38 protein-coding genes (2 of these 38 cut by a window edge) are annotated in these 57,671 nt (G+C 60.5%); 22 read left to right on the forward strand and 16 right to left on the reverse strand.

What is annotated here, in order from left to right:
* From CLV84_RS00230 to CLV84_RS00240, 3 genes are all read right to left on the reverse strand, one after another.
* Positions 1-18: the start of a glycan-binding surface protein gene (locus CLV84_RS00230; protein WP_104417732.1), read on the reverse strand. It extends 1,107 nt beyond the left edge of the window; only the first 18 of its 1,125 coding nucleotides appear in the window; the start codon lies at positions 16-18; the stop codon falls past the left edge of the window.
* A gap of 63 nt (positions 19-81) precedes the next feature.
* Entirely contained in the window at positions 82-1,764 is a 1,683-nt protein-coding gene (locus CLV84_RS00235) for a RagB/SusD family nutrient uptake outer membrane protein (protein WP_104417733.1), read from the reverse strand.
* 26 nt (positions 1,765-1,790) lie between these two features.
* Positions 1,791-4,997 (reverse strand): SusC/RagA family TonB-linked outer membrane protein, encoded by a 3,207-nt coding sequence (locus tag CLV84_RS00240; protein WP_170067504.1) that lies wholly within the window; start codon positions 4,995-4,997, stop codon positions 1,791-1,793.
* Between the two features lie 540 nt (positions 4,998-5,537).
* Between CLV84_RS00240 and CLV84_RS00245 the strand changes: the two genes are divergently transcribed.
* A complete protein-coding gene (locus CLV84_RS00245; protein WP_170067505.1) occupies positions 5,538-9,806 on the forward strand; it encodes a hybrid sensor histidine kinase/response regulator transcription factor in 4,269 nt (1,422 codons plus the stop codon).
* Here CLV84_RS00245 and CLV84_RS00250 read toward each other — a convergent pair.
* The gene (locus CLV84_RS00250; protein ID WP_170067506.1) at positions 9,803-12,229 is read right to left on the reverse strand and encodes a DUF5060 domain-containing protein; all 2,427 of its coding nucleotides are present in this window, start codon (positions 12,227-12,229) and stop codon (positions 9,803-9,805) included. The genes CLV84_RS00245 and CLV84_RS00250 overlap by 4 nt on opposite strands.
* 209 nt (positions 12,230-12,438) lie before the next feature.
* Here CLV84_RS00250 and CLV84_RS00255 point away from each other — a divergent pair, with 209 nt between their 5' ends.
* Both CLV84_RS00255 and CLV84_RS00260 read left to right on the forward strand, forming a co-directional pair.
* Entirely contained in the window at positions 12,439-13,650 is a 1,212-nt protein-coding gene (locus tag CLV84_RS00255; RefSeq protein ID WP_104417737.1) for a hypothetical protein, read from the forward strand.
* A 148-nt stretch (positions 13,651-13,798) separates the two neighbouring features.
* The gene (locus CLV84_RS00260) at positions 13,799-14,755 is read left to right on the forward strand and encodes an isopenicillin N synthase family dioxygenase (RefSeq protein ID WP_104417738.1); all 957 of its coding nucleotides are present in this window, start codon (positions 13,799-13,801) and stop codon (positions 14,753-14,755) included.
* 245 nt (positions 14,756-15,000) lie between these two features.
* Here the strand turns inward: CLV84_RS00260 and CLV84_RS00265 are convergent, their stop codons facing one another.
* The gene (locus CLV84_RS00265) at positions 15,001-15,723 is read right to left on the reverse strand and encodes a hypothetical protein (protein ID WP_104417739.1); all 723 of its coding nucleotides are present in this window, start codon (positions 15,721-15,723) and stop codon (positions 15,001-15,003) included.
* A gap of 344 nt (positions 15,724-16,067) precedes the next feature.
* Here CLV84_RS00265 and CLV84_RS00270 point away from each other — a divergent pair, with 344 nt between their 5' ends.
* The 6 genes from CLV84_RS00270 to CLV84_RS00295 are packed head-to-tail and all read left to right on the forward strand — an operon-like array spanning position 16,068 to position 26,839.
* Positions 16,068-19,187 carry a SusC/RagA family TonB-linked outer membrane protein gene (locus CLV84_RS00270; protein ID WP_104417740.1) on the forward strand — a complete coding sequence of 1,040 codons (3,120 nt, stop codon included), beginning with the start codon at positions 16,068-16,070 and terminating at the stop codon, positions 19,185-19,187.
* A 9-nt stretch (positions 19,188-19,196) separates the two neighbouring features.
* Positions 19,197-20,810, forward strand: coding sequence for a RagB/SusD family nutrient uptake outer membrane protein (locus CLV84_RS00275; protein WP_104417741.1), 1,614 nt, complete (start codon positions 19,197-19,199; stop codon positions 20,808-20,810).
* 36 nt (positions 20,811-20,846) lie between these two features.
* Entirely contained in the window at positions 20,847-21,971 is a 1,125-nt protein-coding gene (locus CLV84_RS00280) for a SusE domain-containing protein (RefSeq protein WP_104417742.1), read from the forward strand.
* A gap of 31 nt (positions 21,972-22,002) precedes the next feature.
* The gene (locus tag CLV84_RS00285) at positions 22,003-23,166 is read left to right on the forward strand and encodes a glycoside hydrolase family 76 protein (protein ID WP_146088656.1); all 1,164 of its coding nucleotides are present in this window, start codon (positions 22,003-22,005) and stop codon (positions 23,164-23,166) included.
* A gap of 36 nt (positions 23,167-23,202) precedes the next feature.
* A complete protein-coding gene (locus CLV84_RS00290; RefSeq protein ID WP_104417744.1) occupies positions 23,203-24,639 on the forward strand; it encodes a glycoside hydrolase family 125 protein in 1,437 nt (478 codons plus the stop codon).
* Positions 24,632-26,839 carry a GH92 family glycosyl hydrolase gene (locus tag CLV84_RS00295; protein WP_104417745.1) on the forward strand — a complete coding sequence of 736 codons (2,208 nt, stop codon included), beginning with the start codon at positions 24,632-24,634 and terminating at the stop codon, positions 26,837-26,839. The genes CLV84_RS00290 and CLV84_RS00295 overlap by 8 nt, the downstream gene beginning before the upstream one ends.
* Positions 26,840-26,976: 137 nt before the next feature.
* Here CLV84_RS00295 and CLV84_RS00300 read toward each other — a convergent pair whose 3' ends face one another.
* The 3 genes from CLV84_RS00300 to CLV84_RS00310 form a co-directional block, all read right to left on the reverse strand.
* Entirely contained in the window at positions 26,977-28,011 is a 1,035-nt protein-coding gene (locus CLV84_RS00300; RefSeq protein WP_104417746.1) for a LacI family DNA-binding transcriptional regulator, read from the reverse strand.
* A gap of 631 nt (positions 28,012-28,642) precedes the next feature.
* On the reverse strand, positions 28,643-30,178 hold the full coding sequence (locus CLV84_RS00305) for an amidase (RefSeq protein WP_104417747.1): 1,536 nt from the start codon (positions 30,176-30,178) through the stop codon (positions 28,643-28,645).
* A gap of 88 nt (positions 30,179-30,266) precedes the next feature.
* Positions 30,267-32,822, reverse strand: coding sequence for an alpha-L-arabinofuranosidase C-terminal domain-containing protein (locus CLV84_RS00310; RefSeq protein ID WP_245911333.1), 2,556 nt, complete (start codon positions 32,820-32,822; stop codon positions 30,267-30,269).
* A 207-nt stretch (positions 32,823-33,029) separates the two neighbouring features.
* On the opposite strand from CLV84_RS00310, the gene CLV84_RS00315 reads away from it, so the two are divergent.
* Positions 33,030-33,584 (forward strand): hypothetical protein, encoded by a 555-nt coding sequence (locus CLV84_RS00315; RefSeq protein ID WP_104417749.1) that lies wholly within the window; start codon positions 33,030-33,032, stop codon positions 33,582-33,584.
* On the opposite strand, the gene CLV84_RS00320 is transcribed toward CLV84_RS00315, so the two are convergent.
* A complete protein-coding gene (locus CLV84_RS00320; protein ID WP_104417750.1) occupies positions 33,585-34,010 on the reverse strand; it encodes a hypothetical protein in 426 nt (141 codons plus the stop codon).
* Positions 34,011-34,078: 68 nt separating this feature from the next.
* Here CLV84_RS00320 and CLV84_RS00325 point away from each other — a divergent pair, with 68 nt between their 5' ends.
* The gene (locus CLV84_RS00325) at positions 34,079-35,329 is read left to right on the forward strand and encodes a M16 family metallopeptidase (RefSeq protein WP_104417751.1); all 1,251 of its coding nucleotides are present in this window, start codon (positions 34,079-34,081) and stop codon (positions 35,327-35,329) included.
* Here the strand turns inward: CLV84_RS00325 and CLV84_RS00330 are convergent.
* The gene (locus CLV84_RS00330; protein WP_104417752.1) at positions 35,310-37,988 is read right to left on the reverse strand and encodes a choice-of-anchor L domain-containing protein; all 2,679 of its coding nucleotides are present in this window, start codon (positions 37,986-37,988) and stop codon (positions 35,310-35,312) included. The two genes, CLV84_RS00325 and CLV84_RS00330, sit on opposite strands and share 20 nt — an antisense overlap.
* Before the next feature lie 208 nt (positions 37,989-38,196).
* Here CLV84_RS00330 and CLV84_RS00335 point away from each other — a divergent pair, with 208 nt between their 5' ends.
* Positions 38,197-38,499, forward strand: a complete 303-nt coding sequence (locus tag CLV84_RS00335; RefSeq protein WP_104417753.1) for a hypothetical protein — start codon at positions 38,197-38,199, stop codon at positions 38,497-38,499.
* Between the two features lie 5 nt (positions 38,500-38,504).
* Here CLV84_RS00335 and CLV84_RS00340 read toward each other — a convergent pair whose 3' ends face one another.
* From CLV84_RS00340 to CLV84_RS00350, 3 genes are all read right to left on the reverse strand, one after another.
* Positions 38,505-39,209 carry a response regulator transcription factor gene (locus CLV84_RS00340; protein WP_104417754.1) on the reverse strand — a complete coding sequence of 235 codons (705 nt, stop codon included), beginning with the start codon at positions 39,207-39,209 and terminating at the stop codon, positions 38,505-38,507.
* Complete coding sequence (locus tag CLV84_RS00345) at positions 39,206-40,507, reverse strand: sensor histidine kinase (protein ID WP_104417755.1); 1,302 nt, start codon at positions 40,505-40,507, stop codon at positions 39,206-39,208. The genes CLV84_RS00340 and CLV84_RS00345 overlap by 4 nt, the downstream gene beginning before the upstream one ends.
* Before the next feature lie 77 nt (positions 40,508-40,584).
* A complete protein-coding gene (locus CLV84_RS00350; protein WP_104417756.1) occupies positions 40,585-41,565 on the reverse strand; it encodes a DUF6807 domain-containing protein in 981 nt (326 codons plus the stop codon).
* A gap of 38 nt (positions 41,566-41,603) precedes the next feature.
* On the opposite strand from CLV84_RS00350, the gene CLV84_RS00355 reads away from it, so the two are divergent.
* The 6 genes from CLV84_RS00355 to CLV84_RS00380 all read left to right on the forward strand — a co-directional run bounded on the left by CLV84_RS00355 (position 41,604) and on the right by CLV84_RS00380 (position 47,060).
* Complete coding sequence (locus tag CLV84_RS00355; RefSeq protein ID WP_104417757.1) at positions 41,604-41,957, forward strand: rhodanese-like domain-containing protein; 354 nt, start codon at positions 41,604-41,606, stop codon at positions 41,955-41,957.
* Entirely contained in the window at positions 41,954-42,364 is a 411-nt protein-coding gene (locus CLV84_RS00360; RefSeq protein ID WP_104417758.1) for a rhodanese-like domain-containing protein, read from the forward strand. Before CLV84_RS00355 ends, CLV84_RS00360 begins: the two co-directional genes overlap by 4 nt.
* Before the next feature lie 39 nt (positions 42,365-42,403).
* Positions 42,404-42,925: a DUF421 domain-containing protein gene (locus CLV84_RS00365; protein ID WP_104417759.1), complete on the forward strand. Its 522-nt coding sequence runs from the start codon at positions 42,404-42,406 to the stop codon at positions 42,923-42,925.
* A 16-nt stretch (positions 42,926-42,941) separates the two neighbouring features.
* Positions 42,942-44,144, forward strand: a complete 1,203-nt coding sequence (locus CLV84_RS00370) for a hypothetical protein (RefSeq protein WP_104417760.1) — start codon at positions 42,942-42,944, stop codon at positions 44,142-44,144.
* A gap of 182 nt (positions 44,145-44,326) precedes the next feature.
* Entirely contained in the window at positions 44,327-45,886 is a 1,560-nt protein-coding gene (dnaB, locus tag CLV84_RS00375) for a replicative DNA helicase (RefSeq protein ID WP_104417761.1), read from the forward strand.
* A 67-nt stretch (positions 45,887-45,953) separates the two neighbouring features.
* Complete coding sequence (locus CLV84_RS00380; RefSeq protein WP_104417762.1) at positions 45,954-47,060, forward strand: helix-hairpin-helix domain-containing protein; 1,107 nt, start codon at positions 45,954-45,956, stop codon at positions 47,058-47,060.
* Here CLV84_RS00380 and CLV84_RS00385 read toward each other — a convergent pair.
* Together CLV84_RS00385 and CLV84_RS00390 are read right to left on the reverse strand one after the other, a co-directional pair.
* On the reverse strand, positions 47,057-51,502 hold the full coding sequence (locus CLV84_RS00385) for a T9SS type B sorting domain-containing protein (RefSeq protein ID WP_170067507.1): 4,446 nt from the start codon (positions 51,500-51,502) through the stop codon (positions 47,057-47,059). The two genes, CLV84_RS00380 and CLV84_RS00385, sit on opposite strands and share 4 nt — an antisense overlap.
* Positions 51,503-51,629: 127 nt before the next feature.
* A complete protein-coding gene (locus CLV84_RS00390) occupies positions 51,630-52,388 on the reverse strand; it encodes a porin family protein (RefSeq protein ID WP_104417764.1) in 759 nt (252 codons plus the stop codon).
* Between the two features lie 65 nt (positions 52,389-52,453).
* On the opposite strand from CLV84_RS00390, the gene CLV84_RS00395 reads away from it, so the two are divergent.
* From CLV84_RS00395 to CLV84_RS00405, 3 genes are read left to right on the forward strand one after another with little or no spacing between them, the layout of a single operon-like run.
* Complete coding sequence (locus tag CLV84_RS00395; protein ID WP_146088657.1) at positions 52,454-53,527, forward strand: gliding motility protein GldB-related protein; 1,074 nt, start codon at positions 52,454-52,456, stop codon at positions 53,525-53,527.
* Positions 53,528-53,564: 37 nt separating this feature from the next.
* Entirely contained in the window at positions 53,565-54,473 is a 909-nt protein-coding gene (locus CLV84_RS00400; RefSeq protein ID WP_104417766.1) for a nucleoside hydrolase, read from the forward strand.
* A complete protein-coding gene (locus CLV84_RS00405; RefSeq protein WP_104417767.1) occupies positions 54,470-54,919 on the forward strand; it encodes a GNAT family N-acetyltransferase in 450 nt (149 codons plus the stop codon). Before CLV84_RS00400 ends, CLV84_RS00405 begins: the two co-directional genes overlap by 4 nt.
* 15 nt (positions 54,920-54,934) lie before the next feature.
* Here the strand turns inward: CLV84_RS00405 and CLV84_RS00410 are convergent, their stop codons facing one another.
* A complete protein-coding gene (locus CLV84_RS00410; RefSeq protein ID WP_211295109.1) occupies positions 54,935-55,729 on the reverse strand; it encodes an NUDIX hydrolase in 795 nt (264 codons plus the stop codon).
* Positions 55,730-55,821: 92 nt separating this feature from the next.
* On the opposite strand from CLV84_RS00410, the gene CLV84_RS00415 reads away from it, so the two are divergent.
* On the forward strand, positions 55,822-57,671 hold the 5' portion of the coding sequence (locus tag CLV84_RS00415; RefSeq protein ID WP_104417768.1) for a ThuA domain-containing protein. It continues 1,606 nt past the right edge of the window; the window shows 1,850 of its 3,456 coding nt (coding positions 1-1,850); the start codon lies at positions 55,822-55,824; its stop codon lies off the right edge, out of view.

Genomic DNA, 57,671 nt, shown 5'->3' on the forward strand with positions numbered 1-57,671 from the left:
GAAAACGGCAACTAGCAAAAAGGCAGCTGCTAAAATTAGGGTCCTATTAGGGAAGAACTTCATGTTCTGATCTTTTGTCGCTTAGAATTCGTAGTCGACCGGCTCCTCTAGCAAATTGGGAGCCGAGCTGATCTCGTTGATGGGGAGGGGCAGCCGGAAGTTGGCCGAAGAAGCACTGAAGAAGCGGTTCGCATCCCAGCTGATTTGCTGAATGGTCCACTGGGTAGGATCGGTAGGATTATCCGGTTCGATGGAGTAGAGTCCGCGGTCCTGATTACTGATCACCTCGTAGGCGAGTTCCGGATCGTAATAGTGAATGCGGACCAAGTCATACCAGAAGCGGGACTCTCCCGCGAATTCCTTGGCCCGTTCTTCGAGCAAGTCCAGTTCCGAGACTTCATCCGCTACCGTCTGGCTGGTTGCCCGCTCGTGTACCGCGTTGAAGTAGTCGATTGCCTGGGGATCGGTGGTAACGTCATCGTTACCGATGGCCGCGTCCACGTAGTTCAGGTAGACTTCCGCCAGTCGCAGCATATAGGTATCGTGGCTGTAGTGCTGGGAAATAGCTTCGGTAGGGCTTAAGCGACCGACGACGTACTTTTTATAGGCGGCAAAATCCACGGTCGTAGCCAGGTCACCACCCGGTTCGGGAACGGTGTAGCCCACCGCGACGTCGCCGTTGCCGTCAGCATAGGGTAATTCCGGATAATACGCTCCGGGAAGCATGAACGTAGCGTGCAGCCGGCTGTCCACCGTTCTGCCCTGCAGCGTGATCTCATCAATTTGCTCGAACCCGTCGTACAGGCTCAGTTGCCAGAAGGTGGCTCCTTTGGCTCCGCCCCAGCCATCACCGTTACCGAGTGCACCGGTCGGGGTAAGATAAGCGGGTAGGCTGTTGTTACTGCCCCACTCACCGGATGCGAATGCCCACTGCAGGGAGAATAAGGATTCAGCATTGTTATCGTAGGGTATGGTGAAGAGGTCGGCATACTCCGGCAGTAGGGAGGCACCGCTGGATTCGATCACCCGCTGTGCGTAGTACTTCGCACTATCGAGGAAGGTCTGGTCTCTGTTTCCGGATGCTCCCACTACCCCCGCGCGGGTCAGGTAGGTTCTGGAGAGCATGCCCTCCGCCGACCAGCTGGTCACCCGACCTTCCTGGGAACGCGTTTCCGGCAGGTCCTGGGCCGCGGCGAGGTAATCCCGGGTAATGAATTCCCAGATCGATTCGACGGTATGGCGGCGGATCGACAGCGGATCTTCCAGCAAGTCGATATTATTGGTGATGATCGGAACGGGTCCCCAGTTCATGACCAGGTGCTCGTAGGCGGCCGCCCGCATAAAGCGGCACTCGGCGATCGCGATTTGGCGCGCTTCCTCCGACAACTCCGCCGATTCGCTCTGGCGGATATTCAGCATCGTCGTGTTGGCCTGCCCGATAACGTTAAAGAAGGCTCTCCAGGCCACGCCGTTATCTATGGTGCTGGCCGTCGTCTTGAACTCCACGTTGTCCCGGTCACTGTAGGCATCCAGGGTGGTCCCCCCCCTGAAGTCTCCGATATTGTAGGAGGCTTTGTCGTTGTAGTCGAACCACACCAGATTGTACAGCGTGGCCGTAGCGGCCATGAGCTGGGCGTCATTGGTGTAGAATGACCCGTCGGTCAGGCTGTCTTCCGGCGGAAGGTTCAGAAATTCCTCGGAGCAACTAACCGTTAGTCCGAAAAGCAAACCGAGGGCCAGCGTCTGTCTAAGTATTGCGCGCATGGTTTTTATCGTTTACAGCTGGGTGATCAAAATTGTACGCCAACGCTCACCGTGTACAGGGGAACGGACGGATACCTTCCGTTGTCGACCCCAACAGCCTGGTTGCCGGCGGTGGCGTCGCGGCCTACGTACGATCCTATTTCCGGATCGTAGCCGGAGTAGTTCGTGAAGGTGGCCAGGTTTTGGGCGGAAATCGCCAACCGCAGGGATTGCATGAATCCGAGCCGAGATACCATGGCCGCGGGCAGATTATAGGCCAGGGTAACGTTCTTCAGGCGCAGGAAGGAGCCGTCTTCTACGAACCGGCTGGAATGGCGGGAGTAGTTACCGTTCAAATCGGTGGCGTTGATCCTGGGAATGTCGGTACCGGCGTTGACGATGTACGGTTGTTCTTCCGCATCCAGCTCCACCCGCGCGAAATCGTAAGCCCGGTTGAGCAGGTTGCGGCTCAGGTTGATGCTATTGGGGTTGGTAGCCGCATAAGCGGTGTAGTTGTACACGTCGTAGTTGAAGGAGCCGGTGAACAGCACGCTCAATTCGAGTGACTTGTAGGAAAACGTATTGGTCAGTCCCAGCGACTGCCGGGCGTTCGGGTTGCCGATGAAGGTCTGGTCGTAGGAGTCGATGACCCCGTCGGGTTCTCCGTCCGGCCCGCTGATGTCCCGGTACTTTACATCTCCGACCCAGATACCGTCGGGGGAGACGGGCAGCGGATTGCCGTCGTTGTCCACCGGCAGGGGACTGTTATTGATTTCCTCCAGGGATTCGTACAGGCCGTCCGCTTCGAAACCGTAGAATAGCCAGGGGGCTTGCCCGATCGCGGACCGCTGGGTCCAGTTGTCCATCCACCAAGAGGTCCGGTCGAAAAAGCCGGAAGAGGTATTGAGCGACAGGATCTCAGAGTCGACGACGGAGAAGTTGAAATCCGTAGACCAGGTAAAGTTGGGGGTATTGATGTTTCTCGTCTGTAGCCGCACCGTCCAGCCCTCGTTGCGGAGCGAGCCTACATTTACGAAGGGGTTGGCAATGCTTCCGCTTCCGGTTACGCCGAGATAGTCGGGGTTGGCGGCTTCCGTCAACAGCTCGTCCGTATGCCGGGTATAGTAATCAAATTCCACCTGGATGCGGTCTTCCAGAAAGGCCAGATCGAGCCCGAAGTTATTGGTTTGGGTGGCTTCCCACTGCAGGTTGGGGTTGGCGTAGCGGTTCAGGGCAAAACCGGTACCCCAGGGGGTCGTCCATGCGCCGAGCGTGCCGTAGATGAAGCCGGCCCCGCCCTGGTTTCCGGTAAGGCCGGTTTCGAAGCGCAACCGCAGTTCGCTGATGGCACCGATCTGGAAGAACGGCTCGTTGGAAATCCTCCAGGCTACGGAAGCGGATGGAAAGACCCCCCATTTGTTGTTGGCGCCGAAGTTGGAAGAACCATCCGCGCGGGCGGTGGCCATCACGTAGTAGCGTTCCGCGAAGTTGTAATTCAACCGGCCCAGCCAGGATTCCTGCGCCCACGATGCCCTACCGCCGTCGGCCGTTGCGGTTTCGGTATTACCCAAATTCAGATCGATTACTTCCTCGGAAACGAAATCGGAAATTCCTCCCGCCAGATTACGCCATTCGCTGCGCTGGGCTTCGTGGACGCCCATTACGTTAAGGGTATGCCGCGTGCCGATTTGCTTGTAGTACGATAAGATTTGCTGGAAATTCCAGTACGTGCTGCTTTGGGACCGCTCGGACAGCGTAGCAGTCGTTCTTTCCTGAAAGCCGAATTTGTACTGGGGCTGAAAATACCGTCCCTCGGAATTGGAAATATCGGCGTTTACCGCGGCGGACAGCGTTAGGCCGTGCCCCAGGTCGTAGCTGGCGTTGACTCCTAGCAGGGCCTGCCGTTTCATGAGGGTGTTCGTGGTGATCTGGGCCAGACCGATCGGGTTGGGCGGAAGGAATTGTTGAGCGGGTGAAATCTCCGTGTCCCCTCCCCCGAAGCTACCGTCGAAGTCCCGCACGGGAATATTGGGGGTCATTTGCAGCGCGGTGGAAACAATGTTTTCCTGTCCGGTGATCAGTCGCGTTTCCGTTTGGCTGAGGTTCACTTTTGAGCTGAGTTTCAGCCGGTCGGTCAGTTGGTTATCCAGCTTCACCAGCCCGCTGTACCGTTGGAAGCCGGATCCGACCGCCACCCCTTCCTGGTCGAACACTTCGCCGGAGATATAGAAGGTCGTCTTGTCGTTTCCTCCGCTGACGCTCAGGTTGTGCTTGAACATACTGGCGTTGTTGAAGAGTTCTTCCTGCCAGTTGGTTCCCGCCCCCAGGAGGGAGGGATCCTCAAATTCACCCGGCAGGGTCCCCCCCTCGATCGCCGTATACTCCTTGGCCATGGCGGCGTACTCGCTCAGGTTCATGACGTCCAGGTAGTCCGGCCGTTCCTGCTGACTGTAGGCGAAATTATAGTTGATGTTGGTCCGGCCCGCCTGCCCGCTTTTGGTGGTGATGACCACTACGCCGTTCGTAGCCCGCGACCCGTAGAGAGATGCCGCGACCGGTCCGGTGAGCACCTCCATCGAAGCGATGTCCGAAGGGTTGATGCCCGAAAGGGGGTTGGCGGCATTCTGGGCGCTGCCCTCTATCTGATCGACCTGGATTTGCACCCCGTCCACTACATAGAGTGGCTGGGTGTTACCGTTGATTGTACTGATTCCTCTGATGTTGACGGAGATCCCGCCGCCGGGCTGCCCCGTATTCTGGGTCACCTGCACCCCCGCGGCCCTGCCCTGCAGCGCCTGTTCCAGGGTTGGGTTTACGGTCCGCTCCAGGTCTTCGGTATCCAGCGAGGTATGGGCCGTAACCAGGTCGGATCGCTTGATCGTAGCGTATCCGGTGACGACCACCTCATCCAGTTGGGAGATCTCCTCATTCATCGTCACGTCGATTTGGGATCTACCGTTTACCTCGATCGTTCTGCGCTGGTACCCCAGGAAGGAAAAGGTGAGTGCTCCGTCCGGGGTAGTGGTGATAGCGTAGTTTCCGTCCACGTCGGTCGTCGTGCCGCTCGTGGTACCCTCGACCCGTATCGTGACTCCCGGCAGCGGAATGCCCCCTTCGTCGGTCACCGTTCCGGTAACGGCGGTCTGCTGAGCGGCCACGTTTACACCAAAGCACAGACTGGCAACAAAGAGTACCAGAATAAGGGAAAAGGGGCGACGACCGGTAGACAGGGAAGTGCGAATGGTATATTTCATATACATCTTAAGTTTCTCTAGCGAAAGTGTACGGCGACGGCTTGGCCCGGTAGGGGTCGCGATTATTGGCCTCAATGAATTAGGAATGGGCACGGTGTCCGGTTAAGGGGCGGGTACCGTCGGTTTGGGCGCCGAGCGCGGGAGCCCGGCCAACTCGTAATAGGAAACCCGGTAGGAACCGGGCGATGCGAAGACTATTTCCGTGCATGATCGTTGATAGTTGCGTACGGTAGGTCGGGGGGGAATAGGGGAAGTCGTAGGCGTGATTGGGATGGAGGGGATAGGACCCTCAGAGTGCCAAATGTCCGACCTCGGCCGGGCGATGCACGGGGGGGTTCGTAACCGATAGGGGGGGTGTTCGTTGCAAAGGCCCGGGGGCGTTGAACCGCAGCCATTTTCCGTCGGTCTTGCACCCGCGCCCCGGCGCCCAAAATGTCGGTTTCCCTACCAAGCCGCGGTCAACCCGACGCGCCGGGGGCGGTACCGTATCTTCGGCAACGGGCAATGCCAAGCGCTCGCCCTTTTGCTTACGGTCGATTTATGTATCCGAACATCTACCCCCTACTTCCCCGCCCCCTGGTCGGGCTCGTTTTGGCGCTGGCGCTGCTGCTTCCCCGCCAGCCCACGGCCCAGCCGGGCTCGGCACCCCTGATTTCGAGCTTCCCGGTGGACAACGTGCTCTCCCGCAGCTTCATCACCTGCCTGCTGGAAGACCACCGCGGCCACCTCTGGGTAGGCACCTGGTCGGGGCTGCTGCGCTACGACGGGCATACCATCCGGCATTATCAGCAGGGCCGGGCTTCGGACAGCGGCCTGGTTACCAATAAAATCACCACCCTCTACGAAGACGGCCAGCAACGGCTATGGGTGGGTACCCGCAACGGCGGCTTTTACCGGTACGATCCGGCCCAGGACCGGTTGGTCGCCTACCGGAGAGACCCCAGCAGCGCGAACAGCCTGAGCAACGATAACGTATGGGACATTCTCCAGGACAGCTACGGCTACTACTGGATCGCTACCGAGCACGGGTTGAACCGCTTCGACCCGGAGACGGAGTCGTTCGTACACTACCTCTACGCCCCCAACGACCGCCGCACCCTCAGCAATAGCTTTATCAACACGCTGCACGAAAGCCCCGACGGCACCCTCTGGATCGGCACCGACGACGGGCTGAGTCGTCTAGTCCGTCGCCCGGATGGCAGTCCCGCCTACTTCGTCCGCTACGACTTCACCCACACTCCGGCGAAGCTGGCCGAAGGCGGCACGCGTCGGCTACAACAAAATTTCATCCTGAGCATCGAGGGAGTGGTCGGTGCCCCGGAGGAACTTTGGCTGGGCACGAAGCAGGGCCTGCTGCACTTTCGGCCGAACGGGGAGGCCCCGGAGGGATACGCCCTGCAGCTATACTACCACCGGGAAGAAGACCCGAACAGCCTGACCACCGACGACGTGGCGAACATCTGGCAGGACCGGCCCGACGAAGTGTGGGTAGGTACCAACAACGGCCTCAACCGCATGGACGTGGCTACGGGGCGCTTCGAGCGCATCCAGGCTAATCCGGCCAAACCGGGCTACCTGAACGACGACGTGGTCATCGCCCTCTACGGGGGCTCGGGCGACCGGCTCTGGATCGGCACCGAGGGCGGACTGAACTGGATCGACCGGCGGCCCCGGCAGTTCTCCACCATCAACCCGACGGCAACCGAGGAATCGAACGACCGGAACATCGCCGCGATGGCCACCGCCACGGAGGGGAATGCCCTCTGGCTGGCCACCCGGGGTGACGGCCTCCACTTTCAACCCTTCGACCCGGTCACCAAGGCCCACCAACCGGCTACCACCTTCCGCCTGCGGATGCGGGAAAGCGGGGGAAAGGCCGGATTCGCCTCCCAGGTAGTGGTATCCCACGATGGCAGGCTGTGGATCGCCACCCAGGGAACGGGACTCCTCGGATTCGAGGAAGCCGATCTCCTACAGCGCATCGGTACCGGGGCCGACGTACAGGAGCTCCTGGCCACCTCCGTGCCGACCGACGATGGTGAGCAGAACCTCTATCTTATGTCAATGGACGAGGGGGCCGACGGCAGCCTCTGGATCGGGGCGTGGGACCAAGGACTATTCCGCTACGACGCGGATAGCCAGCACCTGGTCAATTACCGGCTGACCCGCGACCGGACGCTCGACCTCGGCGCGAGCAACAACGTGCACCTGTTGCTACGCCAGGAAGCGGGCATCGAATACCTCTACGTCGGTACCCGGGGAGACGGCCTCCTGAAACTGCGGTACGCCCCCCGGCAGGACGGCATCGACCTGGTGGCCCACTACCGCTACGCGGAGGAGCGGGAAAGCAGCCTGAGCAGCAACTTCATTAACAGCCTGTACGTGGATTCCGCGGACATCCTGTGGATCGCCACGGAGAACGGCCTGAACCGCATGCAGCCCGGTGGCGATGGCTTTGACCACATAGATACGGCCGACGGACTCGATAACGCCTTCATACAGGCCGTGACGGAGGACCGGAACGGCGACCTTTGGGTAAGTACGAAGCAGGGGATATCCCGGGTGCAACTACACGGCGGTATGGCTTCGGTCAAGAATTTCGGCACGAACAGCGGATTACAGGATCTATTCTTTTACGACGACGCCGCCATCGCGCTTTCGGACGGCCAACTCGCCTTCGGAGGATCCCTGGGGCTGAGCTATCTGGTCACGCCCGATTTACTGATCGATACCGTCGCGCCGCGGGTGGAAGTCAAGGACCTGAGGCTGGCCAACCAGTCCGTTGCCGTTGGAGAAATGCCCGACGGCCGAACCTTGCTGACCCGCACCATCGGGCAAACCGACCGCATCGAACTCAGCCACCGGGATAACATGATCTCGATCGAATTCGTGGGGCTGAAGATCGGGGAGAGCCAGCTGCTTCGGTACGCCTACCGGTTGCGGGGCTTCCATGACTGGATCTACACCGACAGTGAGGAGCGCGTAGCCCACTACACTAACCTGCAGCCCGGAACCTACACCTTCGCCGTCAAAGCCGCCAACAACGACGGCGTATGGAGCGACCCGGTACGGCTGGACCTCGTCATTCACCCACCCTTTTGGAAGACGGGCTGGGCTTATCTGCTTTACGCGCTAGCGGTGGCGGGCTTGCTCCTGCTGGTCGTCCGCTTCGTTCGGCTGCGGGCCGGTATGCGCCACCGCCTGCAGCTGGCGCGTCTCGAACGCGAAAAGGCGGAGGAAATGAACGCGCTGAAGGTCCGCTTTTTCACCAATATCAGCCATGAGCTCCGCACTCCGCTGACGCTGATCCTGAGCCCCGTAGAGCAACTACTCCGGGAAGAAAGCACCAACGGACGGCTCCACCGCACCTACTCCCGCATCTTCCGCAACGCTACCCGGCTGCATACGATGATCAACCAATTGCTCGACGTCCAGAAAAACGACGCGGGCCTCCTCCGCTTGCGGGTGGCCGAAGGCAACCTGGTCCGTTTTCTGGACGAAATCGTGCTCTCCTTTCACGGACTGGCCGAGGAACGCGGCGTGGCGCTGTCGTACACGTCGTCGAGCACGCGCATTCCCGTCACCTACGACCGCGACCAACTGGAAAAGGTGTTTTATAACATCCTGTCCAACGGGCTCAAATTCACCCCGGCGGGCGGTAGCCTCAGCGTTCGCCTTACTACGACCCAGCGGGAGGGTAAGGAGTATGCGAGCGTAATCCTTACGGATACGGGCAAGGGTATACCCGCCGACCAGTTGCCCTTCATCTTCGAGCGCTTTTACCAGGCGGCCGATCACTACGGCACCGACGGCGGCACGGGCATCGGATTGGCCCTGGCTAAAGCTATCACGGAGGCCCACCACGGGGAGATCGACGTCAGCAGTGAACCGGGTAGCGGGACAGCGTTCACGGTGTACCTGCCCCTCGGCGACCGTCATTTCACGCCGGATCAGCAAATCCAGGATTTCCGCGACAGCGAGGATATCAGCCGCTACCTCGAACTGGCCGCTTCCACCGCCGACACCGCGAAGCCCCGCCCGGAACCGGCCAAAAGCGACGTGAAGGTGCTGATCGTGGAAGACAACGCGGACATCCGGTCCTACCTGCGGGAAAACCTGGAGAAACGGTACACCCTATTGGAAGCCGCCGACGGCGTAGCGGGACTTACCCTGGCGGAAGCGGAGCTCCCCGACCTGGTGCTCGCCGACATTACCATGCCGGAAATGACCGGCATCGAACTCTGCCGTCGGCTGAAGAGCAATATCCACACCAGCCACATCCCGGTGATCCTGCTTACGGCCCGGACCTCCTTGCTGTTTAAACTGGATGGATTGCAAACCGGTGCCGACGATTACGTCACGAAGCCCTTTAATCTCCAGCTGCTGCAAACCCGTATGGACAACCTGGTGAGCAGCCGGCGCCGACTGCGCGAATACTTCGGGAAGAACATCACCCTGAGTCCGAAAGGGGCCGTACTCAATACGCTCGATGAAGACTTTCTCCGCAAACTACAGGAAACCGTGGAGGCCAACATCGACGACAGCTCCTTCGGCGTCGAGCAGCTCGCCGATGCCGTGTTCATGAGTCGGATGCAGCTCTACCGCAAGGTCAAGGCCCTGACCGACGAAACCCCCAACCAACTGATCCGGAGCTTCCGACTACAGCGGGCGGTACAGCTGCTGAAGACCCGCCAGTACAACGTGGCCGACGTAACGTATATGGTAGGCTACAACGACCTGAAGTCGTTCCGCTCCCAGTTCAAGAAGAAGTACGGCGTTAGTCCCTCCCATTACGTCAACCCCAATTAACGCCCTACCTGCAGCGGGGCGGATACCCGCAGTCCGCCCTGGTTTACGCGCACCCAGTACATGCCGGCGGAGAGGTCATCGGGCAGTTGGATGCCGTAATTCCCGATCACGTTACGGTAGTATGCGTGTAAGCGGCCAAGCTGGTCGTACAAGCTCACCTCGACCTGGGTAGTTTTGGGCAGTTGGAGGCGAACGATGCCGGACGGAAGCGCCGGATTCGGGTAGAGGGACAGCGCAAAGGGGCCGTCCGGAGGAAGCCGGGCAATGCCCGTGGACGGGTCGGCGGAGATCCGGAAGGCCAGGTCCCAGGCGAAATCCGGCACGTCGAAGATCAATCCGCGACCATCGGCGGTGGCCGGTGCCGAATCCACCACCGCTCCGGTGTGACAGTCGTACCAGTTAACGAGGTACCCGCCCGGGGTCATTTCCGGCACGACGACCTGGCTACCCGTCACGGGTTCCGGTGGCCCGTTGTTTTCGGCAATGAATTCGTGGTTATATCGGTGATTGAATACCCATCCGGCAGCGGTCAGCCCATCGATGGTAGAGAGGATATAGGCATCTACCCGGGAGCCCACCCCGCCGAGGGTGTAGGATTTGATGCTGATCCAGTCCGTGCCGGAATTGTCGACGGTGATCCGGTGGGTACCCGCGGGAACCTGGATGGTGTACGCCTGATTGACCAATGCGGCAGCGGTCAGTACGTTTTTGCCGTCCAGGTAAATGGATAGGGTCGGGGAGATGCCCGCCTCGTCGCCGGTGCTAACGGTGAAGGTTGACGTAGCCGGAAAATCGGCCACGAAGGTCGGCGGAGACCGGTACTGGGTGTTGTAGCTCGATCCGTAGAGGAAATAGCTCAGCCGGGGGGTTATTTGCCGCTCGGGTACGATACGGATCGTGTCCTCCCCGATGGATCCCCAGCCGAGGGTGGGCGTCAGGAATACGTCGCCCGGTGCCCCGCGCACGTAGGCTTCGGTAGGTGCCATATCCCCTTCCAGCAACGGAATAGCGGATGCCACGGTAGCGATACCCCGGAAGTGGTGATAGAGATTTTGGGGATCGATGTAGTTGTCCCACCACCAGCTCATGGCGGTGCCGGCGCCGCCCCCGAAGAGCCCGGCCCAGAGGGAATTGTGGACGTAGACGCCGTCGGGGTCGGTCCGCACCAGGTCCCGGTCGGAACCTAGTCCGAACTCCCCCACTAGGGTAGGTTTGGCGAAGGTGTCGAGGTAGCGCCGCACCCCGCCCACAAGGGCGCGCTCGATGTTGCCGCTATTGACGTAAAAGTGGGTCTGGGTAAGGTCGATGTTGGGGTCGTTCCACACTTCGTCACCGTGTGCCTCGTCGGCGAAACTGGTCGTGACCAAGTGGCCGTACGGATCGATTTCCTTGATGTAGCGAGCCATTTCGCGGTGCCAGGTGGCTACGTCGTCCTTGATCTCTTCGTAATCGTCCGTCCAGCCAACTTCGTTGAATAGCTCCCAGGCCATGATGTTGCGGGAATAGCCCCAACGGGCGACTACGTAGCGGAGGCGGTTTTTGGTGTGGGCCATTGCCGTGGAGTCGGTGAAGAACTCCCGGGTTCGTTGTAGCGGACCGCCGTTTGCCGCGTTGTACGGGTTGTCCGCCCAGGCCGGATTGACCTGAGTGGATACTTGTCCGTGGTACTGCAGGCACAGCATCACGTAAAGCCCTCGCTCGGCGGCGTAGTCGTAGAGCCAGTCCTGGTAGCGAGCGTTAGTTTGCTTGTAGCGGCGGAGGCCCCTGTAACCATCGTAACCGTTCTTCCATTCCAGGCCCAAGCCCCAGTAGGCATTCCAGAGGCGCAGAAAATTACCGCCGCTGCCGGTCAGCCCGTCGATCCACTTCCGGTAGTCCCGGACGACGTTGCCGTTTTGCCAGGCCATATTCTCGCCGATGGGGAGGTACTGCCCCCCGTCGTCGAAATTCAGGTAGTTGGTTTCGTTGCGGCGCACGAAGCCCCGGTTATGCACGCTGCCGCGTTGCCGGCAGATAAAAGATCCGGTCACGGCCTCGCTGGATCCGTTGGCATCGGCAATCGTAAGGATGTAACTCCACTCGCCTACCTCGTCCGGGGAAAAGCGCAGGGCAAAGGAACCGTCCGCGTTGGTGGGGCTCAACGTCCCGGATTCCGCGTCCAGGTCAAAGGGCCGGAAATAATAGCCATCGACTTCCACGCGCCGCCCGGTTGGGCCGGAGAAACTTCCGCTCAGGGCAACCTGGTCGTAATCGAAGGGATTGTCGTATTCGGCGGTGGCAAATACGATGGCCTCAAACTTCCCATACTTCTCCACGGCTTCCACTGGGGCGGAAACCGAATCGATACGCGGTGCTGACTGGGAAAGGGCGGGCATTACCGGACAGAACGTAAGGACAAAAAGCAACAAACAAATGGGGCGCATAGCGGTCTTGGGTACGGATACCGTAAGGTAGGCGGGCGCCGGGCGCAGGAACGGTACCCGTGCGTAACCGGCAGGGGGGGACGCGGTAACATCATTCCCGGTTCGCGGCATTATCCTGATTGGAATATCGCATCCGCAACCGAAATTCCCGCTAACTTGATGCCACCAATCACCAGCCCGTCGATTAGCCAGCCGTGCCATCCTCCCTCGTGATCAAACCGACCCCAACGGCACTTTATCTGAACGATACGGTCGTGATTCCCTGGTCAAGCACCAATCTCGGCGAGGGCGGCTTCCGGCTTCGGGAGCGGGAGGATTTTTTCTGGCAGGTCGAGATGACCGGTTACGACGCTTCGACCGCTACCCTATTCCTGCGCGTGACGAATTTCGAAGCCGAGGCGGAAGATTATCAGCCGGACCGGACCGCCCGCGCAGCGGTTCGCGCGCTGCATTTCGCTCCGCTCGACCGGGCCGCCTTTTGCAGCCAGTTGAGCTACTACGAGACGGGGCGTTTGCCCCTTACGGCTTTACCCGCCGTGGATGGTGAGGAAACCACCGTTGCCGATTCCGCTGGATGCGTGCCGGAGGTCCGGAAAGTTCGCTCCCTTCACTTCACTGTAGCCTTCGAAGCGCTCCGGATCGGGGATGGGTACGTCGCCGGCACCTATGTTTCCGGGGAGTTGCCTCCCCTTCCCTTTCGAATCCCCAATCCCCATTTGGTAAAGGAATTTAATGCCATCCGGAGCTACTTCGCGCGCCAGTTGCGCCGCAGTACCCTCGAGGTTTCCGCCGAATTGCATTTCGACGGGGCGGGGGAGCCCGGTATCCGCCGCGCCCGCTCCGGCCAGGTTGACCGCATCGACGACCGGATGATCGAAGTCTTGCGTGCGCGTACGCTGCGGCAATTTCTCCAACAGGACGACCCCGACCAAAGCCTATTCACCCCCGAGGAGCTCTGGGAACGTTCCGCGGACGACGATCCCGTTCGCACCCTGCTTCCCCCGCCCGGCCCCGAACTGCTGGAGCATATCCTGAACGAGGGTTCCGTTCGCAACGCCCGCCAGCTCACCCACCTGGCAACCCGCCACGAGCGGGGCCAGAAACTGCGCTTCGTGCTCACTCCGCAGTTCGGCTTTTTCTTCTTTGTGCGTGGGGAGGGGATGCACCACTTCATCCTGGAGCTGCTCGACAGCCACGCCACCTACATCTGGAGCCTGCCCCGGGGAAGCGATACGCTTTCCGATCACTTCGCCCGGGTAAAGGGAGAGGTCGAGCAACTCAACGCGACCGGCCGCCAGGCGTACCGCCGCACGAATACCTTCGACCACACCTTTTGGTCGGTACGCCACGAACAGATCGACTCCCCCTTCGTGGACGGCTTTTCCCGGTGGCGGGCCCGTTTGGAAGAGGGACTGGTGTGACCGTTGGGCGGGAGCATTTCCCGTCCGAGCCTTGCCGCTTCTGGGGGGGGGGTGGCGATCCGCGATAGGCGACGCTTACATCGCCCGGAAAAAACCGCGATCCCGCATACGCTGTTAGGGAGGTATAATCTGATTATATCAATAGCCTATGTCCGTTTCCGCCCCCCGCACCATACCCCTCGTTAATCTCAGCCAGTTTGAAAAAGGCGATAAGGCCCAGCGTGAGGCTTTTGTCCAGGAGCTGGGCAATGCTTTTCACAACATCGGTTTCGTTGGCGTAACCGGTCACGGCATCGCGAAAGACCTGATCGACGACTTCTACGTTGCCGCTAAAAAATTCTTTGCCTTACCCGTCGAAACCAAGCGGAAGTACGAGGTCGAAGGAGCTGCCGGCCAGCGGGGGTATACGTCTTTCGGGAAGGAACACGCCAAGCAATCGCAGGTGGCGGACCTGAAAGAATTCTACCAAATCGGTCAGGAGGTCCGGGATCGCAGCAGTAACGTATTCGTTCCGAATCCCGAAGTGACCGAGGTTCCGCAGTTTATGTCGCTGGGCACCCAGCTGTACCGATCCTTCGAGGCGGCCGGGGGTAGCTTACTTCGGGCTATTTCCCTGTATTTGGGCCGCGATGAAAAGTACTTCGATGAGTATATCGTGGATGGGATGAGCATTCTCCGGGCCATCCACTACCCGCCCATCACCCAGGAGCCCAAAAGTGCCATTCGTGCCGAGCAGCACGAAGACATTAACCTGATTACCCTACTTGTCGGGGCCAGCGCCGGCGGTCTGGAGCTACAGAACACCGCGGGCGAGTGGCAGGAAATCGTGCCGGAGAACGACGAGATCGTCATCAACGTAGGCGATATGCTACAGCGCCTGACCAACAACTACCTGAAGAGTACCACTCACCGGGTCGTTAATCCGCCCCGGGAGCAGTGGCACGAGCCCCGCCTGTCCATCCCCTTCTTCCTCCACCCCCGCCCGGAGATGCGTCTGGACGTGCTACCCAGCACGGTAACCGATGATCGGCCCGTTGCCTACGAGCCCATTACGGCCGGGGAATACCTGGACGAGCGGTTACGCGAGATCGGGCTGAAAAAATAGGGCGGTGATCCCTTTAATGTGGGCTTTACGGGCCTGACACATCGGATGTGTCAGGCCCGTAAATTATCGGCCATTTTGGCATGCCTTTCCTGGTACAAAACCTTTCTTGCCCACCTCACTCACTACTGCTATTGCAGTGACAATATTTTTTATCATACTGGTATTCAGTATAATATGTATCCCCCATCTAAAATTTGACTGGGTTGCCAGGACCTGACACATCCGATGTCTATTCGATCAGGCCCTTACGAGACCGCGGCCAATTGAGGCTTAGCCTTAGCCTTTGCTTGTTTAGCGATTGAACCCTTGCCGATTGGTTTCGCCGCCTTCACCGTTTCGCTCCCGACGACTAATACCGCCAGGCCGTTATCCCGGGCCTTGAGGAAGGGTTCGAGGAGCAGCGGCTTCAGCAATTCCTGGGCGGGAAGGTAAGTGGGCCAGTCCCAGGGGTTAACGTAAAACAGCACCTGTAAATGCCGGCAGAACGTCTCCAGTTCCTCGCCGGCTAGAATCAAGTAGTTCTCCGGCTTACCGTATATCAGATTTGCTAGGCCGGTGATCCAGTTCTTTTTCTCAGCCGGTGGGTTGTGGCGCCGACCCACGCCGGCCAGCGCGGTAAAAATCGTGGCGTCCTTGCCGTTGCGGTCGAGGTAGAAGCGAAGGAGCTTTTGCCACTTCTCCACACTGGTGGCGGGCTGAACCAGTGGCTCGGATTCCATCACGTCACGGACGTATACGCGAATGTAGGCGTCCAGGTATTTCCAGTGCTTCTTAGCCAGGGAACCATAATCGTAATGGCCCTTCCCAAGGATCTCCAGAACTTCTTTCGTCAATGCTTTCCGATCGGGGCAGTCGCTTTCCGGCCCGCTTTGAAAGTTACGCAGTTTGGTCGCGCCGATGTGTGGGTCGAAAGCACCCTTTACAAAACGGGAGTAGTCGAAGGAATGGAGGGACCAGGAAGTAGGCATGCGGGACGGTTCGGCAGATCGTGCTTTCCGGTAAAAACCGGTACACCGATCTCAATGATAAAACTTCGTGTACGCGTACGGCCACAAGGAAGTACGCTAGTGGTAGGATAACGTCCGATCCCGCGGGTAATCGTATTACCGGAGCAGAATTTCGTGGGCGCGGTGCATCCAGTGCGGCCAACAGGCCCCGACGCTGACTCGGTCACCGTCCGAATTCCGATCCGTCTTCCCGCCGTCAAATCAGAACGATCACCGAAGGAAAAGAAAAATTTCGCTTGCATTACTAAAACGATTTAGTATGTTGGTGTGGGTTTTGGGTTTTTCGATCACTCTACACTTCGATTATGCAAAAGAAAAAAACTGCGGGGCGCACGCTCCCCGGAAATCCGACCCCCGGGGTACGTGCCACCGGGTTTCTGAGGCCGTTTATAAGCTGCGTAGCTTTCCTCCTGTTCGGCTTGTCTACCCTGTCCGCACAGGAGGAAGCGGGTTTTCCGGTTAGGGGCACGGTCGTGGATGGGGATGGTATCGGCCTTCCCGGGGTAACCGTTTACGAAGACGGTACCACCAACGGAACACAAACGGATATCGACGGCAATTACGCGCTGGAGGTAAGCTCGGAAACGGCTACGCTGGTATTCTCCTTCATCGGCATGGAAACCCTGGAGCGGCCGGTCGGGGGTCAATCCGTTGTGGATGTCACCCTGGCATCCGGGGTATCCACGCTCGACGAAGTGGTCGTAGTCGGCTACGGCACCCAGGCCCGCTCCCGGGTGGTGAGTGCCGTGGACCAGGTATCCGAGGACGCCTTTGAAGGACGGCCGGTATCCAACACCACCCAGGCCCTGCAGGGGCAGTCGGCCAGCCTGGTCATTCAGCAACGGAACTCCGAGCCCGGCGCCGGGATCAACATCAATATTCGCGGCGTCAGTACGCTGGGCAACAACAGTCCGCTGGTCGTTATCGACGGCATCGTGGGCGGTGACATCAATTCGCTGAATCCGGCGGACATCGCGAACGTATCCGTATTAAAGGATGCGGGAAGTGCGGCCATTTACGGATCGCGGGCCAGCAACGGGGTCATCCTCATCACCACCAAGCGCGGCCGCAAAAATCAGCAACTATCCGTCCAGTACAACGGACTGGTGGGCATCAACGAACCGACCTACTTCACCGAGCCGGTGTCGGCCTTCCAGAATGCGCTGCTGCGCAACGAAGCGGCCTTCAACAGCAACGAGAGCGCGGCCGTATTCACTCCGCAGCAGCTGCGGGAGATCGCCGAGCGGGGGGATCAGGAATGGTTTGCCGACGAAATCGTCCAGGACGCTCTGCAACAGAACCATACGCTCTCCGTCAGCGGGGGTAATGCCGCCACTACCTACCTGGTTTCGGCCGGTTACCTCGACCAGGAGAGCAACTTCGTGGGACCCGACCGCGGCGTCCAGCGCTACAATTTCCGGGTGAACCTGTCTACGGAGGTCGAGCGCTTCAAACTGGCGTCCACCCTGTCCTACGCCAAGCAGCGCATTCGCGATCACTCCTTCAATACGAGCACGCTGATGGTCGATGCCTTCCGCACCCCGCTGTACTACAACCAGAAAGACACCGCCGGCAATTACCTGACCAACGACGTCCTCCAACAGTTCAGCCCCCTCGGTATTCTCGAGGCCGGTGGCTTCCGGCAGTACGACAACGACGACCTCTTCGGCACCATCTCCGGCGAGCTGGAGGTGGCCCCGGGGCTGCGCCTGCGCGGCGTCTTCGGTGGTCGGCTGTACATCAATTCCCAGTACGCCCGGACCCTGCGGGTGGACTTCGAGCCCAAGGGCGTCTACGGCGAAGACCGTAATACCTACGACGAGGTGCGGCGCAACCTCGACCTGAACACCCAGCTGATCGCGGAATACGGGACGACCTTCGGGGGCAACCACAACCTGGATGTCCTGGTCGGCGTGTCCAACGAAAACCACCAGGATCGCGGCATCGGTCTCTACCGCCGCTATACCGACCCCGACCTCGGCACGCCCACCACTACGACCGAAATCGAGGATAGAAGCTACAACTCCAACCAGAGCTCCTCGCGCAACAGCCTCAACTCCGCCTTCGGCCGCCTGTCGTATGCCTTTAGCGACAAGTACTTCGGGGAGTTCAGCTTCCGCTACGACGGCTCCTCCAAGTTCCGGGACGAGCTCCGGTGGGGCTTCTTCCCATCTGTATCGGTGGGCTACAACATCACGAACGAGACCTTTATGGAGGGCTACCGGGAGCGTTTTGGTAACGTCAAGTTTCGGGCCTCCTACGGCGTACTCGGCAACCAGAACGTGGGCAACTACCAGTACCAGACCACCTACTTTACCTTCCAGAACGCCTACGTCTTCAATAACGCGGGCGTGAGCGGCGCGGGCTACAACTTCGCGAACCCGAACCTGCTCTGGGAAAAAGCGGCCACCCTGAACATCGGGGCCGACCTCGATTTCTTCGACCGCGGCCTGACCATATCCGCCGACTACTTCGATAAGATCACCTCGGACATTCTCGTCCCGCCGGCCGTGCCGGGGGTATACGGCACCGGACTACCCGATTTCAACGCGGGTAAGGTGCAGTCCCGCGGCTGGGAGGTCAGCGCGACCTACCGCCACTTCGGGGACATTTTCAACCACACCCTTCGCTTTAACCTGGGAGATACGAAGAACGAAGTACTCGACTTCCAGGGGAACGAGCGGTTGACCGGCGTGGAAGAACTCCAGGTGATCCTGCGGGAGGGCCTGCCCTTCAATTCCTACGTCGGCCTGATGCGGGACGGCTACTTCCAGAACGTCCAGGAAATCGAGGAGAGCGCCGTGCCGGAGGGACTCACCCCGGTACCGGGCGACAATAAGTACGTCGACCTGAACAACGACGGCGTGATTAACGACGAGGACAAGTTCGTCTTCGGTAACCCCTTCCCCCGCCTCACCTTCGGCGTGACCTACGCGGTGGACGTGGCCGGCTTCGACCTGAGCGTCTTCGTCCAGGGCGTCGGCAAGCGGACCATGATGATCCGCGGCGAGCAGGTGGAGCCCTTCCACTTCAACTACGGCGCGACGATGTACACCCACCAGCTGGACTACTGGACGCCCCTCAATACCGACGCCCGCTACCCCAGGCTGGCGAACAACGGAACCCAGTCCATCACGAATAATTACCGCCGCGGATCGGATATGTACCTCTACGACGGGGCCTACGCCCGCCTGAAGAACCTGCAAGTCGGGTACACCATCCCCGAGTCGGTCACCCAGCGAATCGGTATGGAGCGCTTCCGCCTCTACTTTTCCGGCCAGAACCTGCTGACCTTTTCGAAGGTGGGATTCGTCGACCCCGAGCTATCGGAATTCGACGGCAACCTGACCAGCGGCGGTGCCAACAGCGGCCGCGCCTATCCCACCCTGATCTACTACGGCGTAGGCATCGACGCCACCTTTTAAACGCAAGTCATGAACAAGCTACCCTTTTACCCCAAGCTGTTGCTCCTGGCTGCCCTGCTGGCGGTCTCCGGCTGTGAAAAGCTGGACCTCATCCCGGAAAACACCTTCACGGATGCCAGTTACTGGACCAGTACGGAGAAGGCCCAGACCTTTTTGAATACGGCCTACTCCCAGCTGTACAGCAGCAACCATTTCTTCTACAACGAGGCACTGTCCGACAACGCCTATAACGGTCGCGGCGACAACGCCGGCGCGGCTTCCATCGCCTCCGGTACCTACGACGCCTCGCTCGGCCGCATCCAGAGCGAGTGGGACGATCGTTACGCCGGTATCAAGACCTGTAACCTCTTCCTGCAGAACGTCGACCGGGTGCCCGATATGGACGAGGGACTGCGGGAACGCATGAAGGCCGAAGCCCGCTACCTCCGCGCCTGGCAGCATTTCATCCTGATGACCTGGTTCGGCGACGTCCCCCTGCTCGATAGCGACCCCACCATCGAGGAAGCACAGACCCTTTCGCGCACGCCGCGCAGCGAGGTGCTGGCCTTCGTACTGGAGGAGTTCCGCGCCGCCGCGGACGTGCTGCCCACCAAGGAGGAATACGGCGAAGCCGACCGCGGCCGGATCACGCAGGGCGCGGCCCTGGCTACCCTGGCCCGGGTGCACCTCTACGAAGGCAACTGGCAGGAGGTGGTCAACTACACCGAGCGACTGATGAGCGGCGAGGCGGGGAACTACGACCTGTTCTCTTCCTACTCCGGTCTCTTCCTCCCGCAGAACGAATACAGCGTCGAGGATATCCTGAGCATCCAGTACGTGCCCGAGTTGCGGACCTGGGGCGAGTTCTTCGACATGGCCCCACTCTCGGCCGGTGCCCGCCTGAACGCCCTGGCGCCTACGCAGGAACTGGTCGACAGCTACCGCACCCTGAACGGAGAGCCCATCGGGGATCCCGCTTCCGGCTACGACGAGAGCGACCCCTACGAGAACCGCGACCCCCGGCTCGAGGCGACCATCGTATACCACGGTTACGAATGGACGGACAACAGCGGCACCCACACGATCTACATCGAGCCGGGCTCTGACCCGGACAACCCCGTTGACGAGTATGCACCGGGTTCCTCCGCCAGCCCCACCGGCTACTACACCCGCAAATACTTCGATCCGACGTACCAGTCCGGCCTCAGCTCCGGGCTCAACCTGATGCTCATCCGCTACGCCGACGTGCTGCTTATGTACGCCGAAGCAAAAATGGAACTCGGCGAGTTCGACCAGTCGGTCTGGGACCAGACCGTCCGGCGGCTCCGGGAGCGGGCGGGCTTCACCGATGCCCTGGCGCTGAACTACGACGCCTCCCAGGACCTGCGGGAAGTCATCCGTAACGAGCGCCGCGTCGAACTGGCGATGGAGGGACTGCGCATTTTCGACATCCGCCGCTGGCGGATCGCCGAGGACGTGCTCAACGGCTGGGCCCACGGCGCGCGCTTCGGCCCGACCTCCGTCGACGATGGCTACGTGCGGGCGGACCTGCGCACCTTCGATCCCACCAAGCACTACCTCTGGCCGATTCCGCGCGACGAACGCCTCATCAACGACAACCTTACCCAGAACCCCGGCTGGTAGCCCATCCGCCCTTCTCCATTACTACAATCAACGATCATGAAAACGACTCTTCTTAAGCTGTTCTTGCTGCTCCCGGTCTTCCTGTACGTGAGCTGCGACGACGAGGAAAGCTTCACGCTGGCGGAGGTCTCGGAGGTCGCCGACCTGTACGCCCCCGAAGACAACCGCTACTTTAACCTGGGCGCCCAGGGCTCCGCGCTCTTCGAATGGCAGGCCGCCAAGGCCGCCGACAACGGCGTGGTGCTCTACGACGTGGTCTTCGACGAGGAAGGCGGTGATTTTTCCGATCCGCTCTACGTCGTCGCTTCCGACGGCCGGGGCTTCGAGAATCAACTGACCCTGTCGTTCACCGAGCTCAACCAGATCGCCACCCTGGCCGGTATCGAGTCCGAAAGCACGGGCCGCCTCATCTGGACGGTCTGGAGCTCCAAGGGGCTCAACGTGAAACAGTCGTCCGTATTCCGGACGATCGAGGTCGAGCGCCCCGGCGGCTTTCCCACGCCGGACGAGCTGTTCCTCTACGGCTCGGCCACGGAGGCCGGGGAGGACATCAACGCGGCCCTGCCCCTGGTAAAGACCGGCGCGAATAGCTACGAAATCTACACTTCGCTGCAGCCGGGCACCTATCGCTTCGCTACGCGCCGGGCGGATAACGCCGAAACCTACTACATCGACGGCGAGAAACTGCGTGCCGACGGCGAAACGACCGTCACCGATGAAGAGCAGGTCTATCGACTCCGGCTCGATTTCAGCGACGGTTCGGTAACCATGGCCACCATCGATATGGTCGAGATTTGGTTCCCGCCCCGGGGCGAATACCTCTTCGCCTTCGATTACGTCGGCAACGGAACCTGGCAGGCCGCCGACGAGCTCATCGAGTTTAAGGAGGAATCCTGGGGCCGCGACGAGCGCTATAAATTCAAGTTTACCGTCACCAGCGATGGCAACACCAGCGAGGAGTGGTACGGCAGCACCAATGCCGACAACCAGCGCCCCGACGCCAATACCGGGGAATCCTACTGGTATATGGTGCCGGTGAGCGACGACTACTGGGCCAACAGCTTCAAGTTCCCCACGGAGGCCGACGGGGCCACGGCGACGATGGAGATCATCTTCAACGGTGAGGTGCCGGAGTATACCCACCGCATCATCGTAGAGTAAGCCCCCATTGCCGCACCAAAAAACCGACCCCATGCTATTCTTCCGTCTCCCCCTCCCTTACGTCCTCGCGGGCCTCTTTCTCGTCACCTTCCTGGCGTGTGAAAAGGACGAACCGATCCCCCTCCGCGATCCCACCGGGGGCGGGGAGGCCGTGACCTACGACTGGGGCGCTACGGCCGATTCCGTGCAGGCCGCCACCTATACCACCTACCTGGGATCGGAAGGCACCTTCGTGGAAAATAACCAGGGCTCCAGCACCTTCCAGTACTGGCCCAACGCCCACGTCCTGCACACGCTCGTAGACGGCTACGTACGCACCGGCGACCCGGCCTACCGCAACCGGATGATCGACCTCCTGCGCGGCATCGAGACCCGCAACGGAGGCACCTACTCCAACGTCTTCAACGACGACATGCTCTGGCTGGGCAACGCCAGCATGCGTGCCTACGAGGCGACGGATAACCCGGAATACCTGGAAGTGGCCAAATTCCTCTGGAACGACGTGCTGGAAAGCCACAGCGACGTCTTCGGCGGCGGCATCAGCTGGAAAAAGGATACCCCCTACTCCAAGAACGCCGTGTCCAACGGCCCGGCCATCGTACTCGCGATGCGCCTGTACGAGGCCGAGCAGGACAGCAGCTACCTGAACTGGGCCACCGAGCTCTACGCCTGGCAAAAGGCGAACCTGGTGGACCCGTCAACCGGCCTGGTCTGGGACAACATCTCCGAAACGAACGGGGAAGTGACGGTCAATAAAGACTGGATCTTCACCTACAACCTGGGTACCTGGATCGGGGCCGGCCTGCGCCTCTACGACGCGACCGGCGACCGTACCTACCTGGACGACGCCCTGCGCTCCGGGCGGACCCTGCTCACCAGTCCGCAGCTCACCACCGAGGGCGTACTGCGCGACGAGGGCCAGGGCGACGGCGGGCTCTTCAAGGGCATCCTGGTGCGCTACTTCACCGAGCTGATCATGCACCCCGACGTGAGCGACGCCGACCGGGCCGATTTCCTGGAGTTCCTCACCTTTAACGCCCGTACGCTGTACAACCGCGGCCTGCAACGTCCCGAAATGCTGGCCGGACCGAACTGGGCCGCCCAGCCCGGCGACCGCACCGATCTGACTACCCAGATCAGCGCCGTCATGCTCATCGAAGCGATGGCCAAACTCGAAGCCGAAGGGTTTCTGTAAGTACCTTACCGGTATCCAACCGCTAAATCGACACGCATGAAAAGAAGGACCTTTATCCACCGTTCCGCCCTCGCCGGCGGCCTCTTCCTCGCTACCCCCTGGTCCGGTCGGGCCGGGGAATTTCGGAGCCGTAAGGACTTCCCGGTCGTACGGGTAGCGCCGGGGGAACGCAACTTCGAAAGCAAGGCAATCGAGAACGCCATCGCGGAGTTCGCGAAGAACGTCGACGACGAGGAACTGGTCTGGCTGTTCAACAACTGTTTCCCCAATACCCTGGATACCACCGTCACCTACACCGAGCCCGACGGCCGACCGGATACCTACGTCATCACCGGCGACATCGACGCCATGTGGCTGCGCGACAGCTCCGCCCAGGTGTGGCCTTACATGCAGTTCGCCGACCAGGACGAGAAGCTGCGCAAGCTCATCGCCGGGGTCATCAACCGGCAGACCCGCTACGTCATCAAGGACCCCTACGCCAACGCCTTCTACGACGATCCGGAAAAACGTGGCGAGTGGGCGTCCGACATGACCGATATGCAGCCCGGCGTCCACGAGCGCAAATACGAGATTGACTCGCTCTGCTACCCCATCCGCCTCGGCTATAACTACTGGAAGACCACCGGCGACGAAAGTCCCTTCGACGAGTCGTGGCAGACGGCCATGCAGGCCATCCTCACCACCTTCCGCGACCAGCAGCAGAAGGACGGCCCCGGCCCCTACCGGTTCATGCGGACCACCCCCCACGCGACCGATACCCGCTCGCTACGGGGCTACGGCTACCCCGTCAACCCGGTGGGCCTCATTTGCAGCGCCTTCCGGCCGAGCGACGACGCTACGGTCTTTTCCTTCCTCGTCCCGTCCAATTTCTTCGCCGTAGTCAGCCTGGAGCAGGCCGCCGAGATGCTGGAGGAGATCGCGAACGATGGTGCCACCGCTACCGAAATGCGTACCCTCGCCGAGGAAGTGCGCACGGCCCTGCGCGAGCACGCCATTGTCGACCACGAGGAATACGGTAAGATCTACGCCTTCGAGATCGACGGCTTCGGCAACCGCCTGATGATGGACGACGCCAACGTGCCCAGTCTGCTGTCGCTGCCCTACCTGGATGCCGTACCCGTGGACGATCCGGTCTACCAGCGCACCCGCGACTTTGTCTGGTCGACCGATAATCCGTTCTTCTTCCGCGGCGAGGCGGCCGAGGGCATCGGCGGACCGCACGTCGGCATGGATATGATCTGGCCCATGGCCATCACCATGCTGGGACTGACCAGTACCAGCGACGAGGAGATCCGCTCCTGCGTGCAGGCGCTCAAAGCCACCCACGGCGGCACCGGCTTCATGCACGAAGCCTTCCACAAAGACGATCCCGAGAACTTCACCCGCTCCTGGTTTGCCTGGGCCAATACCCTCTTCGGCGAATTCCTCTGGAAGACCTACCAGGAAAACCCTTCCCTATTACGTAATGCCTGACATCAAGCCCGTTCCCACCCCCGCCCTACTCTTTTTCGGATTCCTCCTGCTCGTCGCCGTCGGCTGTAAGCCCGGTGACCCGCTCGGCAATAACGGGGCGGAGGGCGGATCCGACTACGTCGCCGATCCCCTGGAGCACGTCAATCCCTTTATCGGAACGGCTCCGCTGACCGATCCCGACTTCATCGGCTATACCCCCCCGGAGGGTTGGCGGGTCTGGGCCGGGCTGACCTTCCCCGGTTCGTCGCTGCCCAACGCCATGGTACAGCTCAGTCCCATCACGGAGTACGGCAGCGGTGCCGGCTACGAGTACGAGGACACGGAGATCATCGGCTTCACCCACACGAATAAGGGCCACTGGAACCTGTGCAATATCCCCCTACTGCCCGTTTCGAACGGCGCTACGTACCCCTTCAAATCTACCTTCGGCAAGGACGGTGAATCCGCCGCCCCCGCCTTCTACGGCGTTACCCTCGACGACTACGGCGTCAAGGTGCGGCTCACCTCCACGCTACGCGCGGGCTTCCACGAGTACACCTACGCGAACCCCGATGACCGCAGGGTCCTCTTCGATCTCGGAAGAGCGAACAATCGCGTCCGTGACTGGCAGATCACCGAAACGGACGGCGACCGCGTGGAGGGGGTACAGGACATCGGCGGAGATCAGATCTACTTCTCCGCCCGCTTTAGTGACCCTATCCGCGGCATTACCCGCGAGGCAGCGGGCGAACGCGACGGCTACGCTTTAGTGGATCTGGGTCCGGGCAACGAGCGGGTCACGGTGACGGTCGGCCTGTCGTTCGTAAGTGCCGAGAATGCCCGCGCGAACCTGGCGGCGGAGATCGGCGACCGCGACTTCGACACCGTCCGCCGGGAAGGGGAGGCCGTCTGGTCCGAACTGCTCTCCCGCGTACAGGTCGCCGGGGGGACCGCCAAGGAGCAGGAGCTGTTCTACTCCTCCCTCTACCGCACCTTCCTCTGGCCCGCCCTGCGCAGCGACGGCAACGGGGAATTCACGGACGAAAGCGGCACGGTCCGCCGGGAATCCTTCGGCTACTACACCAATCCCTCCCTCTGGGACACCTACCGCAACAAGCTCGTCCTGCTCGCGATGCTGCGCCCCGAGGTGACGGGCGACGTTATCCAGAGCATGATCGTAAAGGGGGAGGAAAGCGGCTTCATGCCCACCTTCTTCCACGGCGACCACGCGGCGCCCTTCGTAGCCAACGCCCACGCGCAGGGCATCGACAACTTCGACCTGCAGCGGGCCTACGAGCTCCTCATCAACAACGCCTATAAGGAGGGCGGCACCCGTCCGCACATCCTCGAGTACATCGAGCGCGGCTACATTTCCGAGCCGGTCGTCGAGAACCCGCAGGTGGAGACCGTCACCAAAGCCGGCGTCTCCAAGACCCTCGAGTACGCTCACGACGACTACGCCTTGGCGACCCTTGCCAAAGCTTTGGGCGACGGAGCGCGGGAGAAAGAGCTCCGCCAACGGGCCGGCAACTACCGCAACGTCTTCGACCCCACCAGCCGCTTCATGCGGGGCCGGCTGGAGGATGGCTCCTGGGTCACCCCCTTCAATCCGCAGTTTCCCTACTACGAATACATGTACCGCGAAGCCAACGGCTGGCAGGTATCCTTCTACGCCCCCCACGATATGGAGGGGCTGGTGGAACTGTACGGCGGGGATGACATCTTCGAGCAAAAACTGGATTCTCTTTTCACCGTACCCTGGAACCCGCAGCACATCGCCCGCAACATTTCCAGCTTCATCGGGCAGTACTGCCACGGCAACCAGCCCGACCACGAGGCACCGTTTGCCTACTACTTCGTTGACAAGCCGGAAAAATCGCAGGCTATTCTCGATACGATCATGCGGTATTATTACGGCGTAGGGGAAGCAGGACTGGCCCTGTCCGGCATGGACGATGCCGGGGAAATGAGTGCCTGGTACGTTTTCGCCGCTGCGGGTATGTACCCTTTGTCGCCAGCCGACAACGCGTACCTGCTCTCTTTACCAATCTTCGACCGGGTGAAATGGTCGCTGCCGGGCGGAAAGGATTTTGTGCTATGGCGGGATTCAAATTCCCGCCAACTGGAATCCGTCGAACTCAACGGGAAGCCCCTGGAAAACTACTTCCTACCACACCGACAACTGGTCGGCGGAGGAGAACTGCGTATGACGACGTGGTAAGCGGATAGGATTCCTCGGGAAGCGTAAAATGATAACCGCCCCCTGGATGCACCGTACGAGTTCCCCTACCAAACCGACCCCGGAATTCAGTCGGATAGTAAAACGATTTACTATTGATGGAAAAAAGAGATAGCCCGTTATACCTTTTCCTTAGCCAGCGACGAACCCCGGGGAATCAGCTCCGCGGATAGCGTGACCTGAATGGTTTCGCTTACTTTATTCTTATGCTTCAGCAGGTGTAGCATGATGCGCATCAATTCTTGGGCGATCGCTTCCATGGGCTGCGCCACCGCGGAAATGGTGGGCGTATTGATGCGGAACAGCTCGTTGTCGTCGAACGTAACGATACCCAGATCGGCGATGGCCTGGGCATCGATCTCTTTGATGATCTCCAGGCCACTGCGCGTGAGGTAGTTCGTGGAGAAGTAGACGGCATCGAGCCCGTCCTTCTTCGAAAAGAAGCCGCGCAGCAGCTCCCGCCCCTTCTTGGAATCCGTGTCGTCGAAGGGAATTTCAAGTACCGTGGGTTGCAGGCCCTCCTTGGAGACGGCATCCAGGTAACCCCGTTTCCGGTCCAGCATCTGCAACTGCTGGACGTCGGTGGTGATAAAGGCGATGTTGCGGTAGCCGTTGTCGATCAGGTGCTGGGTGGCATTCTTGGAGGCCGCGTAGTTATCGATCACCACGTAGTGCGTATCCAGGTCGGGAAAATACCGGTCAAAGAGCACCACCGGAATATCGTTGTCAATGAGTTCCTTAATGTCCGACCGGATCCCGGAAGAAGGAATGATAATGAAGCCGTCCACCTGCCGTTCGTAGAATAGATTCAGGAGGTCCCGCGAGCGCTTATCCTGGTTCTCGTTGCTGCAAAACAGGACCCGATAGCCCTTGCTGTAGGCGATATCCTCGATGATCCGGGCGATTCGGGAAAAGAAATAATTGCTAATATCCTCGACCATGAACACCAGGATCTTGGTACGCCCGGTCCGGAGACTTCGCGCCACCATATTTGGCTTGTAATTGATGGCGGTGGTATACTCCCGCACCCGGTTGATCACCTCCTTGGAGATCTTTTTCTCCTCCCCCTTACCATTCAGTACGAACGACACGGTGGTGGGGGAAACGCCCAGCTTCGTGGCAATATCTTTGATGGATTGACGCTTGTTTCGCATGTGATTTTTCGGGGTTTCTGTGTTCGCAAAAGCGAAGAATTACGATCCTGTAAATTAGCTAATATTCCCTTAGCAGATGAGGTAAATAGACGAAGTAAATGCGGCCTGCGGGTATTTTATCCGGAAGCACGGTGGGCGTTTGCGGCCTTAGGTAGATGTCAGGTAACTGTCCCGCTTCCAGGCGGTTACGGTTACTATCCGGAGCATTATCAGCAGGTATAGGAGCGGGCTATCCGCCCTGCCGCCGCTGACCGCAAAAGATACCGGGCTCCGGCATGCGAAAACCAAATGCCGTATTGCCAAAGCGTCGAGCAATGGCCTTGCCCCGTAAGCGCAGTTGTCCATACCGGGTAATACGGCCTGCGGCCCGTTTTGTTTTTTGGACCATATCCGAACGCCGGGCGAGTATAATGATACCGGAACCGGAAAACGTGGATAGTCGGGGAAAATGGACTGCGGTAAAGAGCGGGCTGGCAGCCGCGTGACGGTTCCCTCCATCTTTCCATGAGCCGCTACGCCATGTCGGTCGAACTGATCCCGGCGGACTGGCACTGGTGCGTTTCTCCTCTACCGCCAATTGTCGCTGCGCTCGAAATAGCAATCTGAATGATGGCCTGTATTCGCTCACCCCCTACCGATCCAGCCCCGGCGGACGCCGCAGATGCGTGCCTTGCTCGTAAGCGGAGGTCACTCGTATCAAGGTAGGTTCGGCGTACATCCGCCCGAGGAATTGCAGGCCGGCGGGGAGTCCGCTTTCCGTGAATCCCATCGGGACCGTGAAGCCCGGCTGCCCGGTATGCGGAGAAATGACCTGGCTGTTGTCGCCGCGGTACCCTTCCTCGAAGTTATCAATTTGGGCGGCCGGATGGTTCCAGCTGGGAAAGACGATGGCGTCGAGTTCCAGGGAATCCATGGTAGCCTCGATCGCTTCCCGGAAAGCGATCCGGCGCGGATCGGTGTAGGCATCCCCGCAGGGCACTTCCGAATCACCGTAGCGACCGGTAGTAGTACGCGCCTCTTCCAGGCCGCCGCGGGCGTAGTCGCTATCGGTACCGATTCGGATGATGTCCTCCAGGCTCGCAACCGTATCGCGTTTGACGTAGGTAGCCAGGAAGTCTTCCACGTCTCGCCGGAAGGTATTGCACCACTGTGCTTGCCGCAGTTCCTGAAAACGGGGCACTTCGACCGGATCGACCACCGTGGCTCCCAATCGTTCCAGATCGTTTAGCGCAAGGCTAAAAAGCTGGGCGATCTCCGGGTCGGGGTCATCGTCGCTCAGCGCGCGGAGTACCCCGAGCCGGGCTCCCCGCAGTCCGTCCGGGTCCAGAAATTTCGTGTAATCGGCGGGCACCTTTCCTTCACTCCGCCGGGTGATCGGGTCGGCCGCGTCCACGCCCGTCATGGCCTGAAGTACGTGGGTGGCATCGGCCACCGTGCGGGTCATCGGCCCCACCACGTCGTTGCGCAGGTAGAGGGGTACGATGCCTTCCCGGCTGATCAGTCCCAGGGTGGTGCGAAAGCCTACCAGCGCGTTATGCGACGACGGTCCGCGGATGGAGTTGCCCGTATCGGTACCGAGTCCCACCGTAGCCAGATTGGCCGCCACGGCGGCGGCCGTGCCCCCGCTGGAGCCGGCGGGTACGTGGTCGAGATCGTAGGGATTTCGGGTGGTGCCCGCCGTCGTACTTTCGGAGTGCATCGGACTGAAGGCCCACTCGGCCATATTCGTCTTGGCGATCAGGATGGCGCCGGCCTCCCGGAGTCGCGCGATGATGAAGGCATCGTTCTCCGGCACGAAGTCCGCCAGGGCCCTCGACCCGGCGGTGGTGGGCATGCCTGCGGTGTTGATGTTGTCCTTTACGAGCAGGGGGATGCCGTGCAGGGGTCGGAGGGTTCCCGTTTCCGCGAATTCCGCGTCTAACCCGCGCGCCGTCGCCAGCGCTTCGGGATTGCGGATGGTGATGGCGTTTAGTTGCCCGTCGAGGCTGTCCATGCGGGCGAAGTAGGCGGTGACCAGGCCCTCGCTGGTGTAGTCGCCGGCCCGGTAGGCGGCGTGGATTTCGGCGATGGTCAGTTCGCTAAGGTCGATGGGGGTTTCGCTGACGGTATCCGCTGGGGAATTTGTCGCACAGGCTAGGAGGAGGAGAAGGGGGAGTAGGCGCAGCATGGGTGTAAGGTAGCTCGCGGGGGGTACCCGGCGTTTCACTCCGGGTAACGGAGTTTGACCGCGCCGCGTTCTTGGGGGCGGCGGTCGCTTACTTACCCGCCGCCACCCGGATCACCGAAAAGGAATACGCCGGCATCTCGTAGGTCACCTCGCTGCCCAGCTCGATCTCGCTGGTGGTCGGGGTGGCGTCCCGGTCGGTGGGATCGCCCTGGAGGACGTGGAGAGTGGCCGATCCACGGAGGTCCAACCCAGCGGGGTCGACGGAGGCGGTGACGGCGACGGGAAGCAGGTTGGCCATGCGGAGGATCACGTCGCCGGTAGCCTCGTCGCGCACCACGGATACCCCCACGCGCTCCCGTACGTCCCGGTTGCCATCGGACAGGTTGACCTGGCTGGGGATGTACTCGTTACCTGCGTTCTGGCCGTACAGTTGCTGTACGTAGTAATCCACGGTTTTTTTGACCTCGGTGTTGGTGAAGTAGATCAGGTCGGGGTTCCAGTTGGTTTTGCCTTCCTTGGCCAGCAGGGGAGCGAAGGAGGTCATCTCCACCACGTCGCCGTTGCGTTCCACGGCGGTGAGGTAGAGCGCCTCGGAGAGGGCGGTTTCCACGTTCATCGGGCGGCCCGGCAGGTGGGCGGCGTACTCGCCGAGGTAGACCTTCGGCCCGTTGCGGTCGTACTTGTCGTAGAAGTCCTGGTTATTCACCATCCAGCCCGGCGGCACGTAGTAGTGCTCGTCGACCATGGGGATGTCCAGTTCGCGGGCCAGCTCCCAGCCCTCTTCGTAGTCGGTGCCCATGTAGAACGGGCCGGTGGTACCGATCACGGTGATCTCCGGATACCTCGCTCCGATGGCTTCGTAGATCATGCGGAAGCGCTCCTCGAAGATATCGGTGATCAGGTCTTCGTTACCCACCCCGAGGTACTGCAGGTTGAAGGGTTCGGGGTGACCGGCTTCGGCGCGTTTCTTTCCCCATTCACTGTCGGCGGGGCCGTTCGCGTATTCGATCAGGTTCAGGACGCTCTGCACGTATTCGTCCATATCCTCCATCGGCACGCCGCACTGCTGGCCGTGTCCGCCCATGATGGAGTTCTGGCAGGGTACGCCGGCCGGCACTACCGGTATGGGCAGCGCGTCAATGTCCTCGCAGAACTGGAAGTACTCGAAGTAGCCCAGGCCAGCCGTCTGGTGGTAGTTCCAGAGATTCCGCTGGGGTACCCGGCTTTCCAGCGGGCCGATGGTGTTCTCCCAGCGGTACATGTTGGCCAGGCCGTCGCCGTGGGCGACGCAACCGCCCGGGAAGCGGACGAACTTCGGGTTCAGGTCGGCGATGGTCTGTGCCAGGTCTTTACGTAGGCCGTTTTTCCGGCCCATGAATGTCTCCTGCGGGAAGAGCGAGATCATGTCCAGGTCGATGCGGCCGGGTTTGTCGAAGCGCAGCTCCAATTGGGCACTGTCTATCCCGCGCTCCGGCGCAAACGTCGTGGTGAGTTTGGTCCAGCTTTTTCCGATACTCCGCACCCGTTGTTCGGCCAGTACCGAACCGTCGGGGGCTACGAGGCGGGCGGTTAGCGTTCCGCGACCGTCGGGACGCCGGGCAAAAAACGACAGATCGTAGGATGCGCCAGCCTGCAACGGGATACCGTCCCAGCCAAGGTTACGCAGCGCGGCATTCTTTCCGGTCACGTTGAGACTGGCGTAGTGCGGATTATTTTCGTGGATGGGCTCGTCGGTACGGATTTCCCAGTCCAGGTCACCGTCCGTCGACCAGGCCATTTGCGCATTCCAGTTAGGGTCGTTGTATTTCTTGTCAATAGGGTCGTACTCGAAGTCACGGTTCTGGATCAATTCGCCGTAGAGCCCCCCGTCGGCTGCGTAGCTGATGTCTTCGAAGAAGATGCCCATGAGTTTATCGCTGATCGCCTTGCTTTGGTCCGGTTGCAGGGTGATCTCCGCGGTCAGCGCTTCCAGGCCGGCGAAGCGCACGGGGTCTTCGGCCATTGTTTCCGCCCGTTCGGCGTTGTGGTGCTGCATCCACTCGTAGTGCTTGATCAGGTCGTCGACGGTTTCCCAGGCTACGCGGTGGACGTTCCCGAAGCGCTCCTTTCCGGCTATTTCGATCAGTTTGCGGTCGTTGCGACGGGCGTTTTCGGCGGCCGGTTCGGTGGTGGAGAAGTCACTCCAGTTGTCGGTTTGGAGTTGGTATACGCCCTCCGCACCGGGGCCGTCGCTGCGCCAGGAGACGAGGAAGGCCTGGCCGCTGAGGTGCACCTCGGGCGACAGCACGTTGCCCGGGGCGTCCATGACGACGGGGTAAGCCTGCCGGTCCCATTCGTAGAGGTTATCGGAGGCCGCGTGGGCGAATTGCTGGATCGTGTCATTCAGGCTCCAGACACAGTGCCAGCGGCCGTTTTCTTCCTGGTACAGATAGGGGTCGAACATGCGTTTCTGCCCCCCCCAGGCACCAAAATCGGAATTGAGAAAGGAGAAATTGTCGCCGATGGCGTACCAGTTATCGTTGTCCACGCTCCAGGCGAAGCGGAGGCCACCCTGGCCGTTTGCTTCCGAATAGCCGATCAGGTAGGCCGAATCCGGCTGGACGACCGTCCCGGCGAATAGCCCGAAAGGCAGCAGCGCAAACACTAGAAAAGCAAGTTGTCGGACTTGAAGGGCTTTGGGGAAATCAGGCATGTGGATCGACTCAGTTGGCAGGCAAAATAAGGAATAGTTAATTGTCGGTTTGACTTTTAAACGACTTTGTCTGCTGGCGGCGGTGCGCGGGAGGGATGCTCGTGCGAAAATACGAACCGTACCCTCCAGACAATTCCCAAACGCGTCGTAATTAGCGGGGTGACCCACACCTTCCCGGAAATCGATCTACAGGACTACTTCCGCGCCGCTCCGGCCCGGAACGCGTTCTGGGAGGTGCGATGGTGGGCCTTTCTCCGGGGGGACGCGTACGTTAATCCCTTCCACGATCTGCTTTACGCCTTTTCCCGAAAAACCTCCCAGAATCTGGTGAACCGGTCGCGGCCGATGCGGAAGGTCACGTTCACTCCTGACCGCCTGTGCATCAGATCGATTGCGGGCGATACACGGGAATTCCCCTACCGGGAGTTGTCCGTGTTCGAGCTACGGTGGAACCAGGTATTCCCTGCGGGACCGGATTCGTACAGCAGCGCCCCGGGAAATTACCTGCTCCTCGTGGCCCGGAGCGAAGGGGAGGAATTCCGCATCCCCGTGGCCTGCACCGGTACGAGCCTTTCCCGCTTACTAAGGGAGCTATACGACCAACGGGTGCCCTTGCGGGAGTTCGTCAACGGGATGCGTTCCTTTCGCCTGGCTACCGATATTCCTTACCAACGGATACAGGCACTGAAGGAAACCTACGGGATCAGCTGGTGATCATCTCGACGCCAACCACACCCGTCGCAGCATGCGGCAGGAGCGCTCGCTGCTCGGATTGTCTACCGCCGTCTGCATATTCGCAATCGCCGTGGTCATGGCTTCGTCCAGGGGGGCGGACGGAGCGCAGGAGCAGGTCAATATCCGATCCGCCGCGGACCGGTAATACGTAAGATGATAACAACTCCCCGTATCCACCGTCGTATGGCAGGGCACCGCTACCGCCCGCACGCGGGCCAGGTCAAAGGTCTGGAGGGGATACTCGAGATGGTGGTGGGGGTACTGGCGGTGGGTAAGACTGCCACTCCCGTCGCCGTGCACCCGTAGGTACCAGCCATCGTTGCGACTGAGCTCGGCGTAGTCCAGGGGTGACGTCCGCGACTTGGCGATCGGCTGGCCGCAGGCGTAGAGCAGGAGCAGCAGCATGGAACCAGTAAAAGTCCGGGAAGTCGTCATGGCAACTATACGGATGCGGGGCGGTTTCTTTTTGGCGTATGATCGACTTCGAAAGCTACACCCTTCCCAACGGCCTTACCGTGCTATTGCACCACGACGAACAGCGTACCGTAGCGACGGTCAACGTGCTGTACAAAGTAGGCAGCCGGAACGACCCGCCCCACCGTACGGGCTTCGCCCACCTCTTCGAGCACCTCATGTTCGCCGGATCGGAGAACGTGCCCAACTTCGACGATGCCCTGCAACTGGCGGGCGGCGAAAACAATGCCGTCACCAGCAGCGACTACACCCTCTACTACGAAACCCTGCCCGCGGAAAACCTCGAAACCGCCCTGTGGCTCGAAAGCGACCGCATGCGGAAACTCCGCTTCAGTAAGCGGAGCCTGGAGAACGAAAAACGGGTGGTTATCGAGGAGTTTCGGGAAACCTGCCTGGAGCAGCCCTACGGCGACCTCTACCACCACTTCAACGGCCTGATCTACCGCGAACACCCCTACCGCTGGCCGGTGATCGGCCAGGACATCGACCACATCCGCGAAGCCACCCTGGAGGAAGTGAAGGAATTCTACTACCGCTATTATCGCCCGGACAACGCCATCCTCTGTATCGCCGGCAATTTCGACCCGACGACGATCCGCAAGTCCATCGCGGACTACTTTGCCGATATCCCCCCCTCGGATACGCAACTGCCCCGACCGGTCATTCTTCCCGAACCGCCCCAGGAAGACTTCCGCCACCTGCGCGTGGAAGGGGAAGTACCCAGCCCCGTCATCTACCTGCACTTTCGCACCGTGGATCGCCTGCACGAAGACTTTCCGGCCACCGATACCCTGAGCTTTTTGCTCGGTGGCGGCCGTTCCTCCCTGCTCTACCGGCGCCTGGTGCGCGATACGGAATTGTTCGCCGAGGTGAGCGCCGGCATCAACGACAACCTGGATTCCGGGGGAATCATCGTGGAAGCTCGCCCGAGCGAAGACGTGGACTACACCACCGCCCGCGCGGCGCTCTACGCGGCCATCGACGAGATGATCGAAGTAGGGATCAGCCAGGAGGAACTCGATAAGGTCGTTCACCGCCTGGAACAGCGCAACCACTACCGGGAAGCGAACATCAGCAATCGGGCCAACGAATTGGTTTTTTTCGCCCTACTCGGCGATCCCGCGCTGATCAATACGGAAATGGATAAATACCTTTCCCTGACCGTGGAGCAAATTAACGCCGTTGCCCGCCGCTATCTACGGCAACAGGTGCGCGCCGAGCTGGAATACCTTAGTGCCCCGTTAGCATAACGGTGCCGGACTCTTCCTGGACATCGCCGTTATACAACAGGATCTCTACCGACCAGACGTAGGTACCGACGTGAGCCGGCCGGCCGCCGATAAAGCCGTCCCAACCCCGCTGGGCGTTATTCGGCGCGAAGTCGGTATCGGCGTAGACCTGCTCTCCCCAGCGGGTGAAGATGCGGAAACTCATTACCCGGTCGACTAAGTCGCCGTTGGCAAATACCGAGATGTAATCGTTGGTGCCGTCCCCGTTCGGACTGAAGGCCGTAGGAATGTAAAGCGGTGCGCGACCGTCGACGGCCACGTAGGTGGTCAGGCTGTCGATGCAGCCGTATACGTCCTCTATGGTCAGGTCGATATCCTGGGTGAAGGGTGCCGTCAGGGTAGGTTCGGCACAGGTTGGGCAATCGAACAGTTCGGCGGGTTCCCAGCGGTAGGAATAAATCTGGTTGAGGGGCACGCGGTGATAAAGCTCGATCCGGACGCTTTCACCGACCTGCTGGGGAATGAAGTTAGGTAGGCTGACCGCCCGGGGAGCAGCCTGGGGGAAGTAGAAATTCGGCTGGGATAGCTCACAACCCACTGCATCGCGAATCACTAAGTTGTAAAAGTTGCCCGGTACCAGCGTCGGCCAGATATCCTCTACGAATTGCCGGCCCCCCACGCTGTAGCTGTAGGGGGGAATGCCCCCGCCCGCCGACGTTTCGAAGGGCAAGCGACGCAGCTGATTGCAGTTGATGTCGATCGGCTCCAGCGGCGCCGGCGCCCTTAATTGTACCGTGGAGGAATCCTCGCAACCCAGCGCGTCCGTCACCTTCACGTTGTAACTGCCGGCCGGGAATCCTCCGGTGTTTGCGGACGGCACCGGCTCGCCGTCGATACGGTAGGTATAGGGCGCGACGGTTTTCAGGTGGTTGACGCTGATTGAACCGTCAGCTCCTCCGGAACAGGTAGGATCTTCATACGAGGCATCCAGCACCGGCTTGTAAAAATTGGCCCGCGCCAGCTCGCTCACGTCCACACTGCAGGCCTGATCCTCGATTCGGACAATGTTGTACGTGCCGCCGCGGGTGACGGTCCAGGCTTCCGATTGATTATCCGGAATGCTGACCACCCTGGTGGGTCCACCATCCAGCCGGTAGTACACCTTGAACGGCCCCGTGCCCGATAAATCGTAGCGCATGGTGAGTTCGTCACCCCAGCAGGCGGACAGATCCTGGTCGGGAAAGTGCAAGGTGGGCGGTTCGGCGGGTTCGGTCCGGGCCGTGCTGGTCAGGGTTTCCCCGCAGGCATCGGTCACCTGCAGGCTGATCTCGTCGGGTAAGGTGCCGGAAAAAGTCGGTTCCGCGGCATCACTGCCGATGCTCCACCGGTAGGTGAAGGGAGGAACGCCGCCCTGGATGTTGGCGGTAAGGGTGCCCTTTTCACTGGGGCAGTACAGGTAAGGGTCGTTGAGGGCCGCCGTTATTGGCTCCGGCTCCCGGATGATGACCCGCACGCTATCCGTAAAGCAGGCACAGGGTGCGTCCAGCAAAATAAATGCTTCTTCCTCGCCTTCCGCTTCATCGTCGGCGAAGGCGTGAATGGGAACCTCGGTAAAGTTTTGTCCGGCCGGAATGGTGGCGATACCCGTCGCCGCGGAAAAATCGACCCCTTCCCGGGCCTGGCTGTTGCTGGCTACGCGGTAAGCGATCGTTTGGTCGGTGTCGGGGTTGCTGTCCGGACCGCGGACCACCCGCATGACCGCCGGCCGGCACCCCTCGTAGGCGATGATGGGTGCGTCTTCCTCCTCGGCATCGTCTTTGGATTCGAGGCTGACGCTGGAGCCCAGATCGAAGCTACCGGCTTCGAGAAACACGGCCGAGTCCAGGTCGGAATCGTTCACGTCGGCCACCACCAGGCGGATATGGTAGGTTTCACAGGGAATAACCTTCAGCGTCGCGGTGAGAATAACGGTCTGGCCGTCGTACTCGATCTTTTGAAAGCGGGGTCCGTTGGTGGGTTCCCCTCCGCAGTTGAGGGAGCCCCGTACCTCCGCGGACTCATTGTCGAGGTAAAATTGCTTGTTGGTCCGGAAGTTGACGTTGTTGATCGTCACCGCCTGATTGGTACCGGGTATGAGCGCCGCGTTCACCGCTCCGTTGGCGTAGGGTCCGTTAAATCCGGGGCCGCTGATGAAGAAGCCGAAGATGTCGTTGAAGTTGCCCCCGACGAATTCGCAGTATTCCTCGGAAGCGAAAACGTACCGAAAGCTCACCTGGGGGGTTAGCGGGATGAAATCGAATTCCACGCCGCTCCGGTCGTGCACCCGCCCGCGGGAGGCGATGTCCAGGTCGGGATCCGGGGTAGGACCGCTGATCTCGGAGCCGGTATCGGTACGCCGGTTGGGCCCCACCGCGTCCCGGACCCGTCCGCTGGAAATAACGATGCCGCGATTGAAGCCGACAACGTCGTCCGGGGCACTGAAGTACCCGATGCCGTCGGGGTTGGTGCCGATTTGGCGAACGTTAAATATGGTCTCGCAACGGTCGGTGGCGAACACTTCCCGCACGAGGCGATCGGCGCTGTAGTTGGGGTCGACCTGCAATTCGGCGGGAATGGATTGCGCCCACGTCACGGATACCGTCCCGAGTAGAATCAGCAGCGTGAAGAGTCTGATAACCATGTAAGGTTGGCGGTCAACGGTTCATCCGGTCACGAAGGTATCTTCGTGGACTAGCGGGGGTGGGGCGAAAATCTGGTAGGGCGGTGCGCAAAAGCGTAGCCCCAAAAATACAATGTAACAACGAGAATGTTTGGCCTTTCGCGCGCCAGTGGTGCCTGAATTCGTTTACTTCACCGCAACTTCTGGCGCTTAAGCTTGTGTTTATCCCATGTTCGTCCTCCTGATTACCATCGTCATCGCCCTCTTTGTGGCCATGCTGTTCGTTAACCTTTATTTCCGCGCCAAGGTGCTTCGGGCGTACCGGCTGTTGGTGCGGGGGAGGGTCGAGTTCACCGCCGCGCAGATCATGAGCCGTCAACGGATGGAAGCGGAGGTCGTCCCCGCCTACCCCGACCACGCCCAGGCCATTCGCGACTTTAGCAATTACCTCCGTCGCAGCATTCGCATGGCTACGGTACTGCTGGTGCTGATCACCCTATTCGGGGGCATCCTGATGTGGTACCGCCACTGACCCTCTTATTCCGCAACGGTGAGGGTGAAGCCGACCCCGTGAATGTTCTCGATCTTGATGCGGGGATCCGCGCGGAGGTATTTCCGTAGCCGGCTGACGAATACATCCAGGCTTCGTCCCAGAAAGTAATCGTTCTCCCCCCAAATCCGCTCCAGGATTTCGGCCCGCTCCAACACCGTTTCCCGCCGGCCGCTGAGTAGCTGCAGCAATTCCGCTTCCCTCCGGGTAAGGCGTCGGGCCGTGTTCGCCTGCCGGTTGGTGAGTTGCAGCTGCTCCGCATCGAAAACGTAGTGGCCGATGTGCCGCGGGTCGAAAGCCAGGGCCGCGGGCCTGACCCGGTTTCTGCGCAGAAAGACCTCCACCCGCAGGAGCAGTTCTTCGATGCTGAAGGGTTTGGTGATGTAATCATCCGCTCCCAGCCGCAGCCCCTGTAGGCGGTCTTCCTCCAGGCTTTTCGCGGTCAGAAAGAGGATCGGGATGTCTTGGTCGCGCTCCCGGATCTTCCGGGCCAGGGTGAAGCCATCCACGCCGGGGAGCATCACGTCAAGCAGGCAAAGATCGTAGTGGAGCTCCCCGGCCTCGATCGCTTGCAGGGCCACGCGGCCGCTGTCGAGGTGGACCACCTCGAAGCCGTTGATCTCCAGGTTGTCCCGGGTGACGAAGCCCAGCCCCTCGTCGTCTTCCACGTAAAGTATTCGGGCTCGGCTCACGCGGGTACGGCTTCGGGGGCGGGGGATAGCGGCAAGCGCAGGTGCAGGGTGGTTCCGCGACCTGGTTTGCTTTCCACGCGAATGTCCCAGTGGTGGGCCCGGCAAATTTGGCGGACGTAATACAGGCCCAGGCCAAAGCCCTTCACGTCATGCACGTCGCCCGTAGGTACCCGGTAGAATTTATCGAAGAGTTTAGGCTGGTATTCGGGCGCGATCCCCGGCCCGCGGTCACTGATCGCCAGGTGCAGGTACGCATTGGCTACCCGGCCCACCACGGCGACGCGGGGAGCGGCACCGCCGTACTTGATAGCGTTGTCGAGGAGGTTGTACAGGATATTGGTCAGGTGCAGCGGGTCGGCAAGCAGGTGCAGCGGCCGCTGTGGTAGTTGCCAGGTGAGCTTTCCCTCCCGCTCCTCCACCCGGGCGCTGGCACTCTCGAGCAGGGGCGGCAGCAGCGTTTGCAAATCCACCCGCTCCCGCTTGATCTCGAAGTTTCCTTTTTCGGTGTTGGCGATCTGGAGTACCTTTTCTATCTGGCCGTTCAAACGCTCGTACTGGGAATAAATGAGGTGAGCGTAGCGGCTGAGGCGGGGATCGCCGGCCACTTTTTCGTCCCGCGAAAGCACCGTAGCCGCTACGCGAATGGTGGATAAGGGGGTCTTGAACTCGTGGGTCATATTGTCGATGAATTCCTTCTGCATGTGGGCGAGCCTTCGCTGCCGCAGGATGATCACCAACGAATAGGCGAAAAAGGCCACCGTCAGAATAAGGATGACCGACAGGAAAACCACCAGCTGCATCTTCTGCCAGATGTAGCCGATGCGGGTCGGAAACTTGATGCCGAAATAGTACAACAGATCGTCGTCGGGCGGGAGGGTACGGTCGGTGGTCGGCAGGGAACCGGGCTGGAGGTCGACGTCGGCGTAGCAGTACCCACCGTACGCCATCTCGTTCGTGGCGCAGTTGAAAATGGCGTACTCAAAATCAATGTCCAGGTTGAGGCGCTGCAGTTCCTGTTGCATGAGGTATTCCAGGCGTTGGGCGTTGATCTCACTTTCCGTATTGACGATAAAGTAGTTGCTACTGCGCTGCCGCACGATGTCCCGCTTGGGTAAGGCGGCATTGTTCTCCGCCGCGAGTTGGCGGGCCACGCCGTAGAGCGCCAGCTGGGCTTTTTGACTGAATTCCGTGTCGTTCAGGTTCCAGGTGGTGGCTACCCAATAGGTCTGCATACCGATGATGCCGGCAATCGCTACGACGCCCAGCACGATTACCCGCCTTATCACTTGGGTCTGCATGACCGGTTAATTTCGGAAAACGCCATCGGTTTACGTCGGTCGTTATCCCTGTTAACATCCCGTTTACGGAATGGATGTCAGCCCCGCGGAAAGCTGCCCCAGCCAAAAGCGGCTAAATCGATGTCCGCCGGCGCGCCGTCAAAGACCACGAAGCGGTACCTGGCAAGGTAGGTCTCCCCCGGCGCAAGGGGAAAGCCCTGCTCCACCACCGGGGTGACTGAGAGGTAGGGCATGTCGGGATGTACGCGTACGAACTGGGGACCGCGGAAGTCCGCCGGGTGGGGAAATACCGCCACGCCCGACGTGCCGCCCCCGTCCTTTACTACAAGATCCCCGTAAATGGCCGTCCACTCCGGGCGGGTATGGTTGGCGGCCGCCCGGTTCAGTCCTTCGTCGGTCAGGAAACGGGCCGGGCCGGTAAATGCCGCGGTATCGGACTCGTTCCACTCGGCACTGCCCCGTAGCCCCAGTCCGCCGTAGGTATAGCGGTCGAGGTAAAGCGTATCCCCGCTGACGTTGGTCTGTTCGCTGCGCAGGTCCCAGACGTAGGGGGCGGCATTATCGTAGACGCGTACGCGCCAGTCCTCGCTCAGGACCGGTCCGTGCTGGAGGCTGACCTGCTCGAGCCGCGCCCGGAAGCCGACCACGCTGGCCGAATCGAAGGTTTCAAGCAGTTCAACGTGGCGTACCGTTCCCGTACCCTGGTGCTGGTTCCAGAAGTCGACATGGTCGCCGCGGAAGGTCGTGCTCGTCCAGGCGGTGAAAATTCCGTGTTGGTGGGTATGTCCGACGGGGAAATCGTCGGTAACGATCCGCCCGGCCGGGCTGTATACCGGATGGATGAATCCGCTGCGGATGTAGTATGCGGGGAGGCTGTCCGGGAACCGGTAATGAGGAAGCTGCGGCGTAATGGCGTAGCGGAGCACCGGCCGGCCGTCGATGCGGATGGTGACTTCGTCCTCCAGGGCGGAGAGGGTTATTCGGTCCTTATTCCGGGCGGATCCGCAAGCCGCCCACCAAAAGAATGCTATTATGGCTAAGCCCTTGACTGCCCTCATCGGTTATCTTTATACTTCCGCACCAAAATAAGCCTACCGTGCAAGAATCTCCCCCCTCCTGTCCCATCCCCCGCTGGCAGCTTTTGAAACAGGAACTGAAGAATGTTGGTCCCGAGGAATTCGATCACCTGCGCGCCGCCGCCGAAAAAGGAACCCTGATCGACGTGCGCAGTGAAGCGGAGTACGGTGATTTTCACCTGGAGGGCGCCCGGAACATCAACTACCTGGGGCCGAACTTCCTGGAGGAGATGGACCGCCTCGATCCCGATAAAACCTACCTGGTGTACTGCCGTAGCGGTCGCCGTAGCGTACGCGCCTGTACCCTGATGAAAAACGCAGGATTGAAAAATCTGGTCCACCTCGACGGTGGCATAAACGCTTACGCCGAATGAATCGCTTCCTCCTATTCGTCCTACTGCTCGGGGTACTAGCCTGCGGGCAGGGCACGGAAACCGATGCTCCTTCCACGGAAAGCCCCGTACCTGCGTCGGCGGCGCCCGCATACGGACAACTGAGTCCCGCGGCCTTTGCCGATAAAATGGAGGAAGAGGGGGTCGTGCTACTGGACGTGCGTACGCCCGAAGAAATTGCCGTCGGTAAGATCGACGGCGCCGTGGAGATGGACTACAACGATCCCGACTTCGCCAAACAACTGGCGACCCTGGAGAAGGGCCCTACTTACCTCGTGTACTGCGCCAGTGGCGGACGTAGCAATAAGGCCTGCACCATGATGGCGGAAGCCGGCTTCGAGCACGTATATAACCTGGAGGGTGGCTTTACGGCCTGGGAGCAGCAGTAGAACAAACATCCCCGCCGGGCCGCTTAAGTAAGAAACAGTATGGAAAATTGGCTGACCGCGCCGTGGGACGTGATCCTAAAAACGATCGCCTCCGCGATCGCGATCTTTGTGATCATCATTATCTACGTGCGGATCGCGGGGTTGCGGACCTTCGCCAAGATGTCGAGCTTCGACTTCGCGTCCACCATCGCTATTGGCACCATCCTGGCGTCCACGCTGATGAACACCGATAGCTCCCTGCTGAAGGGGGCGGTTGCACTCGGTACCATTTTGGGGTTTCAGCAGATGTACACCGCCCTCAAGATCCGAAGCAAGGCGTTCGCGGATGCGGCGGAAAACGACCCGGTGTTGCTTATGGACGGCAGCACCATCCTGTACGACAACCTTCACCGCACCAATGTGAGCCAGTCGGACCTGATGGCCAAGCTCCGGGAAGCGAACGTGCTGCGAATGAGCCAGGTCATGGCCGTCGTGCTGGAGACCACCGGCGATATTTCGGTACTGCACCAGGAAGGGTCCGAGCCGCTGGACGATATCCTGCTGGAGGGCGTGCAGCGGTAATGCCTACCTTTGCCGCATGGCGGATTACCGGATCGAAGAAAACGAAGATTGGGGCAGCTGGCATGCCGTACTGGATACGGTCTACGCCGGCAATCCCCAGTACGTCTACCCCCTGCGCAGCGATATCGAAGGCATCCTGAGCGAAAAGAACGCGGCCTACGACGGGCAAAACCTACGGCGGTGGATCGTCCGGGACGGCACGCGGCCGGTAGGACGGATAGCGGCTTTTATCGATACCGAGCGAAACAAACAACTCACGCTCCCCGTCGGGGGCATCGGCTTCTTCGAAAGCATTGACGACGCGGTGGTCGCCGACCTGCTCTTCACCGAAGCCGAAAATTACCTCCGCGAGCGCGGCATGCAGGCGGTTGACGGCCCGATCAATTTTGGGGAGCGGGATAAATTTTGGGGGTTGCTCGTGCGCGGTTGGTATCGGCCGATCTACCAGGAAACGTACAATCCGCCCTACTACCTGCCCTTTTTCGAAAACCGCGGTTACCAGCCCCACGAGCAGTGTCTGACCATGCGCGGCGTGGTGTCCGAATTTCCGGGAGAGCGGCTCGGCAAACTAGCGGCACGGGTGCGGGAACGCTACGGCCTGTACACCGAGCAGATCCGGTCGAATAACTTGCGCAAGGGGGCCGAGGACTTCGCCGAAGCCTACAACGCCGCCTTCAACCACTGGCCCTACTTCATGCCCCTGACGGGCGACGACATCTACCCCACCTTCCGGCAAATGAAGCCCATCATGGACCCCCATTTGACGTGCATCGCGTATAACCGGGAGGGCCGGCCGATCGGACTGGCCGGGCTCATTCCCGACATTAACTGCTTCCTCGGCGGCGTAAACGGCAAACTGAATTGGCGGGGCCTTCCCAAATTCCTGTACCGGCTGAAGTTTCAGCGGCAGCCGCGCAACTGCAAGGGCATCGCCTTCGGGATCGCCCGGGAATACCAACGGCAGGGCGTCTACCCCCTGATGGTCGACGCCATGTTCCAGAGCGGCGACCGGCACACCAGTCGTACGTACCGCTACGTGGATATGGCTACGATCCGTGGACACAACAAACTCATGGTCGACACCTGCCGCCAGATGAATACTGATATTCACCGGGTACATCTGGCCTACCGCAAGGCGCTTACCCCCGACGCCAACTGGGAACCCTTCGAGAAGCTGGACGTCAGCGAAGTGCCCATGGGGAAGTACGGCGTCGCTTAGGGTAGAGCCGTCCCCGTTCCCGCTACAATTATCGTCCGAAATCGGCCACAACACCTACGGGCCCGTCCACGCCTGCACGGAGACGAATGTGCATAACCCCGAAGTTTTCCACGTATAAATCTTTTTATCCACAGCCTTTTCAACAACAATTTGTTAGAAAAACAACCTACCTTTGATTCCTGATGGCGAAGGATAAACAATACGATCGGCGTAACAACGGCAATGGCAACGGCTACGTCGCCACGGCCTACTCCAACCGTAATCGGCTGGAAGAAGCCAACCTGCCCGCTTATAGCAAACTGCCCCCCCAGGCACCCGATCTGGAGGAGGCCATTCTGGCCGCCATCCTTATCGAGAAGGAGGCGATGACCAAGGTGCTCGACATCATCTCGCCGGATTCCTTCTATAAGCCCGCCCACCAGGCTATTTACCGGAGTATGCGGCGGCTCTTCGAGCGCAGCCAGCCCATCGACCTGCTGATGGTCATGGAGGACCTGCGGAAGCACGAGGAACTGGAAGTCGTAGGGGGTGCCGCCTACCTCGCCCAGCTCACCGGCAAGGTGACCAGCTCGGCCAACATCGAGTACCACGCCCGCATCGTCACGGAAAAGTTCATTCAGCGGGAGCTGATTCGGACCAGTACCGAGATCATCCGGGATGCCTACGAAGACAGCACCGACGTGCTCGACCTACTAGATAAGGCGGGCAACTTCGTCTTCGAGATCACGGAGCGCAACATGGGCAAGCAGGTAGCCGATATGGGCACCCTGGCCAATCAGATCCTCGATCAGCTCACCATGCTGCGGGAAAAGGAGGACGGCCTGACCGGTATCCCCACCGGCTTCACCGAGCTCGACCGCCTGACCTCCGGTTTGCAGCCTTCGGACCTTATCATCGTGGCCGCCCGCCCCGCCATGGGTAAGACGAGTTTCGTACTCTCCATGGCGCGCAACGCCGCCGCCGAGTACGGTCATGGCGTGGCCGTGTTCAGCCTAGAGATGAGTGCTACCCAGCTGGCCGGCCGGATCTTCAGCCAGGACGCGGAGGTCAACGGCCAAAAGATGCGGAACGGCAAGTTCACCGAAGACGAGTGGGCGCGGCTCGTCAACGCCATGAACCACATCGGGGAAGCCCCCATCTACATCGACGACACCCCCGGTATCAACGTCTTCGAACTCCGGGCCAAGTGCCGGCGCCTGAAGCTCGAAAAGGGCATCAGCATGGTCATCATCGACTACCTGCAGCTGATGTCCGGCAGCGGGGAAGCCAATAAGGGCGGTAACCGCGAACAGGAGGTCTCGGCCATCAGCCGGTCGCTGAAGGGCCTGGCCAAGGAACTGGAAGTACCCGTCATCGCCCTGTCTCAGCTCAGCCGCGCCGTGGAGACGCGGGGCGGAGATAAGCGCCCGCAGCTCAGTGACTTACGAGAATCGGGGTCCATCGAGCAGGACGCCGACATGGTCATGTTCCTCTACCGACCGGAATACTACAAGATTACGGAAGACGAACAGGGCAACAGCCTCGTCGGCGTGGCCGAGATCATCGTGGGCAAAAACCGCCACGGCGAGGCCCGCGACATCCGCCTGCGCTTCGACAGCGACTTCGCCCGCTTCAGCGATCTCGACGATCCCGACTTCGACCTGCTCCCCTCCAATGCCATCACCGGCGGACAGCCCCAGCAACCCTACGGCGGCGGTACCCTGCCCAGCAAGATGAATACGGACGACGATATTCCGTTCTAGTTAGCCCTCGCGGCCAGCCCTCCCGCGGGCGATTTACCTATCTTACCGAAGCACCCAAGCCTTCGGTATGCAACTCTATACGGACTTCGTCTACTGGCTCACCGTTCAGCCCACCAACTACCTGCTGATCCTCGCCATCATCGGCCTGCTGCTCTTCACGGTGGGGCTCATACTGGGCTATCTGCTCCAACGCGGCAAAACCAACAAAGCACTGCGAAAATTGGCCCTGGCGGAACGGGAAAAAGCCGAAATGCAGCAAAAGCTCGCGGCCGGCGACGCGGAACAAAACACCCTCGCCCGCCAATTGGTCAAGATCACTACCGAGAAGGACGACACCCTCGTCCAGCTTCGTGAAGTGAGCGGTAACCTGGGCAAAATCTCCGCGGATCTACGCAAGCTCCAGGCCACCAACGAACAACTCAGCGCCACCAACCAGACCTACGCCACCACCATTGAGGACCTGAACGACCAGGTGATCGGCCTGAAAACCCGCAACGAGCAGCTACTGAAGGGCATCGACGGGGAAACTTTCGCGCCGGGCGCGGGAGCAACGAATCCGTCCCCGAACGCGCTGGAAGCCCTGGAGCGGCGGTTGCGGATTCTGGAAGACCGGCTCGCCGATAAACCGGACACCGGTGGAGACCCCCCCGTCGACCTGGGCAAACCCCGCCACCGCGTCCGGATCGGGACGGCCGAAGTTCCCTTCGAAGGGCAACGCGACGATCTCATGCGCATCCACGCCATCGGCCCCTTCAACCAAAGCCAGCTCAATAATGCGGGGGTGTATACCTACCGGCAGATCGCCAATTGGACGGATGAGGACCTGGCGGACTATGCCGCCCGCATCGGGTACGTAGCCGACATCATGCGCGAGGAGGATTGGATCGGCCAGGCCCGAAACCTGGCGGATAGTATTGCGTCAGGGGCGGCAATCGTCGAGCCCCGTGCCCCAGATCCGACGGACCTGACCGTAATCGACGGCATCGATCCGAAGGTCGCGGGCATACTGAAGGAAGCCGGCGTGAAGGATCTGACCACCCTAGCCGAAACGCCCGTCGACGAACTACGCGCCATGCTCGAACAGGCCGGTGAGGCCAATGCCGTGCACCGCAGCGCGGACTGGCCCGAACAGGCAGCTCTGATCGTAGCCGACCTAACGGAGCGGTCGGTTTAACGAAGCACCGAAATCTCGCCCCGATACGTCAGGGTTTGCCCGTCCAGGAAGGAGACCTCCGCGGTGTAGACGTATACCCCCGTATTGGCATCCCGGCCGTCGGCACTCTGCCCGTCCCAGATCACCGTTCCGTCCAGGCAGTTTACCGGTAAGTTCTCGGCCTCGAACATCAGTCCACCCCAGCGGTCGAAAATCTGAACCAGGGGAATCGCGGTCACGCCGCGGCAGGCGAAGATGCGGAAGTCCTCGTTCCGCCCGTCCCGGTTCGGGCTGAAGGCCGTAGGAATGTACACGTTGCGGTTGGGGTCGATCTCCACCAGAATATCCTCGATGGCCTGACAGCCGTTCGGGTTGGTGGCGGTGAAGGTGTAGTTGACGTTCCCCAGCGCGAAGACGGTAGGATTCCGGATGCTGTCGGAAGACAGGTAGGTACCCGGCGTCCACTGGTAGGTGTAGTTACCGGGGGGACTGACAACCGGGTTCAGTTGCTCCAGGCTGTCGCCGAGCTCCACGATCAGGCGGTTCGGAAGGTCGATGGTGATTTCCTCGGGCTGATCGATGGTGAAATTCTGTTCTGCGCTACACCCTACCGAGTCGAACACGGTCACCGTCAGCGCTCCGGCGAAGGCCAGTCCGGGGTTGCGCACCGGGATGAGGAAGCCATCATTGTTGAGCATGTAGGTGAAGTCGTCCAGGTCGGAAGCCTGCCCCCCGAAGGCGGTGTCGATCATCACCGAAGTGGTTTCGCCGAAGCAGAGCGGATCCTGAATGCTTTCCACCGCAAAGGTGATCGGCTGGGGTTCGATGACGGTGTACTGGAGGCTATCCTGGCAACCTTCTACGTCGGTCACGGTAACCCCGTAGGTGCCGGGGGCCAGTTCGTTCGCCACGCCGTCGTCGTTGTCGGCTACGTTGGACGTCCATTGGTAGGGGTTGTCCGGAAACGCATTGTTGTTGTTGCTGCTTACGAATACCGCGAGGCGGCCGTCCGCGTCACCGTTGCAGGTAACTGTAGGGGTGGTCAGCTCGTCGTCGATCGCCAGCACCAGGGCGTCGGGTTCCAGGATGGTGAGCTCCTGGGGAGTGGCTACACAGCCGTTGGCATCGGATATATTCACTTCGTAGGTGCCGGCTCCCACGCCGGTGATGGCGTTGCCGCTTTCCGGCCGCGCCGTCCAGTCGTACGTGTAACCCGGCGTGCCTCCTTCCACGATGACCGTAGCGCTGCCGTTCTGTTGGCCGTTGCAGCTCGCATCGACGATTTCCTGGTCGAAGGTGAATTCAGGCGGACTGGGAATGGTGTCGGTAAATTGCTGCGGGCATAAGCCATCGGTGACGGTGACCGTGATGGGACCGCGGGACAGATCAGTTACGGTCGCCTCAATCCGGTTCTCGGTGGTATCGCCACTGGACCAGTAAAAATCGAAAGTCGGCGTCGAACCATCGGTCAGCCGCGCCGAGAAGGTCGCCGAACCGTCGGTGGTGGATTCGTCCGGGCAACTGACGGGCACGAGGCTGGTGAACTCCCCGGTGATGCCCACGGGCTCTTCCAGTACGAAGGTCGTGTCGAAGGGGGGCTGGCAATTGTTGGCGTCGGTGATGGTCACGCTATAGGTGCCGGCGCTGAGCCCGGTGAGGCTACTGGCCGTGGTGCCCGCTCCGTCCACCGACCAGTCGTAGCGATAGGGGCGGGTGCCTCCGCTGGGGTACAGGAAGATGCTGCCATTTTCGTCGCCGAGACAGACCGGCTGAACGAGCGCGACGCTGTCCAGACCGACCAGGCCGGGGCTGGCCACCTCACCGAGGGCCTGGGATACGCAATTGTTGGAGATCGTCACCTCAAAGAGGTAGAACCCGACCTCTAAATCGGCGGTGGTGCGGGTGCCGATGTCGACCTGTTCGCCGATGCTTCCGTCCGGTTCGAGCCGGTACCAGACCGTTTCGGTAATCGTCGTGCCGGGAGGTGGCGTGACCTCGGCGAAGAGCTGGCCGTCGCTGCTGTCGGTACAGGAAACCGAATCGGTCTGAATCGGGGATATGGCCGCCCGGGGCGGAGCCGTGATCCGGAAGGTGGTCGAGTCAATGCAGCCCCGCGCATCCGTGACGATCACGACGTAGTTGGTATCCGGCTGCAGGTCACCGATGAAGTTGGTATCCACCACCAGGCTATCGAAGGTCATCAGGCTATCGACGGGGTCGGGGAGGCTGTCGTTCCTGAAGCGGAACTGGTAGGGGCCGGTGCCACCGGACACCTGCACCGTGGCGGTACCGAAGGTATCGGGGCAGGCGAAGTTGGTGATGATCAGGTCCTCGATGAAAAGGCTGTCGGGTTCCACGATCTCGAACGTATCGGTGGTAATACAGACGGCGGGGTCCTGGTCGCGGACGGTCACCAGGTAAGTTCCTTCGGGGAGGTTGTCGTACACCAGCGGACTTCCGACCGGTATATTCGTATAAGCCTGAAGCACCGTACCGTCGAGAGCGGACAAACGGGATTCGAAGGGCGGGGTAGCTCCGCGCGTACCCACTACGTTGGCGTTTACGGAGAGGCTACCGTCCACTTCGCCGAAGCAGCTGATGTCGCTGACGGTCACGTCCGGTACGATCTCCTTATCGGTCTGTATAACAAACTCCCCCTCCAGGATACTCGACGAGCAGCCTACGGAGTCCGTGGCGATCACGGTATACGTACCCGGTTCCAGGTCGGCGCGGTTGACCGTCCGACCGGTACGCGTTTCACCGTCCGAGAAGGTGAAGGTGTAGCCATTGGCTCCGGGTACACCGCCCCGGGCTTCCAGGGTCACCGTACCGTCCGAGGAGCCGCGGCAGGAGGCATCGTCGGTGGCCGGGGCGCCGGCGATGATCACTTCACTGCGGGCCGGGAGGCGGAAGGACTGGGAGAGTACCGGGCAGCCGGTAGCTACGTTGGTCACCGTAACCGAATAAAGATTTCCCGGCGTCACGTTGCGGATGGTGTCCGTCGTCTCCCCCGTACTCCAGTTCACGGTGTAGCCGTTCTCGGTGGGATTGGTGATGAGCTGGGAACCGGCGTTCACGTTGATCTCCACCGTCAGGGCGTAGTCGATACTGCCGGCGCAGGACCCACCGGTGGCGTCGACGACGAAGGGGATAAACTCGTCGTCCTCGTCGAGGAAGAGCAGGCGGGGGTTGGAGTTAACCGTGGCGCCGGTGGCATCCTCCGCTTCAATCTGGTAGTTTCCGCCCGAGAGGTTGTCGAACACGACAATGCCGCCGTCATTGGCAACCGTTTCCGTAGTAAGCAGGGTACCGCCGCCACTAATTAGCCGAACGGTGTAGGGGGCCGTTCCGCCGGTGATGGCGGCGGTCAGCATGCCGTCGGCCGCGCCCGGGCAGCTTACCTCCTGGATGGCGACCGCACCAACGGTCAGGTTAGCCGACGGGGGCGGCTCGGCGCAGGTCGCCGTGTGGGTAACCGTTTGCTGGTAACCGCAACCGATGCCGTCTTCGATCACGATCTCGTAGTCCCCCGCTTCCGGCACGGTGTAGCTGACCACGTCGCCGTGGCGGATCGGGCCCGAAGCCACGCTACCGGCGGCTCCCGTGGCCGTGTTGGTGATGGAGATGTTGTAGTCCGCCGTACCACGCAGTTCACTCACGCCGCCCAGCACTTCGAAACTGCCGCTGCAGTCGGTGGTGCTTTGGGTGGCATTTTGGGCTTCGATCGGCAGCAGGAATGCTACGGTGAAATTTTGATCCGTACTTACGTTGATACACTCCGTAGTCACGTCCGTTTCCCGTTCTACGATGGCGATCGCATTATTCGGGTCCGCGGCATTCAGGGAGTCGATGGTGATGGGGGCCAGCGAGAAGGCCGCCCCACCCCCAAAGGCGGTCAGTAAAGCTAAATTGTCGTTGTCGACGTTGAGATCGTAGTTCGGTGGGGAGTTGTAATAACCGCTCGGAGCGCCAACCAGGATTTCTCCATCGTAGGGTGGAAATCCGAGGTCTACGATACAGGGGTCTCCCTCGATATCCGCTTTGGTATTCCCCTCAACGGATGGATTACAAGCAAAAAACGCAAACCCGATACCGGACTGGGTTTCCGGAACGGGGTCTCCGGTGAGGATTTGCGAGCCTTCCTCAAAATCGACCGTAATCCCATCGTTGAAGCAAAGGAAGATGGTATCCGGGCGGGCGGCGTAGGCTACCGGCCCGGTAGGAGGTGTAGCACCGAAGCTATTGTTTGAAACATTGATGTTCGTAAAGCCAGCCACATTACCCGCATCGCTGTCGCATACTACCTTTTCCAACTGCTTCGTTGAAGAAGCGGCTACGGTAGTACGCTGGAGCGGGGAGAATAGCGTGGTTTGAGCGGATAAACTTCCGCCGCACAGCCCTACGCAAACCAGAAATATTGGCAGTGCTAGGTTGGATGTACGGCGTTTGAGTGTGATGTTCATAAGCATACAAAGGGTAAAACCACCAAAGGTATCTGGCGGGTGCAACTTCGTAGCAACGCCCGGTTCCGGAAATTCATTGCACCCGCGCGCCGCCGCAATCGATTTATGTCGCCAACGGGCGGAAGGGCTAAAACATGATGCCCAGCATGATCACGATGCTGTTCAGCTTGCCGCGGCTGTTGTCTTCACCGGCCGAGCGACCCGCGCGCAGGATGTCCGTATCGTTATCGGTGGTCACGTCGAGGAAGCCCGACTGAAAGCCGATGCCGCCGATCAGGGAGGAAGAGGTCGAAATGGCGTACTCCACGCCGCCGCCGATGCCCCAGCTGAGGTTCAGGGCGTTCACCGCCGAGCCGATCTTGAAGTTTTCGCTGTCGTCGATGCCCGCTACGCCTTCGAGGCTACCGCGGGAGCTGGTATTGATGCCCAGGGCGATGCTTGGTCGCACGAAGTAGCGTACGTAGCCGAACTCCCGGGTGCGCAGCGTCAGGCCGAGCGGAATCTCCACGTACTGCAGGGAGTAGTCGAAGGTGGCACCGGGCAGGTCATTGGGGTTGGGGGGATTCTGGAAGGTCTCGTCGAGGGCTTCGCGCCAGATGTCCACGTACTCGAACCCATTGGGGCTGTCGTCGTAGCGTAGTGCGCCACCGGACCCGAAGTGGACGTTCAGGCCGGTGTGGATGCTGTAGTTGTCCTGGAAGTAATACTCGGCCATCAGCCCCAGTTTGATCCCGAGGTTCGTACCGTCGCTCTCGATCAGGTTGTTATCGGTCGTGAGGTAGCTGAAAGCCGGGCTTAGCTGGATGCCGAACTGGATGGGATTGTACTGGGCCACGGCGCTCAGCGACGACAGCAGGAAGAGATAGGGGAGGATGAGCTTCTTCATTCGGTAATAATCGGGTTTACTAGTCGTTGTCAAACGAGCTCTTCTACCCGGTGTTTAGACGATTCATGAAAGTTAGTAGCCCCCTCCCCCTTCTTTCCCTCCTTTTGGTCTTCTTCCTGTCAGCCTGCACGGCCGACGAGCCGCCCCCGCCCGACGTGAGCGACATATCCGTCGACCTGGAAGTTTTACGCTTCGACCGCGAAATTCCCGCCCTCGATACCACCCGCCTGGGCGAGGAGCTGGAGCGGCTGGACCGCACCTACGGCAGCTTCACCGACGTCTTTTTCACCCACCTCGTGCCGGTGCGGCGGGGCGATTTCAGTCCGGCGGAAGGCCAGCGGGTGCTGCAGGCCTACCTGGACTTCCCACTTACCGACTTCGTGGATTCGCTGGTCGCCGAACGTTTTCCGGAGGGCGCGGGCGCCGCCCCGATAGCTATCGGGGAGGTACAGGAGCTAATCGAAGACTTCGAGCAATCCCTCCGCTACTACCAACACTACCTACCCGGTGCCCCGGTACCCGATACCCTGGTCCTCTACGATACCCACTTCGAGCTGGCGGCCTTCCTCTATGGCGACGGGGAGCTGGCGGCCGGACTGGATTTCTTCCTCGGCCCCGATTTCGACTATTCCCAGGTCAACCCCGAGGAACCGATCTTCTCCAATTACCTCGCCACCAGCTACACCCCCGCCCACTTCACCGGCAAGCTGCTGCGCGTACTCATCGAAGACCGCTACCCCCTGCCCCGCAGCGGCCGCATGCTCGATTACCTCATCTACGAAGGCAAAAAGCTCTATCTCCTCGAACACCTCATGCCGGAAACCCCGGACGCCGTGGTGTACGAAGTCACCGAGGAGCAGATGGACTGGCTCCGGGAAAACGAGACGCCCATCTACGCCTACCTCCAGCGGGAAGAGCTACTCTTCAGCACCGACGTCAATAAGATCAATAAGTACACCCGCCCGGCCCCCTACACCCCGGGCATGCCCCAGGAATCGCCCGGCGGCGCGGTCAACTACCTCGGCCGCCAGATCGTGGCCGCGTACATGAACCAGCACCCCGACGTCACCCTCCCCGAGCTCATGGCCATGGAAGACGCCCAGGCGATCCTGCAGGGGGCCCGGTACAAACCGCGGTAGAACGCGAAGCAGCGGCCCGAATGGTGTAATTTTAGCCATGCGCTCGTTCCCCCTTCTGCTGTTGTTGTGGCTCGCTTGCCGAAGCCCTTTTGCCGCCCAGTCCGCTGACGGGCCTCCTCTCTTACTCGACGCCGATACCGCCAACGAGATCGACGATCTCTACGCCATTGCGTACCTGCTGGGAGCAACGGACGTAAACTGGGTGGGCCTGAACTCCGCCCAGTGGTTTCACCAGTACTCCGGCGACAGCACCGTGCACCAGAGCCAGCGGCTGAACGAAGAACTCCTCGCCCTCGCCGGGCGCACGGACCTGCCGCACCCCCTCGGCGCCGACAGCATCATGGGCATGCCCTGGGGCGGCTACGAACCGCGCAACAGCCCCGCCGCACAATTCATCATCGAGCGGGCGCGGGCGGCGGGCGCAGGAGAAAAGAAACTCACCGTCCTATGCATCGGCGCGAGCACCAACCTCGCTTCGGCGATCGCGCTGGCCCCCGATATCACCGACCATATTCGCGCCTACGTGCTCGGTTTCCAGTACGATACCACGGGCGGTTTCTGGAACAAGGATGAGTTCAATATCCGCCGCGACCTCAACGCCGCCAACTATCTACTCAACGCGGAAGGCCTGGAGCTGCACGTCATGCCTACTTCGACGGCCATCCAGTACCAATTCGCCCAAGACAACGCCTTTGCCAGACTGGAGCAAAGCGGCGCCATCGGTGCCTACCTCAAACAGCGCTGGCTCCACCACGCCCCCGACGCCGAACGATGGGTGATGTGGGACGTCGCCCTCCTCCAGGCCTACCTCCGGCCGGAGCAGGCGACCGAGATCCGGGTCACCACTCCACCGGAAAACACCCGGCGCCAGGTCTGGCTTTACACCGACATCGACGAGGCGGCGATGGCCGAAGATTTCTGGAACCGATTAACGAGCTACGAATGAAGGTGATCCGCACCACCAACGCCGACCCCAGATACCGGTCTTTGGTCCGGGAGCTCGACCGCTTCCTCGCCGTTACCGACGGCGAGGACCACGGGTTTTACGACCAGTTCAATGGCTCGGACGATATCCCCTACGTACTGGTGGCGGAAGCGGAAGGGGAGGCCGTCGCCTGTGGTGCCCTCAAGCCCTACGACCCCACCACCCTGGAGGTCAAACGGATGTACACCGCCGAAGCCTACCGCGGCCGGGGCATTGCCGTACGCCTACTTCAGGAACTGGAAGCCTGGGCCCGGGAACTCGGTTACCGGCGGCTGGTGCTCGAAACCGGTAAGCGACAGGTAGCGGCCATCCGACTCTACGAGAAGTACGGATTCAGCCGGATGGCGGAAAATTACGGTCCGTATCGCACGATGGACAATAGCGTTTGCATGGAGCGGATGCTTTGATCGGTAGGCTACCCTTCAATACTCCCCCCAGCGGCGGGGGAAGCGGTAGAGATACGGGGCCCGATGGGAGGCGCCGGTAAATTTTTTGGAGACCCGCTCGAGTGCGTCCAGATCGAGGATCTTCTTCTGGAAATTATTCCGGGCGAACGGACGCTGGAAGACGGTTTCGTACAGCTTCTTCACCTCCTTCATGGTGAACTGGGCCGGGAGTAAATAGAACGCCAGCCGCCCTTCGTCAAACTGGAGCCGGATGGTCGCCAGCGCATCGGCAATCATCTCGTTGTGGTCCATGATCAGGGTGGGGAGGGCATTGACTTCGGTCCATTCGATAGCGGTATCGACCGGTGTTTTCGTGGGGCTGACGGTGGTAAGATCCACCAGCGCGTAATACCCGATGGATACGAAGCGCCGGGTTATCCACTGCAGTTCGTCGGTAACCCCGGGATCCAGGCCCTGTCGTTCCAGCGCGCCGCCGATCAGTCGGTCGAAGTAGGGTCGGTTCGTCCGGCCCGCCGTGCCGTAAACGCCGAATTGGTGGAGGTAAAAGTCGGTTATACCCGTACGATCCGCGATTATCCTGCGCGCGGCGCCCTCGATGCCTTCCTCCTGCCGGATGAACCCGCTGGGTAGGGCGAAGAGATCCTCCCCCACGTCCAGGTTGGGCACCAGTACCTTCAGCTTGTTTGCCTCGTATCCTACGATCACGCAATCGATGGAAAGCTGCTGGATGAAGTTCTGCCCCTGCCGCAGCCGTTCCAGGCGAGGTTGTCCGGATGTTTCGGTGTTGGCCGCCGTTGAATCAGTTAGCATGCGGAAAAGGTAAGGAACAATCGAGCTATTGTCTTTTCCGGTAGACAATATCCCGGATGCACTATCTTGGAGGCTTATCTACGATCACTGCAATGACCTTTCGCCTCCTTTCCGCCATCCTAGCCGTGGTGCTTTTTCTTCCGGCCTGTACCGAGCCGGTCGTCCCCGAAGCCTCGGTACTCGTTTTCAGTAAAACGGCCGGTTTCCGCCATGAATCCATCGAAGCCGGTCAGGCTGCCTTGAAAAAGATGGCCGAAGCGAAGGACTTCACCGTGGAATTCACGGAGGACGCCGAGGTGTTCAACCAGCGCAAGCTCGAAGGCTACCACGCCGTAGTGTTTCTGAATACCACCGGCAACATCCTCAATCCCGAGCAACAGGAAGCCTTCGAACGCTTCATCCAGGCCGGCGGCGGCTACGTGGGCATCCACTCGGCCACCGATACGGAGTACGAATGGCCCTGGTACGGCAAACTGGCCGGTGCCTGGTTCCTCGATCACCCCAGCGATCCCAGCAACGTTCAAACGGGCACCTTTACCGTGCTCGATACCACCAGCTGGGCTACGGACATGATGCCCGACCAATTCGAATGGACCGACGAATTCTACAGCTTCCGCGACATTTCCGACGCGATCCAGCCCGTGCTGACCGTTGACGAATCCACCTACCAGGGCGGCAATAACCCGGATTTTCACCCCATGAGCTGGTACCACGATTTCGACGGGGGGCGCGCCTTTTACACCGCTCTCGGCCATACGCCGGAAGCCTTTTCCGAGCAGATGTTCCTGGACCACCTCTACGCCGGGATCCGCTACGCTACGGGTTGGGAGGAACCCGTGGAATTGGATTTCAACCAGTCTCGCCCCGAAGAAAACCGGTTTGCCAAGGTCGTGCTGGCCGAAGGGCTCAACGAGCCGATGGAGCTGACCGTACTGGATGAAGACCGTATCCTCTTTATCGAGCGAAAGGGCGACATCAAGCTGTATAAGAACAGCACCGGGGAGCTGACCACCATCGCCTCCCTGCCGGTAAGCACGGTGTACACCAGCGAAACCGGTGAAACCTCCACCGCCGAGGACGGATTGCTGGGCCTGAATAAAGATCCCGACTTCGCGGATAACCAATTCATTTACGTTTTTTATTCGGACCCCGATACCTCGGCGAACGTCCTTTCCCGCTTCACCATGAACGGCGACGCGATCGACCTCGACTCCAAGGTTGAGATGCTGGCCGTCGCCGTACAGCGGCTGGAATGCTGCCACACCGGCGGTTCCATCGATTTCGATGCCGAGGGGAACCTCTACCTCAGTACGGGCGACAATACCAACCCTCACGCTTCCAATGGCTATAGCCCGAGCGACGAGCGGCCCGGCCGCTTCCCCTGGGACGCCCAAAAGTCATCGGCCAATACCAACGACCTGCGCGGTAAGATCATCCGCATCACGCCCCAGGACGACGGCAGCTACACCATTCCCGCGGGCAACCTCTTCCCGGAAGGAACCGAACGTACCCGGCCGGAGATCTACACCATGGGCCACCGCAACCCCTTCCGGATTTACGTGGATAAGCATACCGGCTACGTGTACTGGGGCGACGTAGGACCGGACGCCCGCCAGGCCGACCCGGCCCGCGGTCCGGCCGGTCATGACGAGGTGGGACAGGCGCGCGGACCCGGCAACTTCGGCTGGCCGCACTTCGTCGGTGACAACAAAGCCTACCACCGCTACGACTTTGCCACCGAAACCTCCGGCGAGGAGTGGAACCCCGAGGCACCCGTGAACCGCTCACCAAACAATACCGGTCTGGAAACCTTGCCCCCGGCCCGGGAAGCCTTCATCTGGTACCCCTATGGCAGCTCGCCCGACTTCCCCATCGTAGGCAGTGGCGCACGGAACGCCATGGCCGGACCGGTATTCTACAGCGAAGACTACCCGGACGCCGA

It is taken from the genome of Neolewinella xylanilytica, assembly GCF_002934605.1.
GTDB lineage: Bacteria > Bacteroidota > Bacteroidia > Chitinophagales > Saprospiraceae > Neolewinella > Neolewinella xylanilytica.

What these genes read in the sequence shown, in the direction of transcription:
- CLV84_RS00235 (WP_104417733.1), bottom strand. Translation starts at nt 1,764, where the DNA reads ATGCGCGCAATACTTAGACAGACGCTGGCCCTCGGTTTGCTTTTCGGA.
- CLV84_RS00240 (WP_170067504.1), bottom strand. Translation starts at nt 4,997, where the DNA reads ATGAAATATACCATTCGCACTTCCCTGTCTACCGGTCGTCGCCCCTTT.
- CLV84_RS00245 (WP_170067505.1), top strand. Translation starts at nt 5,538, where the DNA reads ATGTATCCGAACATCTACCCCCTACTTCCCCGCCCCCTGGTCGGGCTC.
- CLV84_RS00250 (WP_170067506.1), bottom strand. Translation starts at nt 12,229, where the DNA reads ATGCGCCCCATTTGTTTGTTGCTTTTTGTCCTTACGTTCTGTCCGGTA.
- CLV84_RS00260 (WP_104417738.1), top strand. Translation starts at nt 13,799, where the DNA reads ATGTCCGTTTCCGCCCCCCGCACCATACCCCTCGTTAATCTCAGCCAG.
- CLV84_RS00265 (WP_104417739.1), bottom strand. Translation starts at nt 15,723, where the DNA reads ATGCCTACTTCCTGGTCCCTCCATTCCTTCGACTACTCCCGTTTTGTA.
- CLV84_RS00270 (WP_104417740.1), top strand. Translation starts at nt 16,068, where the DNA reads ATGCAAAAGAAAAAAACTGCGGGGCGCACGCTCCCCGGAAATCCGACC.
- CLV84_RS00275 (WP_104417741.1), top strand. Translation starts at nt 19,197, where the DNA reads ATGAACAAGCTACCCTTTTACCCCAAGCTGTTGCTCCTGGCTGCCCTG.
- CLV84_RS00280 (WP_104417742.1), top strand. Translation starts at nt 20,847, where the DNA reads ATGAAAACGACTCTTCTTAAGCTGTTCTTGCTGCTCCCGGTCTTCCTG.
- CLV84_RS00285 (WP_146088656.1), top strand. Translation starts at nt 22,003, where the DNA reads ATGCTATTCTTCCGTCTCCCCCTCCCTTACGTCCTCGCGGGCCTCTTT.
- CLV84_RS00290 (WP_104417744.1), top strand. Translation starts at nt 23,203, where the DNA reads ATGAAAAGAAGGACCTTTATCCACCGTTCCGCCCTCGCCGGCGGCCTC.
- CLV84_RS00295 (WP_104417745.1), top strand. Translation starts at nt 24,632, where the DNA reads ATGCCTGACATCAAGCCCGTTCCCACCCCCGCCCTACTCTTTTTCGGA.
- CLV84_RS00300 (WP_104417746.1), bottom strand. Translation starts at nt 28,011, where the DNA reads ATGCGAAACAAGCGTCAATCCATCAAAGATATTGCCACGAAGCTGGGC.
- CLV84_RS00305 (WP_104417747.1), bottom strand. Translation starts at nt 30,178, where the DNA reads ATGCTGCGCCTACTCCCCCTTCTCCTCCTCCTAGCCTGTGCGACAAAT.
- CLV84_RS00320 (WP_104417750.1), bottom strand. Translation starts at nt 34,010, where the DNA reads ATGCTGCTGCTCCTGCTCTACGCCTGCGGCCAGCCGATCGCCAAGTCG.
- CLV84_RS00325 (WP_104417751.1), top strand. Translation starts at nt 34,079, where the DNA reads ATGATCGACTTCGAAAGCTACACCCTTCCCAACGGCCTTACCGTGCTA.
- CLV84_RS00330 (WP_104417752.1), bottom strand. Translation starts at nt 37,988, where the DNA reads ATGGTTATCAGACTCTTCACGCTGCTGATTCTACTCGGGACGGTATCC.
- CLV84_RS00335 (WP_104417753.1), top strand. Translation starts at nt 38,197, where the DNA reads ATGTTCGTCCTCCTGATTACCATCGTCATCGCCCTCTTTGTGGCCATG.
- CLV84_RS00345 (WP_104417755.1), bottom strand. Translation starts at nt 40,507, where the DNA reads ATGCAGACCCAAGTGATAAGGCGGGTAATCGTGCTGGGCGTCGTAGCG.
- CLV84_RS00350 (WP_104417756.1), bottom strand. Translation starts at nt 41,565, where the DNA reads ATGAGGGCAGTCAAGGGCTTAGCCATAATAGCATTCTTTTGGTGGGCG.
- CLV84_RS00360 (WP_104417758.1), top strand. Translation starts at nt 41,954, where the DNA reads ATGAATCGCTTCCTCCTATTCGTCCTACTGCTCGGGGTACTAGCCTGC.
- CLV84_RS00365 (WP_104417759.1), top strand. Translation starts at nt 42,404, where the DNA reads ATGGAAAATTGGCTGACCGCGCCGTGGGACGTGATCCTAAAAACGATC.
- CLV84_RS00370 (WP_104417760.1), top strand. Translation starts at nt 42,942, where the DNA reads ATGGCGGATTACCGGATCGAAGAAAACGAAGATTGGGGCAGCTGGCAT.
- dnaB (WP_104417761.1), top strand. Translation starts at nt 44,327, where the DNA reads ATGGCGAAGGATAAACAATACGATCGGCGTAACAACGGCAATGGCAAC.
- CLV84_RS00380 (WP_104417762.1), top strand. Translation starts at nt 45,954, where the DNA reads ATGCAACTCTATACGGACTTCGTCTACTGGCTCACCGTTCAGCCCACC.
- CLV84_RS00385 (WP_170067507.1), bottom strand. Translation starts at nt 51,502, where the DNA reads ATGAACATCACACTCAAACGCCGTACATCCAACCTAGCACTGCCAATA.
- CLV84_RS00390 (WP_104417764.1), bottom strand. Translation starts at nt 52,388, where the DNA reads ATGAAGAAGCTCATCCTCCCCTATCTCTTCCTGCTGTCGTCGCTGAGC.
- CLV84_RS00395 (WP_146088657.1), top strand. Translation starts at nt 52,454, where the DNA reads ATGAAAGTTAGTAGCCCCCTCCCCCTTCTTTCCCTCCTTTTGGTCTTC.
- CLV84_RS00400 (WP_104417766.1), top strand. Translation starts at nt 53,565, where the DNA reads ATGCGCTCGTTCCCCCTTCTGCTGTTGTTGTGGCTCGCTTGCCGAAGC.
- CLV84_RS00405 (WP_104417767.1), top strand. Translation starts at nt 54,470, where the DNA reads ATGAAGGTGATCCGCACCACCAACGCCGACCCCAGATACCGGTCTTTG.
- CLV84_RS00410 (WP_211295109.1), bottom strand. Translation starts at nt 55,729, where the DNA reads ATGCTAACTGATTCAACGGCGGCCAACACCGAAACATCCGGACAACCT.